51 protein-coding genes, 1 tRNA gene and 1 riboswitch (1 of these 53 only partly in view) are annotated in these 56,301 nt (G+C 67.6%); of the genes, 25 read left to right on the top strand and 27 right to left on the bottom strand.

Annotated elements, in window-relative coordinates; genetic code table 11:
• The 4 genes from ACO1BU_RS05565 to dinB all read right to left on the bottom strand — a co-directional run.
• On the bottom strand, window positions 1–304 hold the start of the coding sequence (locus tag ACO1BU_RS05565; protein ID WP_424134921.1) for a tripartite tricarboxylate transporter substrate binding protein. Its footprint begins 701 nt before the window's first position; the window shows 304 of its 1,005 coding nt (coding positions 1–304); its start codon is at window positions 302–304; the stop codon falls past the left edge of the window.
• 67 nt (window positions 305–371) lie between these two features.
• Window positions 372–1,835, bottom strand: a complete 1,464-nt coding sequence (locus tag ACO1BU_RS05560; protein WP_424134920.1) for an FAD-dependent oxidoreductase — start codon at window positions 1,833–1,835, stop codon at window positions 372–374.
• Window positions 1,836–1,891: 56 nt separating this feature from the next.
• Complete coding sequence (locus ACO1BU_RS05555) at window positions 1,892–3,373, bottom strand: aldehyde dehydrogenase (protein ID WP_424134919.1); 1,482 nt, start codon at window positions 3,371–3,373, stop codon at window positions 1,892–1,894.
• Window positions 3,374–3,632: 259 nt separating this feature from the next.
• Complete coding sequence (gene dinB / locus ACO1BU_RS05550) at window positions 3,633–4,673, bottom strand: DNA polymerase IV (protein ID WP_424134928.1); 1,041 nt, start codon at window positions 4,671–4,673, stop codon at window positions 3,633–3,635.
• A gap of 574 nt (window positions 4,674–5,247) precedes the next feature.
• Here dinB and ACO1BU_RS05545 point away from each other — a divergent pair.
• Window positions 5,248–7,545, top strand: coding sequence for a type IA DNA topoisomerase (locus ACO1BU_RS05545; protein ID WP_424134918.1), 2,298 nt, complete (start codon window positions 5,248–5,250; stop codon window positions 7,543–7,545).
• Window positions 7,546–7,664: 119 nt separating this feature from the next.
• Window positions 7,665–9,695, top strand: coding sequence for an ATP-dependent helicase (locus ACO1BU_RS05540; protein ID WP_424134917.1), 2,031 nt, complete (start codon window positions 7,665–7,667; stop codon window positions 9,693–9,695).
• On the opposite strand, the gene ACO1BU_RS05535 is transcribed toward ACO1BU_RS05540, so the two are convergent.
• The 3 genes from ACO1BU_RS05535 to ACO1BU_RS05525 all read right to left on the bottom strand — a co-directional run bounded on the left by ACO1BU_RS05535 (window position 9,692) and on the right by ACO1BU_RS05525 (window position 13,000).
• A complete protein-coding gene (locus tag ACO1BU_RS05535; RefSeq protein ID WP_424134916.1) occupies window positions 9,692–10,669 on the bottom strand; it encodes a Bug family tripartite tricarboxylate transporter substrate binding protein in 978 nt (325 codons plus the stop codon). The genes ACO1BU_RS05540 and ACO1BU_RS05535 overlap by 4 nt on opposite strands.
• Window positions 10,670–10,921: 252 nt before the next feature.
• Complete coding sequence (locus ACO1BU_RS05530) at window positions 10,922–11,809, bottom strand: SMP-30/gluconolactonase/LRE family protein (RefSeq protein WP_424134915.1); 888 nt, start codon at window positions 11,807–11,809, stop codon at window positions 10,922–10,924.
• Between the two features lie 18 nt (window positions 11,810–11,827).
• The gene (locus ACO1BU_RS05525; RefSeq protein ID WP_424134914.1) at window positions 11,828–13,000 is read right to left on the bottom strand and encodes an NADH:flavin oxidoreductase/NADH oxidase; all 1,173 of its coding nucleotides are present in this window, start codon (window positions 12,998–13,000) and stop codon (window positions 11,828–11,830) included.
• A 178-nt stretch (window positions 13,001–13,178) separates the two neighbouring features.
• Between ACO1BU_RS05525 and ACO1BU_RS05520 the strand changes: the two genes are divergently transcribed.
• On the top strand, window positions 13,179–14,003 hold the full coding sequence (locus ACO1BU_RS05520; protein WP_424134913.1) for an IclR family transcriptional regulator: 825 nt from the start codon (window positions 13,179–13,181) through the stop codon (window positions 14,001–14,003).
• A gap of 36 nt (window positions 14,004–14,039) precedes the next feature.
• Here ACO1BU_RS05520 and ACO1BU_RS05515 read toward each other — a convergent pair whose 3' ends face one another.
• Entirely contained in the window at window positions 14,040–14,996 is a 957-nt protein-coding gene (locus ACO1BU_RS05515) for a hydroxymethylglutaryl-CoA lyase (RefSeq protein WP_424134912.1), read from the bottom strand.
• Window positions 14,997–15,218: 222 nt separating this feature from the next.
• Between ACO1BU_RS05515 and ACO1BU_RS05510 the strand changes: the two genes are divergently transcribed.
• Window positions 15,219–16,196 (top strand): Bug family tripartite tricarboxylate transporter substrate binding protein, encoded by a 978-nt coding sequence (locus tag ACO1BU_RS05510; protein WP_424134911.1) that lies wholly within the window; start codon window positions 15,219–15,221, stop codon window positions 16,194–16,196.
• A gap of 101 nt (window positions 16,197–16,297) precedes the next feature.
• On the opposite strand, the gene ACO1BU_RS05505 is transcribed toward ACO1BU_RS05510, so the two are convergent.
• From ACO1BU_RS05505 to ACO1BU_RS05485, 5 genes are all read right to left on the bottom strand, one after another.
• Complete coding sequence (locus ACO1BU_RS05505; RefSeq protein ID WP_424134910.1) at window positions 16,298–17,509, bottom strand: acyl-CoA dehydrogenase family protein; 1,212 nt, start codon at window positions 17,507–17,509, stop codon at window positions 16,298–16,300.
• Between the two features lie 15 nt (window positions 17,510–17,524).
• A complete protein-coding gene (locus ACO1BU_RS05500) occupies window positions 17,525–18,871 on the bottom strand; it encodes an MmgE/PrpD family protein (RefSeq protein ID WP_424134909.1) in 1,347 nt (448 codons plus the stop codon).
• Window positions 18,872–19,003: 132 nt separating this feature from the next.
• A complete protein-coding gene (locus tag ACO1BU_RS05495; protein ID WP_424134908.1) occupies window positions 19,004–19,483 on the bottom strand; it encodes a hotdog family protein in 480 nt (159 codons plus the stop codon).
• Between the two features lie 5 nt (window positions 19,484–19,488).
• On the bottom strand, window positions 19,489–20,007 hold the full coding sequence (locus ACO1BU_RS05490) for an FAS1-like dehydratase domain-containing protein (RefSeq protein ID WP_424134907.1): 519 nt from the start codon (window positions 20,005–20,007) through the stop codon (window positions 19,489–19,491).
• A 32-nt stretch (window positions 20,008–20,039) separates the two neighbouring features.
• The gene (locus ACO1BU_RS05485; RefSeq protein WP_424134906.1) at window positions 20,040–21,275 is read right to left on the bottom strand and encodes a CaiB/BaiF CoA transferase family protein; all 1,236 of its coding nucleotides are present in this window, start codon (window positions 21,273–21,275) and stop codon (window positions 20,040–20,042) included.
• A 546-nt stretch (window positions 21,276–21,821) separates the two neighbouring features.
• Here ACO1BU_RS05485 and ACO1BU_RS05480 point away from each other — a divergent pair.
• On the top strand, window positions 21,822–22,784 hold the full coding sequence (locus tag ACO1BU_RS05480; protein ID WP_424134905.1) for a TAXI family TRAP transporter solute-binding subunit: 963 nt from the start codon (window positions 21,822–21,824) through the stop codon (window positions 22,782–22,784).
• Between the two features lie 567 nt (window positions 22,785–23,351).
• Here the strand turns inward: ACO1BU_RS05480 and ACO1BU_RS05475 are convergent.
• The 8 genes from ACO1BU_RS05475 to ACO1BU_RS05440 all read right to left on the bottom strand — a co-directional run bounded on the left by ACO1BU_RS05475 (window position 23,352) and on the right by ACO1BU_RS05440 (window position 30,344).
• On the bottom strand, window positions 23,352–23,540 hold the full coding sequence (locus tag ACO1BU_RS05475) for a polyhydroxyalkanoate synthesis regulator DNA-binding domain-containing protein (RefSeq protein WP_424134904.1): 189 nt from the start codon (window positions 23,538–23,540) through the stop codon (window positions 23,352–23,354).
• Window positions 23,541–23,902: 362 nt separating this feature from the next.
• Complete coding sequence (locus ACO1BU_RS05470) at window positions 23,903–24,154, bottom strand: hypothetical protein (RefSeq protein ID WP_424134903.1); 252 nt, start codon at window positions 24,152–24,154, stop codon at window positions 23,903–23,905.
• 885 nt (window positions 24,155–25,039) lie between these two features.
• On the bottom strand, window positions 25,040–25,786 hold the full coding sequence (locus tag ACO1BU_RS05465; protein ID WP_424134902.1) for an ABC transporter permease: 747 nt from the start codon (window positions 25,784–25,786) through the stop codon (window positions 25,040–25,042).
• Window positions 25,783–26,532, bottom strand: coding sequence for an ABC transporter permease (locus ACO1BU_RS05460; protein WP_424134901.1), 750 nt, complete (start codon window positions 26,530–26,532; stop codon window positions 25,783–25,785). The genes ACO1BU_RS05465 and ACO1BU_RS05460 overlap by 4 nt, the downstream gene beginning before the upstream one ends.
• Complete coding sequence (locus tag ACO1BU_RS05455; protein WP_424134900.1) at window positions 26,529–27,308, bottom strand: ABC transporter ATP-binding protein; 780 nt, start codon at window positions 27,306–27,308, stop codon at window positions 26,529–26,531. Before ACO1BU_RS05455 ends, ACO1BU_RS05460 begins: the two co-directional genes overlap by 4 nt.
• Window positions 27,308–28,705 carry an amidohydrolase family protein gene (locus ACO1BU_RS05450; protein ID WP_424134899.1) on the bottom strand — a complete coding sequence of 466 codons (1,398 nt, stop codon included), beginning with the start codon at window positions 28,703–28,705 and terminating at the stop codon, window positions 27,308–27,310. The genes ACO1BU_RS05455 and ACO1BU_RS05450 overlap by 1 nt, the downstream gene beginning before the upstream one ends.
• Before the next feature lie 2 nt (window positions 28,706–28,707).
• A complete protein-coding gene (locus ACO1BU_RS05445) occupies window positions 28,708–29,730 on the bottom strand; it encodes an ABC transporter substrate-binding protein (protein ID WP_424134898.1) in 1,023 nt (340 codons plus the stop codon).
• Between the two features lie 314 nt (window positions 29,731–30,044).
• Window positions 30,045–30,344: a septal ring lytic transglycosylase RlpA family protein gene (locus tag ACO1BU_RS05440; protein ID WP_424134927.1), complete on the bottom strand. Its 300-nt coding sequence runs from the start codon at window positions 30,342–30,344 to the stop codon at window positions 30,045–30,047.
• Here ACO1BU_RS05440 and ACO1BU_RS05435 point away from each other — a divergent pair.
• Window positions 30,267–30,635: a hypothetical protein gene (locus ACO1BU_RS05435; protein ID WP_424134930.1), complete on the top strand. Its 369-nt coding sequence runs from the start codon at window positions 30,267–30,269 to the stop codon at window positions 30,633–30,635. The two genes, ACO1BU_RS05440 and ACO1BU_RS05435, sit on opposite strands and share 78 nt — an antisense overlap.
• 129 nt (window positions 30,636–30,764) lie before the next feature.
• On the opposite strand, the gene ACO1BU_RS05430 is transcribed toward ACO1BU_RS05435, so the two are convergent.
• From ACO1BU_RS05430 to ACO1BU_RS05415, 4 genes are all read right to left on the bottom strand, one after another.
• Window positions 30,765–32,348 (bottom strand): efflux transporter outer membrane subunit, encoded by a 1,584-nt coding sequence (locus ACO1BU_RS05430; RefSeq protein WP_424134897.1) that lies wholly within the window; start codon window positions 32,346–32,348, stop codon window positions 30,765–30,767.
• Window positions 32,349–32,350: 2 nt separating this feature from the next.
• Window positions 32,351–33,919 carry a DHA2 family efflux MFS transporter permease subunit gene (locus ACO1BU_RS05425; protein ID WP_424134896.1) on the bottom strand — a complete coding sequence of 523 codons (1,569 nt, stop codon included), beginning with the start codon at window positions 33,917–33,919 and terminating at the stop codon, window positions 32,351–32,353.
• Window positions 33,916–35,082, bottom strand: a complete 1,167-nt coding sequence (locus ACO1BU_RS05420; protein ID WP_424134895.1) for an HlyD family secretion protein — start codon at window positions 35,080–35,082, stop codon at window positions 33,916–33,918. The genes ACO1BU_RS05425 and ACO1BU_RS05420 overlap by 4 nt, the downstream gene beginning before the upstream one ends.
• Window positions 35,083–35,601: 519 nt before the next feature.
• A complete protein-coding gene (locus tag ACO1BU_RS05415; protein ID WP_424134894.1) occupies window positions 35,602–35,937 on the bottom strand; it encodes a hypothetical protein in 336 nt (111 codons plus the stop codon).
• Between the two features lie 9 nt (window positions 35,938–35,946).
• On the opposite strand from ACO1BU_RS05415, the gene ACO1BU_RS05410 reads away from it, so the two are divergent.
• From ACO1BU_RS05410 to ACO1BU_RS05340, 15 genes are all read left to right on the top strand, one after another.
• Window positions 35,947–36,753 (top strand): FkbM family methyltransferase, encoded by an 807-nt coding sequence (locus tag ACO1BU_RS05410; protein ID WP_424134893.1) that lies wholly within the window; start codon window positions 35,947–35,949, stop codon window positions 36,751–36,753.
• A gap of 22 nt (window positions 36,754–36,775) precedes the next feature.
• On the top strand, window positions 36,776–37,771 hold the full coding sequence (locus ACO1BU_RS05405; RefSeq protein WP_424134892.1) for a glycosyltransferase: 996 nt from the start codon (window positions 36,776–36,778) through the stop codon (window positions 37,769–37,771).
• Window positions 37,768–38,802 carry a glycosyltransferase family 4 protein gene (locus tag ACO1BU_RS05400; protein WP_424134891.1) on the top strand — a complete coding sequence of 345 codons (1,035 nt, stop codon included), beginning with the start codon at window positions 37,768–37,770 and terminating at the stop codon, window positions 38,800–38,802. The genes ACO1BU_RS05405 and ACO1BU_RS05400 overlap by 4 nt, the downstream gene beginning before the upstream one ends.
• A complete protein-coding gene (locus tag ACO1BU_RS05395) occupies window positions 38,799–40,154 on the top strand; it encodes a glycosyltransferase family 4 protein (protein ID WP_424134890.1) in 1,356 nt (451 codons plus the stop codon). Before ACO1BU_RS05400 ends, ACO1BU_RS05395 begins: the two co-directional genes overlap by 4 nt.
• 68 nt (window positions 40,155–40,222) lie before the next feature.
• Window positions 40,223–41,011: a molybdate ABC transporter substrate-binding protein gene (gene modA / locus ACO1BU_RS05390; RefSeq protein ID WP_424134889.1), complete on the top strand. Its 789-nt coding sequence runs from the start codon at window positions 40,223–40,225 to the stop codon at window positions 41,009–41,011.
• A 3-nt stretch (window positions 41,012–41,014) separates the two neighbouring features.
• Window positions 41,015–41,713 carry a molybdate ABC transporter permease subunit gene (modB, locus tag ACO1BU_RS05385; RefSeq protein ID WP_424134888.1) on the top strand — a complete coding sequence of 233 codons (699 nt, stop codon included), beginning with the start codon at window positions 41,015–41,017 and terminating at the stop codon, window positions 41,711–41,713.
• Window positions 41,713–42,819, top strand: a complete 1,107-nt coding sequence (modC, locus tag ACO1BU_RS05380) for a molybdenum ABC transporter ATP-binding protein (RefSeq protein WP_424134887.1) — start codon at window positions 41,713–41,715, stop codon at window positions 42,817–42,819. Before modB ends, modC begins: the two co-directional genes overlap by 1 nt.
• A 139-nt stretch (window positions 42,820–42,958) precedes the next feature.
• Entirely contained in the window at window positions 42,959–44,884 is a 1,926-nt protein-coding gene (locus ACO1BU_RS05375) for a methyl-accepting chemotaxis protein (RefSeq protein WP_424134886.1), read from the top strand.
• Window positions 44,885–44,888: 4 nt separating this feature from the next.
• Window positions 44,889–46,340, top strand: a complete 1,452-nt coding sequence (locus ACO1BU_RS05370; protein WP_424134885.1) for a chemotaxis protein CheW — start codon at window positions 44,889–44,891, stop codon at window positions 46,338–46,340.
• Window positions 46,337–47,449, top strand: coding sequence for a chemotaxis-specific protein-glutamate methyltransferase CheB (gene cheB / locus ACO1BU_RS05365; RefSeq protein ID WP_424134884.1), 1,113 nt, complete (start codon window positions 46,337–46,339; stop codon window positions 47,447–47,449). Before ACO1BU_RS05370 ends, cheB begins: the two co-directional genes overlap by 4 nt.
• Window positions 47,446–48,291, top strand: coding sequence for a CheR family methyltransferase (locus ACO1BU_RS05360; protein WP_424134883.1), 846 nt, complete (start codon window positions 47,446–47,448; stop codon window positions 48,289–48,291). The genes cheB and ACO1BU_RS05360 overlap by 4 nt, the downstream gene beginning before the upstream one ends.
• Window positions 48,288–50,246 (top strand): chemotaxis protein CheA, encoded by a 1,959-nt coding sequence (locus ACO1BU_RS05355; RefSeq protein WP_424134882.1) that lies wholly within the window; start codon window positions 48,288–48,290, stop codon window positions 50,244–50,246. Before ACO1BU_RS05360 ends, ACO1BU_RS05355 begins: the two co-directional genes overlap by 4 nt.
• Window positions 50,247–50,248: 2 nt before the next feature.
• On the top strand, window positions 50,249–50,497 hold the full coding sequence (locus tag ACO1BU_RS05350; protein WP_424134881.1) for a hypothetical protein: 249 nt from the start codon (window positions 50,249–50,251) through the stop codon (window positions 50,495–50,497).
• A gap of 63 nt (window positions 50,498–50,560) precedes the next feature.
• Complete coding sequence (locus ACO1BU_RS05345; protein WP_424134880.1) at window positions 50,561–50,944, top strand: response regulator; 384 nt, start codon at window positions 50,561–50,563, stop codon at window positions 50,942–50,944.
• An 11-nt stretch (window positions 50,945–50,955) separates the two neighbouring features.
• The gene (locus tag ACO1BU_RS05340; protein WP_424134879.1) at window positions 50,956–51,603 is read left to right on the top strand and encodes a chemotaxis protein CheX; all 648 of its coding nucleotides are present in this window, start codon (window positions 50,956–50,958) and stop codon (window positions 51,601–51,603) included.
• A 24-nt stretch (window positions 51,604–51,627) separates the two neighbouring features.
• On the opposite strand, the gene ACO1BU_RS05335 is transcribed toward ACO1BU_RS05340, so the two are convergent.
• On the bottom strand, window positions 51,628–52,149 hold the full coding sequence (locus ACO1BU_RS05335; RefSeq protein ID WP_424134878.1) for a hypothetical protein: 522 nt from the start codon (window positions 52,147–52,149) through the stop codon (window positions 51,628–51,630).
• A gap of 483 nt (window positions 52,150–52,632) precedes the next feature.
• Window positions 52,633–52,707: transfer RNA gene (locus tag ACO1BU_RS05330), tRNA-Gly, on the bottom strand.
• A 112-nt stretch (window positions 52,708–52,819) separates the two neighbouring features.
• A riboswitch (SAM riboswitch) is annotated at window positions 52,820–52,897 on the top strand.
• A gap of 46 nt (window positions 52,898–52,943) precedes the next feature.
• Between ACO1BU_RS05330 and metZ the strand changes: the two genes are divergently transcribed.
• From metZ to folE, 4 genes are all read left to right on the top strand, one after another.
• Window positions 52,944–54,173: an O-succinylhomoserine sulfhydrylase gene (gene metZ, locus ACO1BU_RS05325; RefSeq protein ID WP_424134877.1), complete on the top strand. Its 1,230-nt coding sequence runs from the start codon at window positions 52,944–52,946 to the stop codon at window positions 54,171–54,173.
• A gap of 177 nt (window positions 54,174–54,350) precedes the next feature.
• A complete protein-coding gene (locus ACO1BU_RS05320) occupies window positions 54,351–54,962 on the top strand; it encodes a LysE family translocator (protein WP_424134876.1) in 612 nt (203 codons plus the stop codon).
• Complete coding sequence (gene apaG, locus ACO1BU_RS05315; RefSeq protein ID WP_424134875.1) at window positions 54,959–55,369, top strand: Co2+/Mg2+ efflux protein ApaG; 411 nt, start codon at window positions 54,959–54,961, stop codon at window positions 55,367–55,369. Before ACO1BU_RS05320 ends, apaG begins: the two co-directional genes overlap by 4 nt.
• 237 nt (window positions 55,370–55,606) lie before the next feature.
• Window positions 55,607–56,206, top strand: a complete 600-nt coding sequence (folE, locus tag ACO1BU_RS05310) for a GTP cyclohydrolase I FolE (protein WP_424134926.1) — start codon at window positions 55,607–55,609, stop codon at window positions 56,204–56,206.
• Window positions 56,207–56,301: the final 95 nt, after the last annotated feature.

Genomic DNA, 56,301 nt, shown 5'->3' with positions numbered 1-56,301 from the left:
AGGTCAGCCCGTCCGCGGGCGAGGCCAGAACATGCCGCGAGGCGACGATGCCGTTCGCGCCAGGCCGGTTTTCGATGACGACAGATGTGCCGAGCCGGTCACCCAGATGCTGCGCCACAAGCCGTGCGGCGATGTCCGTCGCGCCGCCCGGCGGGTAGGGCACCACCAGCCGAACCGGGCGACCCGGCCGCCACCCGCCCTGCGCCGCGCCGATGCGGGGCGCCGCGAGCGATAGCAGCGCCGCGCCGGCAACGAGCTGCCGTCGGCTGATTGGAGCAAGGGAACCGTTGTTCCACAAACGCATGGACGTCCTCCAAAGGGCTGCTTTCCGACGCGGCTGACCCGCCCGGCGCCCGATATGACTACAGGGTTCAGCGCTGCAGCGCGGCGTCGTTCCCGGCGATGCGGCCGAAGACCGCACCGCGCATGACCGAGGTCGCGCCGGTATAGACACCGTAATAGAGCCCAAGCACCTCGCCAGCCGCGTAAAGGCCGGGGATCACCTCGCCATCGGCATTCAGCACCTGACTCCGCGTATTGACCTTCAGTCCACCGAAGGTGAAGCAATTGCCGCAGATGACCGGGTAAGCCAGATAGGGCGGCGTCCCGATCGGGCGGGACCAGTTCGACTTGCGCGGCTGATAGCCCTGCGCCGTACGCAGCCCATCCGGCCGGAGGGGGTCGAAGCCGTCAGAACTCGGGCAGGCGGCGTTGAAGGCTGCGACCGTCGCCTCCAGCTCGTCCGCCGGCACGCCGATCTGCTCCGCCAGCGCCGACAAGGTCTGGGCCTTGATCGGCTGCTGGTCCGAGCGGACGGATTTCCGCCAGTTCGGCACGTCGTCGATGCGGGAATCCAGGATCACATAGGCGATGCCGTCCGGTTGCTCGTGGATCACACGGGTGATCGCCTCGTAAGTGGCATCGACCGTATGCGGCGCCTCATCCACGAAGCGCTGCCCCTGCTTGTTCACCAGCAGCCCATAGTTGAACACCAGGACGATAGGTTCCGGTGCGCCTGAACGGGGATCGAGCGGCTCCGCATGGAAGCTGCTGAAGTCGCCGCATGGCGCTGCGCCGATATCAAGCGCCATGCGGATGCCCTCACCCTTGTTGTAGTAGCCGCCGCGGGCAACCGGGCGCGTGTAGCGCGCCCGGGCGCCCACATAGCGGGCCAGCATCTCGGGATTACCCTCAAACCCGCCGCTGGCGAGGATGACGGAACGGGCGCGGAGCGTAATGGACCGATTCCCAGGGCCAACGGCCAGGACGCCAGTTACACGGCCATGATCGTCCTGAAGGAGCTTGCGGGCAGTTGTGCGGTACAGGACCTTGGCTCGGTCTTGCTTCTCGATCCAGGCTCCCAAAGCCTCCACCATGGCCAGCCCACCACCAATCGGGCTCATGCGCGGCTGGCTTGCCGTGATGAAGTAGGTGGGAAGCCGGTCGAAGCGGATCCCGAACTCCTTCAGCCACTTGATCGTTGGCGGAGCCTGGTCGGCGAAGGTCGCTATCACCTCCGGATCGGTGAAGCCAAGAACCTTCACAATGGAAGGCCATTGCTCCTGCGGCCCGGACACTTCCCGTAGCAGACCCGGGTCCAGATAGTGACCGGCATTCTCGGCGAAGTGCTCCTCGAAGTCGTCCGAGACCTCGTCCTCGCTCTTCATGCGGAGAAGCGATTCCGTCCAGCGTGTGTTGCCGCCGCGTTCCTCCCGGGGCGCGCGCTCCAGCATGGTGACGCTCGCTCCCGCCTGCAGCGCGCTCGCCGCCGCGGAGAGGCCCGCGATCCCACTACCGACGACAAGAACGTCGACGGTTTCATTGCCTTCGCTCACACCATTTCTCCCTGCCAGCCCCGGTGGGTTTGTCCTGCCCACCTCAGGTGTGGGCCTTAGTACTTACGGATAAAGGGGTCCGGCATCTCCAGCTCCGTGGAGATCCAGACGCTCTTGACCTCCATGTACTCCTTCACGGCCTCCACCCCGCCTTCTCGGCCAATGCCACTGTTCTTGTAGCCACCGAAGGGCGTTGTGAAGCTCGTCGAACGGTAATTGTTGATCCAGACCGTGCCAGCCTTCAGCCGCTCCGACATCTTCATCGCCCGATGCAGGCTGCGCGTCCAGACGCCCGCTGCCAGGCCGAACTGAATGTCGTTCCCGATGCGGATCGCGTCCTCCTCATCCTTGAACCGGAGCACCGCCAGCACGGGGCCGAAGACCTCTTCCTGAGCGATCCGCATGTCATTCGTGACGTCGAGGAAGATGGTCGGCTCCACAATCTGCCCGGCGCCGTAGCCGGGGCCGGTAAGGGCGCGGCCGCCGGCTGCGCAGCGGGCACCTTCCTTCTTGGCGATGTCGATGTAGGACATCACCTTCTCGAACTGCGGACGGGTGGCGACAGGCCCAACCTGGATCCCCGGTTGCCGCGGGTCACCCGCCCTCGCCTTGCTGGTGATGCGGAGGAGCTTCTCGACAAACTCGTCGTAGATGCCATCCTGAAGGAGGAGGCGAGAGCCCGCCATGCAGGTCTGACCTCCAGCGGAGAAGATCCCGGTGATCACCCCGTTCACCGCCTTGTCCAGGTCAGCATCGTCGAACACAATGTTCGGGGATTTGCCGCCGAGCTCAAGGGAAACGCGCTTGAGATGCCGGCCCGCGATCTCCGCGACCTTGCGGCCGCCCTGGTCACCACCGGTGAAGGCCACGCGGGCGACATGCGGATGGGTGATCAGCGGCTCGCCCGCTTCCTGCCCGAAACCCGTGATGACGTTCACCACTCCAGCGGGGAACCCGGCTTCCTTCACCAGCCTGGCCAGCTCAAACAATGAGGCCGAGGTGAACTCTGACGGCTTGCACACAATGGTGTTCCCGCCGCACAGCGCCGGTGCCATCTTCCAAGCCGTGAGAAGCAAGGAGGAGTTCCAGGGCGTGATGCTCGCAACGACACCCATCGGCTCGTAGCGCGTGTAATTGAAGACCTTCGGCTTATCGATTGGGATAGTGGCACCCTGGATTTTATCGGCGAGCCCACCGTAGTAGTAGAAGTACTTCGCGACGTAGCGGACCTGCCCCATGACCTCGCTCAGCAGCTTGCCGTTATCGAGGCTCTCGATCTCGGCGAGCCGTTGTGCGTTCTGGTCAATGAGCTGGCCGAGGCGGTGGAGCAGCATGCCCCGGTCGGAGGTCGAGATCGTGCCCCAGGGACCGGACAGAGCGTCATGCGCGGCAGTGACGGCGCGGTCCACATCAGCCGCCCCGGCCCGGGGAATCTGGACCCAGGCCTCGCCCGAGAAGGGATCGAGGCTGTCGAACCACTCGCCGGTGAGGGGCTCGTACCATTCGTTGCCAATAAACAGCTTGTAGCGCTCAACCATGACCGTCGCGTTTCCCGGAAGGCTCGTTGGGCCGGATGATGCGGCGGTGGTTCGGGGCCGGCCATCGACAAATGCACAATGGGCAGTGCCATTTTGTCATCAGCCCGTCAGGGATACGCGTCCTATCTCATGAATACGCACCGGGGCAGCCGAGGGCGGGCCATACGTCCGCGGGCAAATGCCAACAGGGAAGACACGGCCGTGCCGTCCGCCTCATCGGTCGCTTCTCTCGCGATCCTGGCCGAGACGAGGCGCGCCCCTACAGTGCAAGGCTCAGCTGCTGCGCCGTTGCGTCCTCCTCGGTATTGAGCGCGGACAGGGTGATGCCCAGAAGGCGCACGCCCTTTGGAATCGGGAACTGGGACCGCAGGAGGTCCAGCGCCGTGCTCTCCAGGACCTGGAGGCTCGGCACGGGCGCGGCGAAGGACTGGCTCCGCGTCAATTGCCGGAAGTCGGCATATTTGATCTTCAGCGTGACGGTCCGGCCCCGGATCGCCGACCTCTCGCAATAGGCCCAGACCTTCTCGGCCAGGGGCCGCAGCTGCTCGCGCATCTGGTCGAAGCTCGTCAGGTCCTCAGGAAAAGTGTTCTCAGCCCCCACGGATTTCCGGATCCGGTCGGCCCGGACAGGCCGTTCGTCGATGCCCCGGGAGATCCAGTAATAGAACGCGCCGCTTCTGCCGAAATGCTCCTGCAGAAAGGGCATGCTCTGCTGCCGTAATTCCAGACCGGTGTGGATGCCAAGGGCGTTCATCCTGGCCGCCGTGACCGGCCCGATGCCGTGGAACCGGCCGACTTCCAGCGGCTCCACAAAGGCCACGCCGCGCTCGGGGGGAATGACGAAGAGACCGTCCGGCTTGCGATAGTCGGAGGCCAGCTTCGCCAAAAACTTATTATAGGAGACACCGGCAGAGGCGGTCAGCCCCGTGTGCGCGCGGATCAGGGCGCGTATCTCGCGGGCGACCTGGGTGGCCGAGGCAAGGCCCTTCAAGTTCTCCGTGACGTCCAGATAGGCTTCGTCGAGCGAGAGTGGCTCCATGATGGGTGTGTACTCGGCGAAGATGGCGTGAACCTGGCGCGACACCTCGCGGTACACTTCGAAGCGCGGAGGCACGAAGACCAGCTCGGGGCATTTCCGGCGTGCCATGGCCGAGGACATGGCGGAGCGTACGCCGAAGCGCCGCGCCTCGTAGCTGGCCGCGGCAACGACGCCCCGCTCGCGCGAGCCGCCTACCGCGACAGGCCTGCCGCGCAGATCTGGATGGTCCCGCTGCTCGACCGAGGCATAGAAGGCATCCATATCGATGTGGATAATCTTTCTCTGCTGCGGCGACAGCGACGCTGGCGAGGCGGGTGGCGCAGAGATATCCGACACCCGCCCATTCTAGCAGAGCCGGGCCGGGAGGGGACTGTCCTTTCCATGATCCCTGCCCTCCCCGCTGTGCCGGGCCGCCAAGCCGCTTCCGGATCGGCACGCGGCCGGGAAACAGGCCTTGGGGGAGGAGAGCCGGACCGGGTGCCCGCCCGGCCGTGGTGGCCTCCTCCAGAGGGAGAGCCGAGGTCACCCTCACCTCCCCACAACATTCCAGCAACTTTGCGTTGCAACATCGTGGGTTGCCGATGGGCATCCGGCGTTCTATCTGAGCGCCACGGCAGCCCGGGTATCCCGACTGCCGCTTTCTTGGACGTTTCCTCCCTAAACTCGGCGGGACCTTCGGGCCCCGCCCTTTTTTTTGTGCACAGTCTGGAATGGCGAAGGGCAAGCTCGGGGCAGGCTCTTGAGGCCGAAAACCAGGTATCGGCCGGGGAGCCCCCGTGCCGAATGGTTGGCAGACCAGCCCCAGAACCTTTAGAGAACACTCTGAAGGGCAGCCATGACCGAACAGATCGTCATCACTGAGAAGACCAGCCAGGCGAAGGACGTCCGGGCGGCGGTGGGGCACCGGTACGGCGCGATCCTGCCCGCCGAGGGCCACCTGTTCGACTTAGTGGAGCCGGAGGAGGCGGTGCCGGCCTGGAAGCGCTGGTCCCCTATCCTGCTGCGGCCCGAGGGACTCTACGGCACGAAGCCGGCATCGGGTGGAAACAAGGCCTCCAAGCTCCAGGCGATCCGGGATGCGCTCCGGCGCGCGAACTGCGTCTGGCTCGCGACGGATTGCGACCGCGAAGGGCAGCTGATCGGCCAGGAGATCCTGGAACACCTGAAATATCGCGGCCGGGTCATGCGGGTCATCTTTACCGCCCAGGACCCGCAGACCATCCGGGACGCCTTTGCCCGGGCCAAGCCCAATGCCGAATATGCCCGCCTCTATGCCGCCGCCGTCGCCAGGCGCCAGGCGGACCAGATCTACAACCTCTCCCTGACCCGCACGGCGACCGTCACCCTTGCCCGTGGCGCGCGCACGGTCATCGGCGTGGGGCGCGTGAAGACACCGACCCTGGCCATCGTATGCCGGCGTGAGCTGGAGATCCGGAACTTCGTCCCGCAACCCTATTTCGAGGTTGTGGCGACCGCCGAAGCGGCGGCCGGCGCCTTCCGGATGCGGCACGCCCCAAAGGAGCGCATCCTCAAGCGCGCGGATGCTGAGGCGATCGCCGCGGCGGCCGAGGGCTTCGAGGGACCGTTGGCCGTAAAGGTCGAGGACAAGCGGCAATCCCCGCCCCGCCTGCACGACCTGCCCTCGCTGCAACGGCTCTGCGGCTCCCGCTTCGGCTGGTCGGCGGCGCGAACGCTGGAGGTGGCGCAGCAGCTTTATGATGGCGAAGGCAAGAAGGTCATCACCTATCCCCGCGCCGAGACACGCTACCTGCCGGAAAGCCTGATCCCGGACGCGCCCCGGATTGTCGCGGCGCTCCGTGTGGGCCGCACCTTCAGCGAGGTGCCGGTGCCCGAACCGCCGGTGATCCGCCGTGGCGCTGGCGGCCCCTTCCACGACAAAGGCCTGGCCGGGGCCAGCCACCACGCCGTGATCCCCAATGTGAACACGGTGGAGCGCCTCCGCGAGATCTGGCCGCGCCTTTCGGCCGATGAGCGGCGGCTCTTCGACGTGATCGCCCGCTCCTATCTCGCGGCGATGATGCCGGATTTCCGCTACCGGCAGACCACCGTCACGCTGGATGTGCGCGGCCACCTCTTCCGTGCCTCAGGCCGCCAGCCCATCGAGATGGGATGGCGCGCCGCCTTCCCGGACTGGCAGCCGGCCGAGGAGAAGGGCGAGGAGGCGCAGCTTCTCCCGGCGCTGCGAAACGGCGAGACGGTGCAGCTGCGGGATACCGAGGTGGAGGACAAGGAGACCCGGCCGCCACCACGCTACAACGAGGGCACGCTGATCGATGCGATGCAGAATGCCTGGCGCTTCGTCGAGGATGAGGGGCTGCGGGAGCGGCTGAAGGAGGCCAAGGGCATCGGCACGCCGGCCACCCGGGCCGAGATCATCCGCGGCCTGAAGGCGCAGGAATTCCTGGTCGCGGATGGCAAGCACATCATACCCACCCCGCGGGGCCTGTCGCTTTTTGCCGTGCTGGAGAAGGCCGATCCGGCCCTGGTTGATCCCGGCGTAACGGCGCAGATGGAACGGCTACTGGATGAGGTACTGGTCGGCGAACAGGAAATGATGGGCGCGATCGACGCCGTCTGCACCCAGGCCAGCCGCATCATTGGGCGGCTGCAGGAGGGGGCTGGATCAGTGGATCCGGCCTTGCTGGGTGGCGGGGCGCGGGGCGGCGGGGCAGACCGCCCCCCGACCCCGGCCATGAAGCGTTTCGTGGACAGCCTGGCGCGCCAGAAAGGCATCAAGCCGCCGCGCGGCTATACGACCTCGGGCAAACTGTGCCGGGCCTTCCTTGATGAGCATTCCGGCAAGAAGGTTCAGCGCGACGGCGGCGTGGTTCTGGATCAAGGGCAGCCAGAGGGGGACACTCCGCGGCACGTGACGCGCAGGAAGGCGACGGTGCGAGCCAAGGCGGCACCGGAGGCAGCGCCACGGAAGCGGCGCGGCGGAAAGCCGGGCGCGGCGAAGGCCTCTGCCCCCAGCCAGGACGATACGCCGCTGAACATTCCCTTCGGCAACAAGCAGGTCGCGCTCGATCTCGGCGCCCGCTACCGCGCGGGCGGCTGGTACGCGCCCCCCGGCACGGATCTCGACGGCTTCCGCGAACGCGGCTGGCTGTGATCCCGGCCACAGCCTCGGTGTGTTCGGTTCCGGAATCGCATGAACGGAACGGCCCGTGTTGCCCCACCGGCGGGAGACTGCCATCGACGGCCGATGCATCGCCCGGTCCCTTCCTGCCTATGCCGCATCACCTCGACGGGCTGAACCCTGCCCAGCGGGCAGCCGCGACCCATCCCGCGCCGGTCCTGGTGCTGGCGGGCGCGGGTTCCGGGAAGACCGAGACGCTGACCCGGCGCGTGGCCGGCCTCATCCTCGGCGGTGAGGCACCGGACCGGCTGCTCTGCATCACCTTCACCGTGAAGGCGGCCGAAGAAATGCGGGAACGCCTCTCCGCTCTGCTCAGCCCGGCGCGCACGCCGCGCTGGGTTGGCACCTTCCACGCCGTCATGGCGCGCCTGCTGATCGAGGACGGCGCCGGCGTCCCAAACCTACCCAAGGGCTTCGCGATCCTCGGGGCGCGGGAAGCGCGCAGCCTGCTGATGCAGGCAGCCGGACTGGCCGATGCAAAGGAGGGCGCGCTGCTCGCGGAGGCGGTGTCGCTGCTGAAGAACAGTCTGGTCACCGACCCGCGCCGGCTGCCGCGCTCCCCTGCCCTCGCCCGCTTCGAGCCGGAGGTTCTGGCCCAGGCCGCCACCGTCCTGCCGAACTACAGAGTGGCGCTGCAGCAACGCCAGGCGCTCGACTTCGACGATCTGATCGCCATCCCCGTGGCGGCCATGCGGACTGATCCGGCTCTCGCTGCGCGCTGGTCCGCCCGATGGGCCGAGATCCTGGTGGACGAGTACCAGGATACCAACCACGCCCAGCACGCGCTGGTGCGGCTGCTGGCGGGAAAGCCCGGCCGCGTCTTCGCGGTGGGCGACGATCTGCAAGCGATCTATGGGTGGCGTGGGGCGGATGTCACGCATATCCGGCGCTTCGGGAAGGACTACCCGGCCGCCCCCGCGCCGCTGAAGCTTGAGACCAATTATCGCTCCACCGCTTCCATCCTGCGCGCGGCCAATGCCGTCGCGACCCGGGATCCGGAAGCGCTGCCAAAGACCCTGCGTCCGGCCGATCCAAAGGCGCCGGCCGGCCTTCCCATCGCCGTCAGCGAGGCCGCCACGCCGGACGACGAGGGACGCGACGCGCTCACCTGGATACAGGCGCTCCGCCGCAAGCAGCCGGAGTTGCCCTGGCGTGAATGTGCGGTGCTCGTCCGAGCAGGGTTCGTGGCCGACCCGATTCTCGCCGCCCTGCGTCGGGCCGGGATCCCCGTGCGGCTGGTGACGGACCGCGAGCCCGAGACGCCGCGCGAGGTGCTCGGTGCCATCGCTTGGCTGCGACTGGCCATGAGCCGGACCGGCGGCGGGAAGCGTCATCCAGAAGTCTGGAGCCCGGCTGCCGATGACGCGTTCCGGCGCGCCTGCGCCTTTCCGCCGCGGGGGATCGGCGGCACGCTGTTCGGGCGCCTGCGCGAGCACGCGGGCACGCAAGGTCTCTCGCTGGCCGATGCCGTAGCGACGCTGCCCGGCACCGCCCAGGAACGCCAGGGCCTTGAGGCGGTGCTGGGCATCGCGCGCGAGATCGGGGACGGCATCGCCCGGAGGAAGCTCGGCCCCGCCGATGCGCTGCGCCTTGCTGCAGAGGCGAGCGAGATTGCAGAGCGGCTGGACGGCCGGGGCACAGCCGGCGAAGCATGGGAAAAGCTGCTGCTGGCGGCCGGCCCGTCCGGCGACGTCGTCGCCTTCTGCGACAGGGCCGCGCTCGCCGACGCGCCCGGCGGGTCGGCGGCACCTGACGCCGTGCCCGTCATGACCCTGCACCAGGCGAAGGGGCTGGAGTTCGACCACGTCCTACTGGCCGGGCTGGAAGAGGGCGTATGGCCGCACTGGGCGGCCGAACAGAACGGCGCCCTGGCTGAGGAACGCCGGCTTTTCTATGTCGGCCTCACCCGCGCCCGGCGCTCCCTGCGGCTGAGCTGGGTCCGGAACCGGCGCGAATGGGCGGCCAAGCCCTCGCGCTTCCTGGGCGAGTTGCCGAAACCCTCGGGGGACATCGCGAGCAAGACGGCACGAGCGCCCCATCCGCATGCACAGCCAATTCCGAAGGGAGCGAAGCTGGAGCAGCAGGTGGCCGAGTTCCTGGCCCGCAAGGCCGGCTCGCGTTAGCGCGGGATCAGCCCGAGACGGTGCACCACCTCGATCTTCTCCGCATTGTCGCGGCGGGCCTGCTCCGTGAAGTCCTCGCGTCCAGCATAGAGGATTGGCTCGCCGAGGCGTCCCATCACCTCGCGGAAGGACGCTGCCTCGGTGGCCTGTCGGCACAGCGTGTCCAGCCGCTCCGTCAAGGCCTCGGGCGTTCCGCGCGGCACGGTGATGCCGGCGAGCACCGGCTGCAGCGTGGGCAAGCCCAGTTCACGCGTGCTCGGCACATCCGGTGCCGCGACGCTGCGGTGGTCACCGAACACCGCCAGAAGACGCACCGGCTTGCCGCGCGCGCCGCCCACCGTGCCCATGCCGAAATCAAGCCGCCCGCTGAGCATCTCGGGATAGATGGGAACCTCTCCGCGGAAAGGCACGTCGGTCACGCGCAGCGAAAGGCCCTGGACGATGTTCGCGAAGGAGAGATGCCCGAGGCTGTTCGTGCCGAAATGCCCGTAGGTCATCTTATCCGGGCGCGCGCGGATCGCATCGATCAGTTCGGGCAGGCTGCGGAACGGTGATTGCTCGGCAACGCTCACGGCCAGGACGTTCTCGAAAACCTTGCAGACATACTCGAAGGATTCGACGTTGAAGGGTACGCCGCGCACCGTATGGGCCGCCGTGGTGATCGGCGTGATCGGGCCGAAGCCGATGGTGTAGCCGTCCGGCTTGGCGCTCGCCACGGCCTGGGCACCCACGATCCCCGCGGCGCCATCGCGGTTGACGACGATGAAGCGCCCTTCGGACAGGTCCGACATGGCCTGGGAGAGCGCGCGGCCGATCGTGTCCACAACGCCGCCCGCCTGCCAGGAGACGATCACCTGAACAGGCCGGTCCGGATAGAAGGGCGTCTGCTGCGCCATGGCGCGCGGTGCCGCGACGGCGCCGATCAGCACGGCGCAAAGCGCCGCCCGCAATGCAGCCCCCAGGGTACGGGTCATACGTTCCTCCTCGGGCGGAGTTCCTGATGGCCCCGCCTCATTTGCATTGCGAATTTTCAATTTACTTCTGCAACGCTAGCGTGATCGTCTTCCGAACCGCAAGCCTGATTGGCACGCCGGCTTAGTCCCTGTTGGCCCGCTCCGTTCCGGGCAGCGCGCCGGCTGCAGCACCGAAGCCTGCCCTCAACCGGTCACGAGGATCGTTATGATGGTGCCCGACCGTCCGCACGGCCCGGCAGCATCCTGCTACTATCAACCGCAGAAGAGGGGTTCGGGCATACCGCGCACCCCCAGCCCATGCAGAGCGAAGACCGAACCGGCCAGGGGCTGCCGCGCCCGCTCCGCCTCGTTCAGGAACACCGTGCCGGAGGTGACATAGAGCACGTCCAGACCCGGCCCGCCGAAATTGCACATTGTGGGATGCGAGACGGGCAGCCGCACGATGCGGTCCAGTCGTCCTTCCGGGTCGAAGCGCCCGATCGACCAATCACCGATCAGCGCGCACCAGTAATAGCCTTCCGCGTCAAAGGTCGCGCCATCGACCCGCCATGGCAGGCCGGCCGTGGAGAGGAAGATGCGCTTGTTGCTGATCCGCCCGTTTTCCAGATCAAGATCATAGCGCCACACCGTCTCGCCCCGACTGTCGCCGAAGATCATCGTGCGATCATCCGGGCTGAAGGCCATGCCGTTAGAGACGATGAAGCCCGTGTCCATCCGTTTGCAGGAAAAGCCCGGATCGAGCCGGTAGAGCGACCCACCCGGATTCTCGTCGCCCGCGTCACGCGATCCACACCAGAAGCGCCCGCGGCGGTCGCAGCGCCCGTCATTCAGGCGGTTTTCCGGCCGGTCGGGCTCCGGATCCAGGATCGGCGTCACCGCCCCGGTGCCGAGATCGACTTCCGCGAAGCCTTGCTTCAGCCCGGCGATGATGCCGCCATCGCGGCGGAAGACGAAGGAACCGATATTGTTCGGCATGTCCCAGTGGCGGACCGTGCCGTCCGCCTCCAGGCGCTGCAGCGCCGGGCGGCGGGTGTCCACCCAGTAGAGACGCTGCTCCGTTGGATGCCACATCGGGCATTCGCCGACGATGTCGGTGCCCCTGTGGGTCACTTCAATCTCGGGAGGCGGTCGCTTCGCCATGGCTGATCTGCCTCCGGCTCAGGCGGCGCCAGCGGGCTCGATGCCGGCCTGCCAGGTTGAGGGGCGCCCGCCGAAGCCGGCCTTGTCGCGCTTTTCCAGCCAGTAGCCATAGGCGGAAGGCAGGCCCGCAAACGGCGCTTCCACGCCCAGCTTCATGGCGGCATCGAGCGCCCAGTTCGGGTTGTGCAGCATCTCCCGGCCGATCGCGACGAGATCGGCGCTCCCTTGCCGCAGGATCGCCTCGGCCTGATCCGCATGCACGATCAGCCCCACCGCCATGGTGGCGATTCCCGCCTCGGCGCGGATGCGGGCGGCATAGGGCACTTGGTAGCCATAGGCAGGGCGCTGTGGGTCGGCGATGGAGCGCGCCGTCATTCCGCCGGTGCTGCAGTCGATGATGTCCACGCCCTTCGTCTTCAGCACACGGGCCAGTTCCACCGTCTCCTCGATGGTGCCGCCATCCTCGTCCACGGCGGAGACGCGGAAGAAGAGCGGCTTCTCCTCGGGCCAGTGGCGCCGCACCTCCTCCACCACCTCGACCACGAAGCGCATGCGTTTGCGCAGGCTGCCGCCATAGGCGTCGTCGCGCCGGTTCGCGGTGGGCGAGAGGAACTGGTGCAGCAGGTAGCCATGTGCGCCGTGAACCTCCAGCACATCGAAGCCGGCGCGGTGGGCGCGCGCGGCGGCGGCACCCCAGGCGGCGACCATGTCCTGGATCTCCGGGATCGTAAGGGCGCGGGGCACGGCCGCCCTGGGGCTCGCAGGAATCGCGCTTGGTGCCACCAGTTCCCATTCCTCGCCATGATCGACGCCGGGATGGCTGGCCAGCGGCGCCCGACCTTCCCACGGGAGGGAATTGCGAGCCTTCCGCCCGGAATGGCCGAGCTGAAGGCCGATCGCGGCACCATGCACCTTCACGAACTGGGTAATGCGCTGCAGGCCCGGGACGAACTCATCCTTCCAGATGCCCGGATCCCGCGGGGTGGTGCAGCCGCGCGGATCCACCTTCGTTGATTCCATGAACACCAGCCCGGTGCCGCCAGCGGCGAACTTACCGAGATGCATCAGGTGCCAGTCCGTGACATGGCCGCCCTCCGCCGCGTAGGTCAGCATGGGCGACAGGACGACCCGGTTTCGCAGCGTCAGGCCGCGGAGGTGGATCGGCTCAAAGAGCATAGGCGACTGAGGCATCCTGGCTGTCATCCTCCTTCCGCCTGTCTTCCGCGAAGGACGGTGCAGGCTTGTTCTTGGCTTGCCGCTGCATTTTCGCAATGCGAATTATGTACTCGTACCGCAGGGATGCTATCCTGCACCGGCCCGAGGCGTAAAGCGCCCGCAGCGGCCTTTTGAAAATGAGGGATACTGTCGCTTGGTCCTGACCAAAGTCGAAGCACCACCCGTCCCGGAAGAGGAGAAGGATCGCCAGTTCGTCACTGCCCTGGCGCGTGGGCTCAAGCTCCTGCAATGCTTCACGCCCGAACGGCCGGAGCTGAGCGGATCGGATCTGGCACGGCTCACAAGACTGCCGCAGCCGACCGTTTGGCGGCTCTGCCATACGATGCTTGAACTCGGCGTTCTCGTCTCAGTCTCCGGCGAGAAGCTGCGCCCTGGCCTGCCTGCCCTCCGGCTCGGCCACAGCGCCATTGCCGGTCTCGGCATCGCTGAACTCGCGCGGCCGCATCTTCAGGAACTGGCGGACACCTTCGAGGGCGCCGGAGCCCTCGCAGCGCGGGACGGCCTCGACATGGTGATGCTGCAGCGCTGCGAGAGCGACAACCGCCTGCTGATGAATCTACGCGTCGGCTCGCGCGTGCCGCTCTCCACCTCGGCGCTCGGCTGGGCCTGGCTCGCCGGTATCTCGGATGAGGAACGCGCCGCGGTCGTGGCTGAAATGGAGCAGAAGGACACGTTGCGCTGGGAAAAGGCGAAGGCGGGCTTCGCGAAGGCGCTGGCCGAGTACCGGGCGCACGGCTTCATCATCAACAGCGGCGTGCTGCACAAAGGCTACAACACCGCCGCGGCGCCGGTGGTAGCGCCGGGCGGTGCGGTGCACTATGCGGTGAATTGCGGGTCGGCCTCTGTCACGCTCAGCGTCGCGCAATTGCGGGCTGAGGTGGGGCCACGCCTCGCCGAGCTGGCGAAGATGCTGCGGCATGGCCTCAGCCCGCAGGAAATGCGCCCCGGGTCGAGGTAACGGAGGGCAACGGAACCGTCGCCCTCCTCCATCCGGTCAGGCGGCCCGGCGGAAGGCGTCCAGGCTGCCGGCATGGATCAGTTCGCTCGGCAGCTGGTGCCCGACGATCTGCTCCGCCATGCGCCCGACCTCGATCAGCGCGTCCAGATCCACGCCGGTCTCAATGCCCATCTCGTGGCAGAGCAGCACCAGCTCCTCCGAGCAGATATTGCCGGCGGCGCCCTTCTGTCCGGCGAAGGGACAGCCACCGAGCCCGCCGACCGTTGCATCAAAGCGGTCAATGCCCATCCTCAGCGCCGCATGAGCATTCGCGACAGCCAGGCCGCGCGTGTCGTGCAGATGCAGGGTGATGCGCCTCTCCGGCCAGCGGGCACGCACCTCGCCAATTACACGCTCGATACGGCCCGGCATGGCCCAGCCCATCGTGTCGGCCAGCGAGAAGTCGGTGATCTCCGCACCGGCCTCCTGCGCGATGGCGAGCCCGTCCTCCAGCGTGCTGATAACCTGGGCGGGGGTGATGTCGCCCTGATAGTTGCAGCCGAAGGCGGCCATCACGCCGATCCGCCGCACCGGCACGCCATTCGCGATGTGCACGGCGGTCTGCTTGCGCATGGCCGCCAGGTTCTCCGCATGGGTGCGGTTCAGGTTCTTTTTCGTGAAGGCTTCTGAGGCTGTCAGGGAGATGGAGCCCGAGATGGTCAGCTTGTCACGGAAGGCGAGTGCGCGGTTCAGGCCGTTCTCGTTGAACCACAGCGCCGTGTAGTGCACGCCCTGCTTCGCCCTGAAGCCGCTGACCGTCGCCTCGGCATCAGCCCAGCCCGGCACTACCTTTGGGCTGACGAAGGAACAGACCTGGATGTGCTTCAGGCCGGTCTCGGCCAGCGCCTCGATCAGGCGGATTTTATCGGCAGTCGCGATCGGGCCGGGCTCGATCTGGAAGCCCTCACGCGGCCCTTCCTCCTGGATGTGCACATGCTTCGGCAGGTCGGACATGAGCGATTCCCCTCAGTGCTCTTGATGCCCTCGTCACCCAGGAATGCGGGGGACGATCCCGGCGAGGACCGGGCCGCGGGGCCGGAAAAGACCGTTGATCAGATAGCCCGAAACAGGGCACGGTAAAAGCTAATAAGAAATTCGCACAGCAAATTCATGCTGGAGCGAGATGCCGGCGGCTCGTCAGAGGGCATTTGCCGTCATCAAGGGAGGAGGCAATTGATGATCACACGCCGCAATCTTGCCGGCCTGGCCGGCGCCATCGGAACGGGCCTTACCAGACCCGCAATGGCGCAGGCCCAACCTTTTCCGAACCGGCCGATCAAGCTGGTGGTTCCCTATACGCCTGGTGGTTCCGTCGATCTGATGGCGCGGGCCTTCGGCGCGCGCTTCTCCCACCAGATCGGGCAGACAGCGGTGGTCGAGAACCGGCCCGGCGCCTCTACAATGCTCGCCACGCAATATGTCGCGCGCTCAGAGCCCGACGGCTACACGCTGCTCTCCGGCGGAACCCAGCTGGCCCTGATGTCGCATATCGGCACGCCGACGCCTTACGACCCGGACCGGGACCTCGTCACCGTCGCGCCACTGACCACCATTCCCTACCTGCTGGTCGTGAACTCCTCTCTTCCCGTGCGCAACCTGCGGGAGTTGATCGACTATGCAAAGGCACGGCCGGGCCAACTGGCCTATGCCTCCTTCGGCGTGGGCGGCGCGGGCCATCTGGCGGCCGAGATGTTCAACCTGATGGCTGGCACGCAGACGCTGCACGTTCCCTATAACGGCACGGCACCCGGCCTGAACGATGTCGCGGGCGGACGGGTCCATCTGAGCTTCTGCACCATCCCGCCTGCCCTGCCCCTGATTGAATCGGGCCGCCTCCGCCCACTCGGCCTCACGGGCCTGCAGCACCTCACCGCACTGCCGGGAGTGCCGACCATCGCCGAAGCCGGCCTGCCGGGATATGAGTGCGTGAGCATGAACCTGCTCTTCGCACCCGCTGGTGTGCCGGCCGATCGCCTGCAGAAGCTGAACGAAGCCACTGCCAAATCCCTACAGGACCAGGAGTTGCAGCGAGTCCTGGAGGAGCAAGGCTTCGTGCCAGCGGAGCCGATGGACCCGGAGCGCACGCGGGCCGCGTTCAACGCCTCTGTCGCGAAGCTGGTCGACATCATCAAGCGCGCCAATATCCGCGCCTGAGAAGCGGGAGTTCATGAAAACGGGGCCGCTTCCGAAGAAGCGGCCCCATCAGTTCGCAAGTTGCAGCGGACTGGGCGCCCGGAAGCCGGGCGCCCGCGCGATTAACCTGCCAGCAGCTTGCGCGCGATGAGCACCCGCTGGATCTCACTGGTACCGCCGCCAATCTGAGCGTGCCGCAGCAGGCGGTAGAAATAGGTCAGCGGCAGCTCCAGCGTCTCGCCCATGGCGCCATGCACCTGGATGCCATGATCAAGGCAGCGCGCTCCCCAGTCACCGGCGCACATCTTCACCAGCGCCGCCTCCGCCCGCACATCCTCGCCCGCATCGGCACGCGCCGCCATCTCATAGGTCATGGAACGGAGCGCGGTGATGTCGACATGCATGTCGACCAGCTTCCACTGCACCGCCTGCCGCTCGGCGATCGGCTTTCCGAAAGTCACGCGCTGCTTCGCCCATTCGATGGAGAGATCGAGCGCACGCTGCATCTTGCCGATGGCATAGGGCCCGCGCAGCAGCCGGTCATGAATGGTGAGCCAGCGTTGGCCGAGAGAGAAGCCCTTGCCGACCTCGCCAAGCACGTTCTCGGGCCCGAGCCGAACATTGTCGAAGTTGATGATGTACTGAGAGGCACGCGAGCCCAACCAGGTCGGGATACCCGCGGGATCGATGTTCACGCCCGGCGTGTTGCGGTCCAGCACGAACATGGTGATACCACCACGCTGCCGCTTCTCGGGGTCGGTGACCGCCTGCACCATGATGATATCGGACTCGTGCGCGTTCGAAATCCACATCTTGGTCCCGTTGAGCACCCACCCGTCGCCGTCCTGCACAGCGCGGGTCTGCATCATGCCGCCAGGATCGGAGCCGGCATTGGGCTCGGACTGCGCGAAGCAGGTGGTCTTCGTCCCCTCAATCACCGGCTTCAAGTAGCGGTCCACCTGCTCGCCCTTGCACTCGTAAAGAATGTTGGCCACCGAAGCGAAGGGAAAGGGCACGGCAGTGTAGTTGAACTCCTCGAGAATGACGCATTGCGCGAGCATCCCGAGGCTGCTGCCGCCGTAGGATTCCGGCACCATGAGGTACCAGAGGCCGGAATCGCGCGCGATGCCGATCAGGCGCTCCACGACCTTCTGATCGAAGACCGAGGTGAGATTGACGATTGGCGGCAGCCCATAAGCCTGGCGTGGTGACGCCAGGTATTCGCGTTCCAGCGGCAGCAACTCCTCCCGCACGATGCGGCGGGCGAGGTCCCGATACTCCCGGATCTCCGCCGGCAGGACGTAGCCGGACTCCTGGGGAACATGGGTGTCCATTCTCGTCTTCTCCAATCAGGCCACGAGGGCGAGCTGCCGGGCAGGCGTCCGGTCGATGTTCCGCAGCTGGTCGAACAGGGCATCCGCCTGTGCCGACATGCCACCCACTTCCAGGCAGGCCTGGAATTTCTCGAGGAGCTCCGCCTCGGACAGGGGAATGCTGGCATGCCCGCGCGCGCGACGGATCTCCGGCCCCTCAATCACCTGTCCGGAAGCCAGCCGCACCTCCACCTTGTCGAAACGTGCCCCCGCCGGCATCTCCGGGTCATAATCCTGGTTGGCGGCAACCGTGGTCCGTGCGATCAGCGCTTGTACGTCAGGGCGCTGGACGAAGGCGTCCGTCAGCTCCGGCAGCCCCACGCGGCGCATAATGATGGCGGCCGCCATGGCGAACTCGGCGCTGAACTTCGCCTCCAGCCCGGTCTTCGGCCGGTGGTTGCGCAGAATGGTGGCGTGCCGGTCGCTCATATGAACCGTGATTGCCTGGACATCCTGCAGAGCGAAGCTGTTCTCGCTGACCAGTTGCAGCATCCCGTCAATGGAGCGGTGGGTGCAGTAGCATGTCGGGAACTTCTTGATGCTGAGCCCTTCGGTGAGGATGCGCCATTCGCGGCCCAGCGCCGAAGCCTCTTCCTCCCGGTCCACTTCTCCATGCTGCGAGACGGCGGCGAGGAAGCCTTGCGGATGCTCCAGCGCGTCCGGTGAAGCAGTGAAGCCCGCATCGGCCAGACGGGCCGCCATCAGCCCGGCATGCGCGGAACGCCCGGCATGGAAGGGCTTGGTCATCGTGCCGAAATTCGCCATCAGCCCCGCGCTTTGCGAGGCGCCAAGCGCAATGGCCATAGTTGCCTTCCCCGCATCCAGCCCGCGCAGCTTCGCGCAAGCGGCGGCCGCGGCGATGGCGCCGAAGATCCCGGTGGGGTGCCAGCCCTTGCTGTGGTGGAAGCCCCGTTCGCGCCGGACGAGTTCGGCCCAGCATTCGTAGCCCGCCACATAGGCCGTGAGCATCTCAGCACCGGAAGAACCAAGGGCCTCGGCTTCCGCCAGGATGGCGGGAACCAGTACGGTGCTCGGATGCCCGCGCAGCGCGACATCGTCGAAATCGAGCGCATGGGCCGCTGTACCGTTGATCCAGGCCGCCTCGGGCGCCGGGGCGCGGAGGCCGCTGAAATAGAGCGTCGCCTCCCCGCCCGCGGGTGCGAGGGTGCGACGCAGGATCTGCGGCGCGTCCTCGTCACGGCCGGCGATCATCACACCGACGCAGTCGATCAACCCCATGCGGGCCGTGTGCAGCGCCTGTGCCGGAATCCGCACCGGGTCTAGCGACGCGACGAAAGCACCAAGCGCATGCGTAAGCGCCATGACGGGTTTCCTCCTCTGGGCGGCGACAGGCCGCGCCGTTCTTTTATTTGCAGTCCGAATAAAATATTCTTTTTCAGGCTGGGAGCCGCCCTGCCGGGGGTCAAGCGATCCGGGGCGAAACCGGCACTGTCGTCAGGTCTTAGCAGGTGGAATGAACGGGTAGGGAACCGGGTCACGACCTCGATAGGGCAGTGCCACGACCGCCGAACCCGGCGTGGATTCCACGCCCTTCTCGTTGCGGATGCCGACATCGAGATCGATCAGCCCATAAGCCGGCGTCTCGCGCTTGTCCTTGACCTTCGCCCAGATGGTGAGTGTCTCACCCACCAGGTTCATCGCGCGGAACTGGAAGTTCACCTTCCAGACCCAGCCAGCGCGTCCTGCCCAATCCTTCAGGAGCTGGGCGATGAATTGCTGCTTGAGTGACCCGTTGATCAGCAGCCCCGGCAGCTTGTCGTGCTCGGTTGTGAAGGGCCTGTCGTAATGGATCTTGTGCCAGTTCTCCATCGCCGCCGACCAGCGCATCAAATGCGGCGTGGTGAAGGGTCCCTTGCACAGCGGTCCCACATCGTCGCCGATCGAGACCTCCTCGAAGTCAATCCTCTCGCGCATGCTGCTCACCGCCGGATGATCGTCTTGCGCGCGCGCAGCAGCAGCTGGCCCGCCTCGGTCATGAACTCCGTCTCGATGATCACGAAGATCATCGGGCCGGACTTCGTCTCGCGCTCGTAGATGTCCGCATAGCGGGATTTCTGCAGCACCCGCTCACCATGCCGGGCATAGGCGTAGAACTCGACCTCGGCGCCGCCATTGAGCAGCGCCAGCCCGTGCAGCGGGAGTTCCGGCAGGCCGTTGCCGACACCCATGACAATGCCATCGAAATCCGGGTCATGCGCGCGCTCGGTCAGCACGTCCGGCGCGCCGAAGGGCGTGCGGAACATGTAAGAGGGATAGAGCGGTGGAGCGACCGCACCTCCATACCGCGCCCCAGCCTCGTCGGAGGCATAGGCCGGGTCCGGATCCATGATTGCCTGCGCGTAGCGGCGCACCGCTCCGGGCTCCACCGCATCGCAGGCGGCGAAGGCTGGGGCTTCCCGCCCGATGAAGCTGCGTGCCTCGTCCGTCAGCAGCGCCATGCCGAACTGGTCCTTTCCTGTATATGCGGGCGCTAACCGGCGCGCCGCGGAAGGTCTCCCTCACGCCAGCCCTGGTCGAGGCCGATGGCGCCTCGCTGGCCCAGCGCCTCGATTTCCGTCTCGGCATAGCCAAGGCCGCGCATCACCTCGGCCGTATGCTCGCCCAGGCGCGGTGGCGGCAGGCCGATCGCGGCCGGCGTTTCACTTAACTTCACCGGCAGCCCCGCCATGCGCATGGGCCCAAGCCCTGGCAGGTCGATCTCCGCGATCATCTGCCGGGCCGCCACCTGCTCCTCCGCCACCACCTTGTCGATGCGATTGATGGGGCAGCAGGGCACCTCATTGGCCTTGAGACGCGCCTCCCACTCCGCAACGCTCCGCCGCGCGATGACTTCGCCGATCAGCGCGATGAGTTCGAGGCGATTGGCGACCCGGCGCCCGGCATCGGCGAAGCGCGAATCCTCCACCCAGTCCGGCCGCTCCAAAGCGGTGCAGAGGCCGCGCCACATGCGCTCGTTGAAGGCCGAGATGACGATCCAGTTGTCCGAGGCTCGGTATGCGCGATAGGTCGGGCTGGTCAGGGCACCGCTGCCGCTCGGGCCAGGCACTTCGCCGGAGGCGAAGTAGCGCGTGATGAAATGCGCGAGCATCGCGATCTGGCCCTCCAGCAACGAGGTGTCCACGCGCTGCCCTCGGCCCGTCCGGTGCCGTGCCTCGATCGCCATCATCACACCGATGGTGGCCAGCATCCCGGCACCAACATCGGCCACCGAGATGCCCATCTTCACCGGACCGCCGCCTTCCTCGCCGGTGATGCTCATCCCGCCAGCATAGGCCTGCATGAAGAGGTCGTTCGCCGGCTCCTCGGCCCGTGGGCCGGTGGCACCAAAACCGCTGACGGAGCAATAGATGAGGCGCGGATTGGCTGCGCTCAGGCTTTCCCAATCCAGGCCGAGCCGCGCCAGCGCGCCGATGCGGTAATTATCCACCAGTACATCAGCCCGCTCAATCAGCCGGCGTGCCACCGCGACACCTTCGGCCGTCTTGAGGTCGAGTGCGACGCTACGCTTGTTGCGATTAGCCGAGCTGAAATAGTAGCCCATGGCGCCGCCGAAATGCGGTGGCCAGGCCCGGCTGTCATCGCCGATGCCGGTGCGCTCGATCTTGACGACCTCAGCTCCGAAATCCCCGAGCGTCATCGCGCAGAACGGCCCGGCCATGGCGACACCGACCTCGACGACACGCAGCCCGGTGAGCGGCCCCGTCATGCACGCACCTGGTCTGGGACCGAATGGCCCCGGCAGCGATGGCACACATCATCCTCCGACGTTTCCCGGCGGCTGCCCTTGCGGCAGCTCTTAATTTGCACTGCGAGTAGATTACTTATTTTCTAAGGCTAGGCGCAGCGCGGAGGGTTTGTAAATACCGAACAGGCGATCCTGTTTGGCCGAGGATGGCCCGGCACCGGAGCAGGCTGCGCTGATCCTCTTCCCGGCAGTTCGATGCTCCGTCGTGCCTGCATCGAAGAACCCGACCAATGCGGCTGGAAGGCTGGGGCCGGCAGGACAGGCATGGCGTCCTCTGCGCAAGGATGCCGTCAACGCGCTGTACAGTTCAGAAGCCGCGCAGCATTCAGCAGACTGACCAAGCGGCGAGCCTCTCACCCCATCTGCTTCGAAGTACGAAGGAAAAGGGGCCTGAACGTCTCCTCGACCCTAACCCGGAGAGATATCCTCCAGGGCAGATAGCCGCCCGGGGCCAGCGAGGAATCGGCACCGAAGGCGACGTATCAAACGAAGGAGCCGCACCCTCACATGGTCTCGAACGCCCCCCGCCTTCACCGTCGTGCGGCAATCGGTCTTCTCTCCGCTACCGCTCTGTATGGCGGGCCGTCCCTTGCCCAATCCCCCGTCACCCTGGTCCTCGCGACGGCAACACCTGGCGGCGGCTTTCCCGCCTATGGCAGCGCCCTCGCCACCGCTGTCGCCGATGTCGATGCGACGATCAAGTTCTCGCCGCGCAACACAGGAGGCAGCGCGGAGAATGCACGCCTTCTCGCGGACAGAAAGGTGGATATTGCCTTGGTGGCTGGCGACACGGCGACGAATGCGCTGGCCGCCGGCAGCGGCATCTCCGTCATCGCAGCCATGTACGCGACACCCGGCCTTTTCGCCGCGCGGGGGGATTCAAACACCACCTCCGTCCGGGACCTGGTCGGCAAGCCGATCGCCTGGGGCGCGGGCAGTTCCGGCTTCGTCGTGCTCGCGCGTCAGATCATGGGCAGCCTGGGGCTAAATATCGAACGCGACTTCCAGCCTGTCTTCCTCGACCATGTGGGGGATGGACCCGGCATGGTCGAAAGTGGCCGCGTGGCGGCCCTCTGGGGCGGCGGCGCTGGCTGGCCCGCCTTTACCGCCATCGCCTCGGGGCCGGCCGGCGCGAAGTTCATCGCACCTGGTGCTGCAGAGCGCCGCGCCGCCATGGCTGCGCTTCCCTCGATCCGTGAAATGGTCCTGCCGGCAGGGAGCTATCCCGGCCAGGTGCACCCGGTGACCTCCGTCGGCACCTGGAGCTACATTCTTGCCCGCCCGGACTTTCCGGAGGAGGTCGCGCACCGCCTCGCAGCGGCGATCGACAGGGCACGCGCCGGCATCGCCTCACGCCTGCCGCAAGGCCGCGAAACCACCCCGGAGAACACGCTGGCCTCGGTTTCCGACATGCGGATGATCCATCCAGGCGTCCTCCGCTATCTCCAGGAGCGAGGGATCGCTCGCTAGCGCCGGTCACGGTGAGGCGGTCAGGTGCCTTCGGGCGAATGCCTCGGCCAGATGCACGATGGTCCTGATGCCTGCGCCTCTACCGAGCCGTCCCAATACGGCAGGTGACCACCGGCTCTGGCGCGAACCGGTCCGGGGTTCCCGTAGACGGTTTGCGCTCCGGTCTCGCCAAACCGGGGCGCAAAGGAGGATCACTGCTTAGCCTCCGCCGAAACACGGCGTCACCCCCGCCAAAAATGGAGGTGCCCATCGGCGACGAACTTGCGGTATCGCTGGGCCATGGCTGCCTCGGCCCCGAGGCAAACCTTCCCCGAGGCAGGCCGACGGCTTCCCGACATACAGGAAGACGAGCCGCTCCGAGATCCTTGTACCGGTGGCTGCCTGCCCCGATGCCAGGATGCTCCCGGCCCTCAGCCCCGAAGGATCTTAGGGCTGATGGCGTGATCCCGGATCTGGGCAGGATTTGTGACCAGCCGCCCCGCGACGCCAGCTCAATTGAGCCCGGCGGACTCGGCCGCTCCAGAGCGGCTTCGTGCCGCCAGACGGCGCCGCCCCTCGGCGATCGCCTCAGGACAGTACGGTGCTCGTAATGTCCTCCTTCGTCTCGGCGTCGATGACCCGGAAAGAAATCTCCTGGGCGTCCCAGGAACGCAGGGTGTGAACGGACACATAACGCCGCTCCGCCATGTTATAAAACCGATCAGCGGCATATCGGCGTATGACGATAGGGGCGCTTTTACTCTGACCTGGTGTCACTGCAGGCTCCGTTCTTGCTGGGCCAGATCATAAACGCCAAAGATCATGTCCTGATCATGCACCAACTGCGCCAGTCTGACGTCCAATATGGGGCACTTTCGTGTCCAGGCGGGAACACACATCCCTAGAGCCCTGCCCCTCGGCGCAGGCCGGCCGCCACTGACCTCGCCTGACCGCCTCTCCAGGCGCCGCGCGCATTCTGGCCGACGATGCATGCGCCCCAGGGCTGGGCCGGGTTTCGCCACACCCAGGTAGCGTAAAGGCCGTTCAACTACCCCCAGAGCCTCGGCGCCCGTCCGCCATCCGGAACCCACCGGCGACACCAGCCGAGGAGCGAATGAGATTAGCGGTCCTCGCGCGCATCAGCCCCTGACGAAGCGGCGCTTCCGCCTGTGCCGCACCTCACGTACCGCAGCATCGAAACCCGCGGCTATGGTCGCGCGCAGCTTCATTTTCATCACAGGATCCGCATCCATCGGAGCGGATTGCAGAACCTTAAACAGGGCGTTGCGCAGTCGGGCAAAGGCTCGTGCCCGCTTCGCACTGGATTCAGGCCGGCTGGCAAGACGCTCCAGACCAGCCCGGAATACGTCTTTTACCAGACCGAGGTTCATGGAACGGTCGGTCCTCATTGTCATTCCCCCAATGGAAGTTGGTGCCCCACACTTTCATGAAACGGCCATGCCGCTCAGGAAAAGCGGCCTCCCATTCGCCTTCAGAAACCAAGGCGCCACGCAAATGGAGGACCGCCCGTCACCAGATCGAGAATGAATCCATGCGGTTCCGGGCAGAAACGCACCATTTGGTGACCCAAAGAATAACGTTCGACGGCGCCAATCGTCTTATCCAGCGAGGGCTGAAAGTTACAGGACCGGCCCGCCTCCCCGCGTCAGCCGGGTGGAGAGTGAAAACCGGATTTTCCGGGCCGAATGCCGGGTCCAGCTCAGTCATCCTCGGGCCTCGTTCTGCTGCTATTTCGCCTCGTCCGGGTTCCCGGTGGTGCTGCACAGGCGCGATCCGACGGTTCGGGCCCACCAGTCCGATCTTTCCACGCCGGGCCTGTTTCAACATCTGGCAAATTCAATAACCGCCAACCACGATAATCAGAAGATCGAGCGCATCACTCTGCCCTTGCCGAAATTCGAGCAGCGAAGGCAAAGAGGCCGACTCACCTATTGTCGCCTGGGCGGTCACGCCCGGATTGAATGGTATTCGAGAGATCAACTGGGTTTCCCGGCAGCTATTTCGCCGACCCAGGTTTCCGTTCCTGGCTACTGCCGTGGTCCGAAAGGGCGCAATCGATCGCCCGTCGCGCTGCCCGCTTCAGCAAAAGCAGCAAAGCGATGCGTCACAACCCAAGTATAATTACCTTGGGATGACCATGGCTGGAAGCAGTTCCTTTCCCAATAGGACTGCCTCTCCGAGGCGGAACATGACGGCACCCGAGGCCAGCACTCCTGGCCGTCCCTCGAAGTGCCCTTAACGTACTGGACGCGCCCTCAGCGCCAGTTCCGCTGCGCCCAGCCCTCGAAACGGGAGGCCAGGAAGAAGGACAGCACCGAGATCACGGTGGCAATCGCACTGGCCCCCAAGGCGCGCTCCATGTCGAAGTCACTTCGCGCCTCGGCGAAGAGATAGCCCAGGCCGCTGGTTCCCATCAGGAACTCGGCCACCATCGCCGCCAGGATGCTGTTCGCCGCTGCCAGCCGCAGGGCAACCGCCCAGTCCGGCATCGCTGCCGGCAAGGCGAGCAACCGGAGGCGCTTGCCCGTGGAGGCGCCCAGCACCCGAAACAGGTCGTCACTGCCCCGCGGCAGGGCACGCAGCCCCGCCCCAGTGAAGACGAAGGCCGGGAAGAAGCAGATGATCACGACGATCGCCAGCACCGTACGCATGTCGTAACCGAAAATGCGCGCCAGCACCGGGATCAGTGCCACCACGGGCACAGAGGCGAAGATGATCCCCAGCGGCGTCAGCAGCCCCGCCAGGAAGCGGGAGAACCAGGTGAGGATGGCCAGCCCCGTTCCCAGCGCCACGCCCAGCACCAGCCCCAGCGCGGCCAGCGCCACGGTCTGCGCGGTACTGGCCAGATAGAGGCTGGGCGCCGCCGCCAGGCTGCGCAGCATGCCCATGGGACCGGGCAGCACGATGCTGTTCACCCCGCTGAACGCCACCCAGATCTGCCAGAACAGCAAGATCGCGAGAATGCCCCAGGAGGCGCGCAGGGCCCGCAACACGGCGCTCATTGCAGCCGCCCCATCACGCCGCGCTGCAGGGCACCGAGCAGCCCGAACAGGGAGAGCGACACGAGCACGGCCAGCAGAACCGCACTCCAGAGCAGGGGAATCTGAAAATTCTGCATCGCGTTGATCACCAGCACCCCCAGGCCGCGCGGGGCGCCGAACCATTCACCGATGATCACGCCGATCAGGGCGCCCGGAGCCGCCAGCCGCATGCCGCTGACCACCGTGGGCAGCGCCATTGGCAGGTCCAGTCGCCGGAACCGCGTCCAGCGGCTTCCGCCCAGCACCTGCACGAGGTCCCGCAGCGCCGGCGGGGTGGCGCCGAGGCCGGAGGCTGTGGAGACATAGAGGATGAAGAAGGTGCTCAGCGCGGCGAGGGTTGCCGGCGTGCCCTCCCGCCCGACCAGCAGGATCAGCAGCGGTGCCAGTGCCACGGACGGAATGGCGTGGATGAAGGCATTGGTGCGGTCGATCCCCGGCCGCAGCGGGGGCGCCAGATGCGCCAGCGCCGCGGCGGCGACGCCGCTGACCCAACCAATCGCATAGCCCGTCGCGAGGGAGGAGAGCGTCGCGCCCAGCGCGCGTAGGAAGAGGGGCCGCCGGTTCTCATCCATCAGCATCGCCAGCACGGCGCTGAGCGGCGGCCAGCTCAGCCCGAGCCAGCGCCCCTGCCCGACGACCTCCCAGGCGATCAGGAAGGCAATGATGCCCAGCGCGCCCAAAAGAAAGGTCTTGCGCGCCTCGCTCATAGGGCTTCAGCCGGGGCGGCAAGCGCGTCCGTCAGGTCGTCCGACATCTGGTGGAACAACTCGGAGCGCATGACGGAGGGATCGCGCGGCCGCTCAAAGGGCACGTTCACCACCCGCACCACCCGCCCCGGGCGGCCGCTCAGCACGATGATGCGGTCGGAGAGAAACAGAGCCTCCCCGACGTCATGCGTCACCAGCAGGGTGGTGGTGCGCTGCTCCGACCAGATGCGCTGCAACTCGATATTCATTTGCCGGCGCGTCACAGCGTCCAGCGCGCCAAAGGGCTCGTCCAGCAGCAGCACGTCCGGCTTCAACACCAGGGCGCGGGCAATGGCCACGCGCTGGCGCATCCCGCCCGACAGCTGCCGCGGCCGAGCCTTCTCGAAGCCAGACAGCCCGACCAGCCGGATCAGGTCGGCGACCCGCGCCTCATCCACCTTCAGCCCAGCCACCTTGAAGGGCAGCGCGATGTTGGATGCCACGTCCAGCCAGGGCAGCAGCGCATGGTCCTGGAAGGCAACGCCCAGCCGGTGCTGGCGGGACAGCTCGGCCGGTGCCCTGCCCTCCACCTGCACGCTGCCGGCGCTGGGCTCCTCCAGCGCCGCGACGAGGCGCAGGATGGTGCTCTTGCCGCAGCCGCTGGGGCCGAGCAGCGTGACGAACTCCCCCTCGGCGAGCGAGAGGGAGATGTCGTTCAACGCCGTGAACTCGCGCCCGTCATCCAGCCGGAAGCGCTTCGTGACGCCCTGAACGGCGATCGCGGGCTGCGGGGTCATCAGGCTGTCACGGCCGCGTCGAAGCGCGCCATGATCTCGGGGCGACGCCTCTTCAGCCTGGCGCGGATCTCCTCCAGATCCATGGTCAGCAGGCGGCGGCCCTGCACGACCAGCTTCCCATCCACGATCACGTCCTGCACATCTCGGCCGACAATGCAGGATGATGCCAGGAAGAGCGGATCGGTCGCGCCCATCTGGTCAGGGTCGGTGGTCTGAACCAGCAGCATATCGGCGCGCTTGCCGACCTCCAGGCTGCCCAGTTCATCGCCCATGCCAAGGGAGCGCGCGCCGCCACGGGTCGCGATCTTCAGAAGCTCCTCCGCGCTCATCGGCACGCGCTGATGATAGGGGTGGCCGATCTGCGCGGACTGGCCGACGCGCGCGGCATGGGCCACCTGGAAAATATCCATCGTGGCCGCCCCGGCTGCGCCATCCGTGCCCAACCCGATCGGTACGCCGCGCCGCCACATCTCCTGAAGCCGCGGCACGCCGATCCCGTAATTGCCCCAGGCACAATGGCAGGCCGTCAGCTTGTGCTCGACATAAAGGTCCACCTCTTCCGCCGAGAGAGTGACGGAGTGGGCGCAGTGCAGATGCGGCCCGAGCACGCCGAGGCTGTCGAGATATTCAGTCGGGCGCCGGCCGAAATTCTCCAGCGCGTAGTCCACCTCATAAGTGCCCTCGCCCAGATGGGTGTGGATGCGCACCCCTTCCTGCTTCGCGGCGTCGGAGAGGGAGCGGATCAGGTCCGGCGTGCAGACGATGATCTGCCGCATGGACATCCAGGCCTGCACGCGCCGGTCCTTGCCCTTCCAGCGGCGTACCAGCGCGACATTGCGGTCATAGGCCTGCTCCGTCGTCATCAGCATGGAGCCGGGCACAGTACGGCCCGCGAAGGCCGTGTTCTGGTCTACCGTGGAAAGGGAAACAAAGCCGCGGATGCCGATCTCCTCGGCCGCCCGCGCCATCTCGTCCGGATGTGGCCCGCCCGCTTCCGCGAAGCAGGTCGTGCCGCAGAGGAGCATGTTGGCGTAGGTGACAAGGCCGCTGAGATGGACGTCCTCCGGCTCCAGCAGCCCCTCGAATGGAATGTAGTAGTTCTTCCAGGGCGGGTTCCGCAGCGGGCCCTTGCGGCTCATCTCCGGCAGCTTGCCACGCAGCAGTTGCTGGGCGGTATGTACATGCCCATCGATCATGCCAGGCATGGCGATGCGGTCGCGCCCGTCCAGGACAGTGTTCGCCTTGATTCCATCCGCCGCGCTGTTGGCGCCGATCCAGGCGAAGCGGCCGCCGGCAATGGCGACGGCGCCGTCATGCAGCACCGTGCCGGCATCATCCATGGTGACGACGTCGCAGCCGCGGATCAGGATATCCACGGGGCCGTTGGGCATATCCATTGTCACAGCCCCTGATGCGCTTCGGTGACCAGCGAGAAGTCGGCGATGCGGTCCACTTCCGGCAGATTGGTCCGGCCGGCAGCGCGGGCCGCGTCATACATCGCGCCGGCCATCAGGTCGCGGTCCAGCGCAAGCAGCGGCTTGCCGGGCTCGTCGTAATGGGTCAGCGGGATCTGCAGCACGTTCTGCCGGTTCTGCTGCTTCAGATCGAGACCGAAATCGACACCATAGCGCTGCACCGCCAGCTTCGGCGCCAGAGTGGGGTCACGCTCATTTTCCTGCATGCCCTGGATCAGGCCGCGCAGGAAGCCGACCACCACCGGGCGGCTCTTCTCCACATAGGCGCGTGGCGCCGTCAGCACGGCACCATAGGTGCGGAAGCCCAGATCGTCGAAGCTGGTGAAGAAGAAGTCCTTGCCCTGCACCATCCCCATATTCTCGAGGGTGATAACCTGGTTCGTGCTGAAGGCGGTATAACCGTCACCCTGCCCGCTCAGCAGCGGCTCCGGCGAGAAGCCGGCGGGCACCTGAGTCCACTGCACCGGCAGCTTGGCCACGGCCAGGGTGGCGTCGATCGCCGTCTTCTCCGGGGCGCCCTGGGCAAGGATGCGCGCGCCGACCAGATCCTGCGGCTTACGGATGGGCTTGCGGGCCAGGGAGATGATCCCGAGCGGGCTCTTCGGGAACACCGCCGCGACCATGACAAAATCATTCCCCCGGGCGACTGCGTCCAGGAAGGGGAACCAGCTCGTATAGCCCAGATCGGCCCGGCCGGCGGCCAGCACCACGGGGGCGGCGGGGGCATTGGGGCCGCCCGGATACCATTCCAGATCTACGCCGTGCTTGCGGAACAGGCCCTTATCCAGCGCCACCCATTCACCGGCATACTGGACATTCGGGATCCAGCCGAGCTGCAGCCGGGTTTTCGTGACGCCCTGGGCTGAAGCGCCCCGGAGCATGGCGGGCGCGGCCAAGCCGGCCAGAGCGAGGCCGGAGAGAAGGCGACGACGATGGAAGTGGAGCATGTGAAAACCCGGCCTCAAAGAACGGCGTGACCTATCTGCTCTGAAACCGGCTGTTTCAAGAGGGTTCCAGGCGCCGCAGTCGCAATTCCGTGATACGTGGCCGTGAGAACCGCCTTCAGCCCTTGCCTTCCTTGAGGATCCAGATCCCGCTCTCCCGTTCCGCAATTGTATACCGAACCTGCTCCGGATGCTCCGGGCCACGCTGGCACGACAGAGTAGAGATCGTGGCGTCGTTATGATGATCAGCCTGTCGACAGAAGGGCTGGGTCTCACGGTGAAGAGCGGATCCCGGCCCGTTTGTTCCGAACCCAGCATTAACGCCGCCGGGAATGCCCCTTCCGTATAGTCGCAGCTTGCGCCGGCGCCGAAATTCCGAGCACGCCAGCCGGCTGCACCGAGACCATTTCGGTCCCCGTCCGACCCATACCCAACCGCGCCGCCATGCCCGGGCTGACATCCAGGATCCGCCGCCCCCGATGGGGGCCGCGGTCCCGAACATGCCCGACCACCGTCTTCCCATTGCGGAGATTCGTCACATGGACGCGCGTGCCCAGCGGCAGCGTCTTGCTCGCCACTGTGTCGGAGCGGGGATCGAAGCGGCTACCATCCGCCATGCGCCGCCCCGCCAGCCGGGAGGCATAAATGGAAGCGCGACCCCGCTGCGCCGTGGCGGCACGGTGATGGCGCGCCGTGCCGCCACGCCCTCTGCGCAGGACACGCGCCTGTTGGCGCGGGGAACGCACATGGTGAGGCGACGGCCGCGCCTGATGGCGCGAGGGCCGCGCCTGATGCTGCCTGCGGCTCTCCGCCTGCGCCGCTCCATTTCCGCCGGCGCGGGCCATGGCGGCCGCCCCATCCAGGCACCCGAAACCCAGCGCCACGCAAAACAGAGCGGCCGTCCATAGCCTCATGCGTCAGGGATCCCCTGCTGTGCGGTTCGGTCAACCGGACCGGCGTGGCGGCGAGGTGGGGATGCTGCCCCGGCTGTGCCAGGACCGTGCAGGCTGGTTCTTCCCTGTCCCCGCGACGGGGCCCTAATGAGCGACCAGTGCGTCGGGCGAAGGAATGCCGGCCCGCGGCTCGACCTCGGCCGCACGGGCGGCCCAATCCGCCTCCGTCCAGCCGCCGCCCAGCGCCTTGTAGAGGGCGATGACGTCGCTGGTGAGAGAAATCGTCGCCCGAACCTCCTGCTGGCGCGCCTGAACCAGCACGCGCTGCGCGTCCAGCACCTCGATAAAGCTGGACAGACCGTGGTCGTAGCGGTCCCGCGCCAGCATCAGCGCGGTCTGTGCCGAGGCAACGGTCTGCCGCAGCAGATCCCGCTGTGCACGGTCGGCGCGATAATTGACGAGCCCGTCCTCCACCTCCGCCAGTGCCTCCAGCACGGCCTGCCGGTAAGCGAGCGCGGCCTCGGCCTGCTGCGCCTTGGCCAGCTTCAGGTTCGCTGTCAGCCGCCCGCCCTGGAAGATCGGCAGCGAAATGGTCGGGCCGAGGGAGTAGAAATGGCTGGACCAGTTGCTCAGGAAGCTGATCTCGGTCGCGCGCGTGCCCAGGCTGCCCGTGAGGGAAACGGAAGGATAGAACTGCGCCACGGCCACGCCGATGCCGGCCGTGGTGACATGCAGAGCGGCCTCCGCCCGGCGGATGTCCGGCCGGCGCCGGGCAAGGTCGGAAGGTAGGCCGACCGGTACCACCGGCGGCGTCGGCGGGATGGGGCGGCCGGCCTGCAGCTCCGCATCGAGCGTGCCGGGCGGGCGGCCCATCAGCACGGCCAGCCGGTTCATCGCCTGCTGCACCTGCGCCGTGTAGGGCTGAAGCTGCGCCTCGTAGCTGGAGAGCTGGGCGCGCTGGTTCTCCACATCGATCTGCGGGGTCAGACCCTGGCGCTGGCGGCGCTCGGTTAGTCGCAGAATGTCGCGCGCCGCCTCAATATTATCCTGCTGCGCCCGGGCCAGCGCCTGCGCGCCGCGCAGATGGACATAGGTCTGCACCACCTCCGCCAGCAGGCTCACCAGGGCGTCGTTGGCGCTTTCCGTCGCCACCTGGGTCTGGGCACCAGCCTGTTCCTCCTGGCGCCGGACACGGCCGAACAGATCCAGCTCCCAGCCCGCGTCGAAGCCGGCCTGGAACAGGTTCACTGGCTGGGTTGCGGCGGTCAGTCCCCCGCCGATCGCGTCGGCCAGACGGTTGGAGAGGCCGGGCTGCGCCTCTTCGATCTGCGGATTGCCGTGCAGCCGCTCGGCCGCGCTAAAGGCATCACGGGATTCCAGGATACCACGAAGGCCGAGTTGCTGCCGCGTGTAGCTGGTCGAGGCGTTGACAGAGGGCAGGCCGAGGCTGCGCGCTGATGTCTCGCCCTGGCGCGCCTGCACGATGCGCAACACCGCCTGCTGCAGCGTCAGACTGCCGCTGAGCGTGCGCCCTACCAAGCTGTCCAGCAGCGGATCGTGGAAGCCAGACCACCAGAGCGGGTCCGGCTGTGCCTGCATCATGAAAGGTCCCGATCGGGCCGCGTCGTTATAAGCGGCCGGGGTAGCGGCTTCCGGTGGCCGGAAGTCGGGACCGACCGTGCAGGCGGCCAGGGCTGTGGTGAGCAGCAGGGAAGCCAGACGCCGCATGGTCAATGCCCGCCTGCCCCGCCCTGCACCTTGACAGCCGAGAAGAAGAAGGCGAGCGGGACGATCAGCAGAGCCAGCCCTGCGGTAATCAGGAACACGTCGGAATAGGCCAACACCGCCACCTGTGCGCGCAACATCTGCGCCATCTGGGTTGTCGCCATTTGGGTCGCCTGGGCAGCGGAGTAGCCGTAAGCGGCCAGCGCCTGCCGTATCTGCTGCAAGGTGGTGTTATAGGGCTCGTAGAGCGGCGTCATATGCTCGGTGAGATAGCTGTTGCGTATTTGCTGGTGGTTTGTCACCAACGCGGTGGAGACGGAGATCCCTACCGAGCCCAGCACGTTGCGGATCATGGTGAACAGCGCCGTGGCGTCGCCATTCAGTTCGCGTGGCAGGGTCGCATAGGCCAGGGTGCTGATAGGCACGAAGAGGAAGGCCAGCCCGGCCGTCTGTGCCGCGCGCATGATGGCAAGCTCCGTATAGTCCAGATCCGGCGTAATGCCGTGCGAGTAGAGCAGCGCGGCGCTGAGACAGCACCCGCCGAAGGCGACCAGGTACTTGGCGGGCATGATGCCCATCAGCTTGCCCGTGATGGGAATCAACACCACAAGCACCGCCGCCCCGGGGGCCAGGACCAGCCCGGACCAGGTGGCATTATAGCCGAGTTGCTGTTGCGCAAATTGCGGGATCAGCACCGCGGAGGCATAGAGGACAAAACCCATCAGCCCGATCTGCGCACAGCCGATCGAGAAGTTCCGATCGTTGAAAACCCGCAGGTTCACGATCGGGCTCTTTGCGTAGCGCAACCAATAGCAGCCGCCGACATAGCCGATCGCGGATACCAGGGCCGTGCTGCGGATGAAGGAAGAGGCGAGCCAGTCCTCATTCTCGCCGCGGTCCAGCGCCAGCTCCATGCCCCCCAGCGCCAGCACGACGAAGCCCAGGCCCACATAGTCGAAGCGGAAGCCGCGATCATGTTCCTCCACGACCCAGGGCGGATCCTCGACCACCTGCAGCACGCCGAGGACGGTCAGGGCGCCGATCGGCACGTTGATCAGGAAAATCCAATGCCAGGAATAGGTGTCGGTCAGATAGCCGCCGGCCACCGGCCCCAGGATTGGCGCGATGATGGTGGCGATGGCCGTGACAGAGAAGGCTGTGCCGCGCCTCTCCGGCGGAAAGGTATCGAGGATGATGGCCTGTTGCGTGGGCTGCAGCCCGCCGCCGAAGAAGCCCTGAAGGGCGCGGAACAGGAGAAGGTGCCAGAACTCGGTAGCCATTCCACAGCCCAGCGAGGCAAGGGTGAAGACGGAGATGCAGATCAGGAAGTAGCGCCTGCGCCCGATCATGCGGCTGAGCGAGCCGGAAATGGTCAGCACGATGCCGTTGGCGACGAGATAGGTGGTCAGTGCCCAGGTGCTCTCGTCGTTGCTGACCGAGAGGCTGCCGGCGATATGCGGCAGCGAGACGTTGACGATGGTGGTGTCCAGCACCTCCATGAAGGCAGCGAGTGTCACCACCAGTGTGATAACCCAGGGGTTGGAACGGGGCTTCCAGCCCTGGCTGCCGCTCATTCCACCGTCACCGTCGGCACCACAGAAAGGCCCAGCGGCATTTGCATGTTCGGATCCAGCCCGCTGTCGATGACGATCTTCACGGGCACGCGGCGGACGATCTTTACGAAATTGCCCGTCGCATTCTCGGCCGGGAAAGCACTGAAGCGGGCGCCACTGCCCATCTGGATGCTGTCTACATGGCCGTGCAGCTTCAGGCTGGGAAAGGCATCAACCTCAACCTCCACTGGCTGGCCGGGACGCATGTGGTCCAGCTGGTTCTCCTTGAAGTTGGCGGCGATCCAGACCTCGGGCGTGACCAGGGTCATCACCGTGCCTCCCACCTGCAGCAGCGCACCCTTCTCCAGGTTACGCCGTGTCACGCGACCATCCTGGGCTGCGCGGACCTCGGTGTAGGAGAGGTTCAGCTCGGCCTGGGCCAGCTGCGCCTCCGCCTGAGCCAGCGCGGCGCGGCGCTGCTCCACCGTGGCTTCCGCCACCTGGATCATCTCCTGCGTCTCGGAGGCGATCTGGACCTGCGCTTCGGCCTGGGCGACGGCGGCGGTGCGGACCCGCAGCATGGCTGTGGCCGTGTCGATGCTGGACTGGGTGGTTGCCCGTGGGTCGACGCTGCGCTGGCGTCGATAATCAGCCTCGGCCTGATCCCGGCTGGCGCGGGCCGAGTCGCGCTGTGCCTGAGCTTCGGCCAGTTGCGCCGGCGCGCGCACGCGGGTGATCTCCAGGTCCAGCTCCGCGGCGCGGAGTTGGGTCTGAGCCAGTTGCACCTGGGCCCGCGCTTCGTCCCGCTGCACGACATAATCCCGCGGGTCGATGCGGAAGAGCAGGTCGCCCGCATGGACGAACTGGTTATCGTCCACTGCCAGCTCCGTGACATAGCCGCCAACGCGCGGCGCGACAGTGACGGCGCGGCCTTCGGTATAGGCGTCGTCGGTGGATTCGAGGTTGCGGTGACTCCACCAGTACCAGGCACCCGCGACGACCGCGACGAGAAGGACAATGCCGCCGATGATTAATGGCCTGCGGCCCGGGCGGTTCCCGTTATCCTTCTGATCCTTGCCATCGTCCTTTTGCTCCGGTTTCTCCTTCTTGGCCTGGTCGGGCTGGTCCTTGCGATCGGCGCCAGATGGATTCCCGTGTTGCCGCGACTTCTCTCGAACCGCCATACCGGCCCCCGATTGTCAGGCCTGCCGGGTCGTACAGAACTCGCTCCGGCCAGCTCGATTCCGGCCATGTAGCTGCAGTTTCCGCGGGCGCCATCTCAAAGGTCTCATGTCGCGATAACTTGAGCGTGCCACGACAGCACAGGCAGAGGCTGCAAAGCGGACCTATCGGCCTCGCCCGCCGGTTGCCGACCGGCTCCGGCGTCGTGCAGCCCCCCCCGCCGCGCCGCCACGATGCGGGCCGCTTGAGGAACGGGGCTTGCACCGAAATAACAAGTCGCTATGGATTGCTCGTCTGGCATGCCGTCCCGGCACCGCATGTGTTTCGCGCGAGAACAGGATTTGGAGGCCTCGCCGGTGTCAACATCCGACGGGCCCCGCCCGCTTCACCTCCGCGCCGTGCGCGCCGCGCTCCGCCCTCTCGCGCTTCCCATCCTGAACCGCCTCAAGGCCGTTATCCGTTCCGCTGTAGATGAGGCGCTGCCGGACCTTTCCGGACGCATCGGACGCATTGAGGAGCATCTACGCGGCACAGCAGAGATCGACTCGATCACGAGGATGGATCACGCGCGGATGCTGGACAAGGTCAATTTCGACCTCCAACGCCTCCTTGATGCCCAGCAGGCAACCGAAGCGGCCGTAGCGGGAGTCCGGCATATAACGGAAGCCGCTCAGGCCGAGACGCAGAGCCTGATGAGAATGGCGCACACCGAAACGCGGCAACTGATTGAGGCGAAGCATACCGAAACGCGGCAACTGATTGAGGCGACGGATAGCAAAACGCGACGCAGCTTGGAAAAAACGGATATTGGAATCCGGCGCCTGCAGATCGGCACGGATGCGATCCGCCTCGATCAACTGGCCTCTATGCAAGCGCTGGCCAACGCGAAGAACACCATGACGGACCTCCTGGGCCAACGCTTCGTGGTTTCCCTTGGCGAGGATGTGCTGATGCGGATCCCGGAAGGCTATCTCCTGGTTCCCACCGAGGATGCCGCGTTGATCGCCGCAATCCGGGAGCGTGCCGACCGGCCCCGGTCCGGCATGACGGCCGTGATCGAAGCCCTGCTGCGCCCGGGCGACGTGATGCTTGACGCGGCAGCGCAGATCGGCCTCTGCGTTATCCCGGCTGCCCGGAAAGTCGGCCCTTCCGGGCGCGTGATCGCACTGGAGCCAGCCTCTCGCGCAGCGGGTTTGTTGCGGCGGAATCTCGCCCTGAACGGACTGGATGCCTGGGTGACCCTCCACCGATTTGCCGCTGGCGAGGCAGCAGGGAGAGGAGCGCTGAATCCCGACACCGGCCGGACGGAGGAGGTCGATACGATCACGCTGGACGAGTTGGTGGAACCTGGCACGCCGGTCCGACTGGTGAAGATCGGCCTGGAGGCCCTCGAGCTTCGCGCTTGGCACGGTATGCGCCGTATCTCCGCTGAGAATCCTGACCTGGCCCTCCTGGTCCCCTTTGGGCCGGAGCCGCTCCGGCAGGCTGTAACAAATGCGGCAGAATGGATGGGCGACCTCACCGGCGCAGGCTTCGAGGTTTTCGAAATTGAGGAGGGAACGGGATCGCTCCGCGCGGCGCGGCCCATGCCGGTCTTGGCTGAGGCCACGCCGGCTACGTTGCTGATGCTGCGCCAGCCCCCCGGCGCCTATCCGGAGCTCCGGCTTGCATGATCCCGCTGCGTTCCATACGCCGATGAGAATCGGGCTGATTTCCACCGGTGTGCCGTTTGCTGGCGGCGGATCGCGGCTCCTGGTAGGCGGGCTTCACGAGAAACTCGTAGAGCGTGGCCACCGGGTGGAGCTTCTTCATCTTTCCTTCCTCGATGTGCCGGACGAGCTGCTGCCGCAAATGGCCGCGCTGCGCATGATGCGCCTGGACGACTATTTCGAGCGTGTGATCACCTTCCCGCAGGCCCATGCGGTGCGGCACCGCTGTAAGATCGTGTGGTTCGCCCACTCCCTCCACATCTCCACCGATCATAAGAATCCGGTGGCGGCCGCGCTGACGGAGGCCGATACGGCGGCGCTCGGCGAAGCGCACCGGGTCTTCACCACCTCCCGCGCAGCAGGCGACCGGTTGCGCCGGTTCAACGGGGTGGAGAGCGAGCTACTCTACCCACTTGCGCCGTACCCCGAACTCTTCCGCACCGGTCCCTACGGGGACGAGATCGTGGTGATTTGCCGCATGGCACCCCATAGGCGCCAGCTTCTCATGATCGACGCGGTGGCGCAGACGCGCAGCCCGATCCGCATCCGCTTCTGCGGCACCGAAATGGTGCCCGGCTATGCGGAGATCCTGCGCGACGCAGCGAGCCGCCATGGCATCACCAGCCGTGTGACGATTGAGGCGCGCTGGATCACGGAGGAAGAAAAGGCCGCCCGGCTCGAACACGCCCTTGCTGTCGCCTATCTGCCGTCCTGCGAGGAGGGCGATGTCTATCCGGCCATCGAGGCTGCGCACGCACGGCGCTGCACCGTGACGGTAGCGGATACCGGCGGCGTCACCGAATTTGTCCGGGACGGCGTGACGGGCCTCGTGACGGCGCCCGAGCCGGCAGCATTGGCAGCAGCCTTCGACCGGCTTTATGCCGACCGTGCCCTCGCCGCCCAGCTGGGCGAAGCGGCCGCAGCACAGGCGGCCGCGCTGGGCACAAGTTGGGATGCGGTGCTGGAGAAGCTGCTGTCATGAGGGTTCTCGTGCTCAGCACCCTCGTGCCCTTCGTACATGGTGGTGCGGAGGAGCTCTACGACCACCTCATTCTCAATCTCCGCCGCCTGGGTATGGAAGCGGAAGGAATGCGCGTCCCCTTCACCTGGGATCCGGCCGACACCCTGATCGACGAGATGCTGATCGCCCGCAGCCTGCGCCTGAGCAAGGTGGACCGGGTGATCGCCCTAAAATTCCCAGCCTATCTCATTCCTTGGCAGGACAAGGTGCTGTGGCTGCTGCACCAGCACCGCCAAGCCTATGACCTGCTGGATGCGGGGCAAAGCAACATTCCCGGCGATGAGCGCGGCGCGCAGATCCTGGCGGCAATCCGGGCCGGTGACGCGCTCGCCTTCTCCGAAGCGCGCCGCATCTATACCAACGCGCCCGTCACTTCCCGCCGCCTGAAGCACTATAACGGCTTCGATAGCGAGGTACTGCGCCCACCGCTGAACGATCCGGAGCTCTTTCCTGGTGGGGAATCCGGCGGTTACATACTCGCCACCGGCCGGGTGAACGCCAGCAAGCGGCAGGAACTGATGATCCGCGCCCTGCGTCACGCCCCTGCGGCGCACCTGGTGGTCGCTGGCCCGCCGGACACGCCGGCCGATGCCGAGGCGCTGCGCCGCCTGGCGGCTGAGCAGGGGGTGGAGGACCGGGTGACGTTCGACCTGCGCTTCCTGCCCCGCGCCGATCTCGCGCGGCTAGTGAATGGAGCCCAGGCCATCGCCTACCTGCCCTATGACGAGGACTCCCTGGGATATTGCACCATGGAGGCCTTCCAGGCAGCCAAGCCGGTCATCACCGTCACCGATTCCGGCGGCGTGCTGGATATCGTTCGTGATGGGGAGAATGGTCGCGTGGTGGAGCCTCTGGCGGACGCTCTGGGAGAGGCCATGGCGTCGCTCAGCGGCGACCCGATGCGGGCCTACGAGCTCGGCCTCGCCGGGCGGGCGGCTATGGCGGCCGAAGGGTTGGACTGGCCCACTACGATCGAAAGGCTGCTCGCGTGACGGGCCTGCGGATTGGCTGGGCTACTCCCTGGAACCAGCGCAGCGCGGTCTGCTCCTCAGCCGCCGAGGTGGCCTTCGAACTGGCGGCCCGCGGGCATCGGGTAACCGTGCTGCGGACCGAGCGCGGCGAAGCTCGTGACCTGCCGCTCCTTCGCCCGCCGCCCGGCCCCATCCACCATCTGGACGATCTCAGCGACACCACGCTGGACATGCAGTTCGACGTGGTCGTGGCACATATCGGCAACCACCTTTTCCATCACGGGGCGGCGGTGGACCGGCTGCAAGGCTATGGGATGGTCGGGATCTTTCACGACATGTTCCTGGGCCATCTCGCCCTGGCCTGGTTCGACAGCATCGGCCGCATGCCGGAACTCGTTCCGCTGGCGCGCGAGCTTTACGGGGAAGAAGGGATGCCGGATGGCGATCCCTTCTGGGGTGATCTGGGAGACATGGTCCGGCGGCGGCCGATGCTGGAATGGCTGGCACGCCACTGCACCGGCGCCGTGGCTCATGCGGCGCATTACGTAGAGCGCCTCCGCGCCGCCTGCCCGGGACCAGTGGCGACCATCCCGCTGGCCTTCACCGTGCCCGACCTGCCGCCACCACCGTCAGCCGGAAAGCTGCTGACGGTAGCATCCGTCGGCTATGCCAATACCAACAAGCGGATCGACGAGGTCATCCTGGCGATCGGGGCCTCCCCGATCCTGCGCGGGCGCTGCCGGCTGCGCGTTATCGGCGAGGCTTCGCCGGAGCAGCGCGAGCACCTCGTTGCCCGTGCAGCGGCCTGCCAGCTTGATCCGCCGGAATTCACGGGCTGGGTCAACGATGAGGAACTGCGCCGGCAGTTGCGCGACGCGGACGTGATCTCCTGCCTGCGCAATCCGGTACTGGAGGGGGCCTCGGCCTCCGCCATCCTGGCCATGTCCTCTGGCCGTCCCACACTCGTGACCCACCATGGCGGCTATGCCGACATCCCCGCCGATGCGGCGCTCCACTGCCGGCCCGAGGCTGAGGCGCTGGACACGATGCGACATCTGGAATGGATTCTGGCCCATCCGGCGGAGGGTGCCGCGATCGGCGCCCGCGGGCGCGCCCACGCACTGCGGCACCACACGCCCGGCGCCTATGTGGACGCGTTGCTGCCGCTGCTGGAGCAAGTGATCGCCAATCGGCCGCCCCGCCCCCTCGATCAACCCAGGCATCAGACACAGGCACGGCTGCTCTCCACCTTGTCGGATTTCGGGCTCGGGCTGGACGACCCTGCGGTCCGCAGGATGGAAGCGGTGCTCGACAGCATGCAGATCGACGCGAAGGGGATCGCGCGGGCGCAGAAGCGGGCTGGCCTTTCGTAGGGTCCAGGCATGCTTGCGCCTCTCCGGCGCTGCCGATATAGCCAAACGGGAACAGCGGACGGTGTCTTATGCGTCGCCTCGTTCTCGGTGCCCTGATCGCCCCTCTCATGCTCGGCATTACCGGCCTGTCCGCCTCCGCCCGGGCGCAGGAGGGCGTCACCATCTTCGCCGCGGCCAGCCTGACGGATGCGATGAAGGCGCTGGGTGAGGCTTGGCGTGCCAAGGGCAATCCCCTACCCCGCTTTTCCTTTGCCGCCTCCTCCGCCCTGGCCCGCCAGATGGAGCAGGGCGCACCCGCCGACATCTTCGCCAGCGCGGACGAGCCGTGGATGGATTATGTCGAGCAACGCGACCTGATCGCGAAGGACACGCGCGTCTCGCCGCTCGCCAATGCGCTTGCCCTCATTGCACCGGCGGACAGCCGCCTCCAGCCGCTGCACCTCGCGCGCGACACCGACATCGCCGCCCTGCTCGGCTCCAACGGACGCATTGCCACGGGCGATCCCTCCAACGTGCCCGTGGGCAAATACGCCCAGGCGGCCCTGACCTGGATGGGCCAGTGGAACGCGCTTTCTCCCCGCCTCGCCCGCGCCGACAATGTGCGTTCCGCCCTACTGTTGGTGGAGCGCGGCGAGGCGCCGCTCGGCATTGTCTATTCGACCGATGCCGCGGCCTCGCGCGGCGTAAAGGTGGTCGCCACCTTTCCGGCGGAAAGCCACCCGCCGGTGACCTATCCCTTCGCCCTCACCCGCCGCGCAGCCGGGAACGCGCAGGCGCGCGCCTTCTTCGCCTTCATCACCGGTGACGAGGCGGCCGAGACCTATCGCCGCTTCGGCTTCGCCCTGCGCGCGCATTAGCCAATGGGACTGACGCCGGAGGAATGGCAGGCCGTCCGGCTCAGCCTGTCCGTCGCCTTACGCGCGGTGGCCTTCGGCCTGCCCCCGGCGGTGCTCGTGGCTTGGCTGCTGGCGCGGGGCCGCTTTCCCGGTCGCGCGCTGCTGGATGCGGTGGTGCACTTACCCCTGGTGATGCCACCGGTCGTGGTGGGCTGGTTGCTGCTCGTCACCTTCGGCCTGCGCGGTCCTGTGGGCGCGCTGCTGAATGACTGGTTCGGGATCCGCCTGGTCTTCACCACGGCCGGCGCCTCATTCGCCACGGCCGTGATGAGCTTTCCCCTGATCGTACGCGCCGTGCGGCTCAGCCTCGATTCTGTCGATCCGGGGCTGGAGGCGGCAGCGCGCACCCTCGGTGCCGGGCCGCTGGACCGCTTCGTCACCATCACCCTGCCCCTGATCGCGCCGGGAATCCTCTCCGGCGCCATCACCGCCTTTGCGGCGGGGCTCGGGGAGTTTGGCGCCGTCATAACCTTCGTCTCCAACATCCCCGGCGAAACCCAGACCCTGCCACTGGCCATCTACAGCGCCACCCAGACCCCGGGCGGCGAGGCGACAGCCGCGAAGCTGGCCGCCATCTCCTTCACCCTGGCTGTTGCCGGGCTGCTGCTGGCCGAATTCGCCGGGCGCCGCCTTGGCGTGCTGCTGGGCCGGACGCCGCACTGATGCTGGAGGCCGCGCTCCGCCACCACTTCCCCGGCTTCGTGCTGGACGCCGCTTTTGCCACGCCGACGCCGGGCGTTACGGCCGTGTTCGGACCTTCCGGCTGCGGCAAGTCCACCTTGCTCGCGGCGGTTTCGGGCCTGCTGCGGCCCGAGGCCGGCCGGGTGGCACTGGATGGCATGATCCTGCTCGACACCGCCTCGCGCCTCATGGTTCCGCCGGAGAAGCGTCGCTGCGGCATGGTCTTCCAGGATTCCCGCCTCTTCCCCCACCTCTCCGTCGAAACCAATCTGCGCTACGGCCTGCGCCGCGCGCCGCGCGGGGCGGACGGACCGGATTTCAAAGAGGTCGTCGCTCTTCTCGGCATTGCCCATCTCCTGCCGCGCCGTCCCGCCGCGCTCTCGGGCGGGGAAAGGCAACGCGTGGCCCTCGGCCGCGCCCTCCTCTCCCGCCCGCGCCTCCTGCTGATGGATGAGCCACTGGCCGCGCTGGACGCACCCCGCCGTGCGGAGGTGCTGCCCTTTCTCGCCCGCGTGCGCGACCGGTTCCGCGTCCCCATCCTCTACGTCACCCATGCGCTGGACGAGGTGGACCGCCTGGCCGACCACCTCGTGCTGATGGAAGCCGGCCGCGTGCTCGCCGCCGGCACGGTGGAGTCGCTTTCTGCCCGCACCGACCTGCCGCTTCTGGCGACGCGGCGGGATGCCGGCGCGGTGCTCGCCTGCACGCTTCTGGATCACGATCCCGCGCGCGGCCTTTCGCGCCTGGGCTTCGCGGGCGGCGCGCTACGCGTGCCTTTGCGGGAGGAAGTGCCCGGCACGCCGCTGCGCCTTCGCGTCCGGGCACGCGATGTCTCCGTCGCGACCGAGGAGCCGCGTGGCCTCTCCGTACAGAACATCCTGCCGGCAACGCTGGAATCCATCGAGCCTTTCGCAGGGCATGAGGCGATGCTGCGCCTGCGGGTTGGCCAGATCCTGCTTCTCTCCCGCGTCACCGCCGATGCGGTGGCGCGCCTCGCCCTGCGGCCGGGCCAGCCCCTCTGGGCGCTGGTGAAATCTGTCGCCTTCGCCCCAGGCAGGCCGGACGCCCCGGCCGGGGCCGAGCCATGACCCGTTGGCCGGCCGCTGCGCTTGGCGGCCCCACCCCCCACCTCTAGAATGGCTCCGCGTCCCGCCCCGTCACCACCATGCCGGGTTCGCCCTCCCACCGGGTTGGCGCGGGGCGGGCATCAAAGGGGCGAAACACCGCATGGCGTTGGTAAAGACATCCGAGCTGGCCGCGCGACCGGCGGCTCGTTCCACCCCCGCCGAAGCACCCGCCCCTGCCTCCCGCCCCACGATGCAGCGCCGGGCCCAGGACCGTTCCCGCGCCCGCCGTGAGAAGGCCGCCGAGCGGATCGGCGCGGCGACCGAGGAACTGGCCGCTGGCATCACGGAAGCCGCCGCCGCGGCAGAGGAGCTGGGCCGCGCCCTCGCGCAGATTGCCTCCTCCGCCGAGCAGGCTGCGGGCGCGGCACAGCAATCCCAGGGCAATATCGACAGCCTGGGCGCCACCTTCGCCCAGGCGCGCAACCGCGCCGAGGCCTCTCACCGCCGTACCGACGCGCTGCAGGCCCTGCTGATCGAGCTGAGCGCGGGGATCGAGGCTTCGGCCGGCTTCGTGCAGGACAACGCGGCCCGCCAGCTCCGCGCCGTTGAGGTGGTCGCGACGCTGGAGGCCCAGGCGGCCCGGATTGGCGAAATCACCCGCACCGTCGGCGACATTTCCGACCAGACAAACCTGCTCGCCCTCAACGCCGCCATCGAGGCCGCCCGCGCCGGCGAGCACGGGCGCGGCTTCGCGGTGGTGGCGGAGGAGGTCCGCGCCTTTGCCGAACAATCCGAGGCCAGCGCGGGCGAGGTGCAGAAGCTGGTGGACACGATCCTCGGTGAGGTCCGCGCCATCGGCGAGCGCATCCGCGCTGCCGCCGGCACGGCTGAAGGCCAGATGCGCGACGCCCGGTCCGTGGTCGTGACGCTGGACGCGGTCCGCAACGACATCGACGCGCTCGTCGATAGTGCGCGGGCCATTCTCCTGGCCGCCGTCGAGGCCGAGGGAGCGGCGCGCGAGGCACAGCGCGGCGCCGAACAGGTGGCCTCGGCTGCCGAGGAGCAATCGGCCGCGACCACCGAGGCACAGCGCGCGGTGCAGCAACAGAGCACCTCGCTGGACGAGAGCCAGCGCACCGCGCATGCACTGGCCGCCATGGCCGAGAGCCTGCAATCCGGCGGCGCCGATTCCGTGACCGACGACGTCGCCTCGGCCGCCGAGCAACTCTCCGCCGTGGTGCAGGAGTTGTCCGGCGCGGCCGGGGAGATCACGGCGGCGCTGGATCAGATTGGCCGAGGCGCCCAGGCCCAGGCGGCCGCCACCCAGCAATCCTCCGCGGCCATGGAGCAGATCGAGCGCGCGGCCACCGATACCCGCTCCGCCGCCGCCCGCTCGGTGGAGCAGCTCAACGCCATGGCCCCCCGCCTCAGCGAGGGCCAGGCCAGCGTCGCCGCCCTCGGCACAGGCATGGAGGCGGCCCTGGCCGAGATGCGGGCGGTGACGGAGCTGATCGGTGCGCTGGAGACCTCGGGGCGGCGTATCGAGAAGATCGTCAACGCCATTGCCCTGGTCTCCGTGCAGACGAACATGCTGGCCGTCAGCGGCGCGGTGGAGGCGGCGCGGGCGGGCGAGGCCGGGCGCGGCTTCGCCGTGGTTTCCAGCGATATCCGCGCCCTGGCGCGCGACGCCGCCGGCAATGCCGACCGCATGCAGGAGGTGGTGCGCGACATCCGCGATCAGGTCAGCGTGGTCCGTGCCGAGCTGGGACTGTTGGCCAGCGCCTCCACCGGCGAGATCGGCAAGACGCGCGCGATCCAGGAGCGTCTGGCCGCCGCCTCTGCCGATCTGGTCGGGCTGCGCGAGAGCTCGCAGGAGGTGCTGGCCGGGGCCGAGGCTATCCTCGGCGCGGTGCGGGAGGTCGCATCCGGCACGCACCAGATCGCCGCCGCCGCCGAGGAAGCGAGCGGCGCCGTCACCCAGGCCGCCAGCGCCGCCCGCCAGCAGGCCCGCGGCGCGGAGGACCTGGCCGCCGCCATCGAGGAGATCGCGAGCCTCGCCGACGAGCTTCGCGCGGCGAGTGCCTGATCCGGTGCCCGGACCAGGCGCCACCAACGTCCTGACGGTCGGGGTGGCAGGCGAGGCGCTGGCTCTTCCCGCCGGCGCGGTGCGGGAGGTGCTGCGCCCCGCCCCCCTGACGCGCGTGCCCCATGCCCCGGCCAGTCTTCTGGGCCTGTGCAACCTGCGCGGCACGGTCCTGCCCGTGCTGTCCCTCGCACGACTGATGGGGCAGGAGCGTTCCGCCCCCTCTCCCGCCGCGCGGGTGGTGGTGGTCGAGGAGGGAACATCCATTGGCCTGCTGGTGGATTCCGTCGCCGCCTTCGGACAGGGTGGCACCGGGCGGACCGTTGATTTGCCCGCGCTCCTGGCGCGCGACTTCGGCACCCTGGCCCGTGCTCCGCGCCGCGCTCTGGCGCCGGCCGCGGCCGGGCCGGAATCCGGGGCCGAGGAGGCCACCGAGAACCGGCAGGCCCTGGTGAGCTTCGAGATCGCCGGCCAGGACTATGCCCTTCCGCTGGACCAGGTGGCGGAAGTGACGCGCCTGCCGGCCGGAGTAACCGCCCTTCCCCGCACGGGGAACGCAATGCTCGGGGTGATTGCCCATCGCGGCGGGTTGCTGCCGCTGGTTTCCCTGCACGCGCTGCTCGGCCTGCCGGCGCGGCCAGCCGCGACGGAGCGGGCCCGGATCGTCGTGATCCATCTCGGCCAGAACCAGGTCGGGCTGGTGGTCGATGCCATGCGGGCCATCCGGCAGGTGCCTGCGTCTGCACTGGACCCGGTGCCGCCGGTTCTCTCGCGCGGCCTGGGCGAAGCGCAGGTGGAGGCGATCGCGCGGCTGGACGAGGGACGGCGGCTGGTCTCCGTCCTCTCCCCCACGCGGCTTTTCGATGAGGAGACGGCGGCGCGGCTGGTGGGAGCCATGGCCGGTGCCGGGAAGAAGGAGACGGACATGACCGAGGCGCGGACGGGCGAGGCGGAGCGCTTCGTCGTCTTCCGCCTGGGTGAGGAGCATTACGGCCTGCCCATCGCCGCCGTGGATGAAGTCGTGCGCCGCCCCGAAACCATGACCCGCATCCCACGCGCCCCGGAATTCGTTGAGGGTGCCATGAACCTGCGCGGCGCCGTGATTCCCGTGATCGACCAGCGCCGCCGCTTCGGCAGCGAAGGCCCGCAGGCCGGTGGCCGGATCGTGGTGGTGACGATCGACGGGCTACGCGCCGGCTTCGCGGTGGATGCGGTGTCCGAGGTGCTTCCCATTCCGGCCGCCGACCTCTCACCCGCGCCGGAACTGGTGGAAGGCCAGACCCGGATCTTCGACCGTGTGGCGCGGGTGGAGCGCGGCGGACGGATGATCCTGCTGATTGACCCGCGCGCCCTGCTGGACGCGGCCGAACGCGACCTGCTGGCCGCCATCGCCGCGCGCGCGGAGGGAACGGCCAAACCGGCCACGCGCAAGACCGGGAAGGCCAAGCCCGAATCGTGATCCGCCTTCTGGTTGTGGATGATTCCGCGTTGATGCGCCGCCTTCTCGGTAGCGTCTTCGCGGCGCAGGGCGATTTCGAGGTGTCCTTCGCCCGGGACGGCGTAGAGGCGCTGGAGGCCATCGCCGCGGATCGCCCGGATGTGGTGACGCTCGACATCCAGATGCCGCGGATGGATGGGCTCACCTGCCTCGACCGCATCATGCTGGAACGTCCCCTGCCGGTCGTCATGCTCTCCTCCCTCACCGAGGCGGGGGCGGAAGTGACGCTGGAGGCGTTGCGGCTCGGTGCCGTGGATTTTCTCGCCAAGCCGGCCGGTGCCGCCTCCCTCTCTATCGAGGAACTGGCGCCCCATCTGGTCGAAAAGGTGCGCATGGCGGCCAAGGCGCGATTGCGCCGCAGCCATCGTCTGACCGAGCGCGTGCGGCTGCGCGCCGGCCTGCCTGCTCAACTCCCTAAGGTGCCGCCTGTCGCCCCGCGCGCGCCCCTTCCCCATGCCGCCAATCCCGGCTCTATGCCGGCCCTGAAGCCGGGCCCTGTGCCGGGCATCGTTCTCGTCGGCTGCTCCACCGGCGGACCGCCGGCGCTGGACGCGGTGCTTGGCGCCCTGCCGGCCGATTTCCCCTGGCCGGTGGTCGTCGCGCAGCACATGCCCGCGAGCTTCACCGGCCCGCTGGCCCGGCGCCTGGACAAGCTCTGCGCCCTGACGGTGCTGGAGGCCTCGCGGCCCGTGCCGCTGGCGCCGGGCCATGTCTATATCGGGCGCGGCGATGCCGACCTGATCTTCGGCGCGCGAGCAGGCGGCCCCGTGGTCCTCGCCGCCCCCTCCAACCCCGAGCACCGCTGGCACCCCAGCGTGGACCGGATGGTGGACAGCGCCATGGAGCAGATCAGAGCTGAGCGGCTGATTGGCGTCTTGATGACCGGCATGGGAGATGACGGCGCGGCCGCCATGGCCCGGCTGCGCCGGGCCGGCGGGCGCACCATCGCCGAGGCAGAAGAAACTGCCGTGGTCTGGGGGATGCCGGGCGAACTGGTGCGGGCGGGCGGAGCGGATGCGGTGCTGCCGCTCCAGAGCATCGCGGGGACGTTGACGGGCTGGCTCGCATGAACAGCGCCGCGCCCGAGCCACCGCTGAGCGCCGGTGATCTGCAGCGCCTCTGCGACTTTCTCTACCGCCGCACCGGCATGTCCTATGGGGAGTCCAAGCGCTACTACATCGAGCGCCGCATTGCGCAGCGAATCCAGGAGTCGGGCGTCGCCTCCTTCACCGACTACATGAATCTCCTGCGCGCGAGCCCTGCCGAGGCCGCGCGACTGGTGAGCAGCTTCACCGTCAACGAAACCTATTTCTACCGCGAGGAGCACCAACTCCGCTGCCTCAGCCGTTCGATTCTGCCGGAGATCGTAGCGAAGCGCGGCCCCGGCGACCTCGTGCGGATCTGGTCCGTTCCCTGCTCGTCCGGGGAGGAGCCCTATTCCATCGCCATCTGGCTGCTGGAAAACTGGGCGATGGTCGACGCCTACAATATCGAAATCATCGGCTCTGACATCGATGAGGACGCATTGGCCGAGGCGCTGGAGGGCGATTACGGCGAGCGCGCCCTCTCTCGCCTGCCCAAGGACATCCAGGACCGTTATTTCGAACCGCCGCGGGACCTGCATCGCCGCCTCATTCAGGACATCCGCGAATCCGTTCGCTTTTCCCAGGCTAATCTGGTGGACGCGGCCAGCATGGCGGCGCAGGGTCGCTTCGACATCATCTTCTGCCGCAACGTGCTCATCTATTTTGACGAGGCTTCGCGCCGCGACGCCGCACGGACCCTGTATGATGCGCTGAACCCTGGCGGCTTCCTGCTGCTCGGGCACACGGAATCCATGACGCGCATCTCCGACCGCTTCACGGTGCGTCGCTTTCCGGATGCGATCGTCTACCAACGGCCCGCTACGTGAAGGATCTGCTTGAAACCTTCCTGACGGAGGCACGCGAGCTGGTGCAGCAGGCCTCCGACGACCTGCTCGCGCTCGAGCGGAATCCCGCCGACGCCGCGCGCCTGGACAGTGCCTTCCGCGCGGTCCACACGCTCAAGGGCTCCGTCGCAATCTTCGACTTCGCCCCCATGACCGCGGCGCTGCATGCGGGCGAGGATCTGCTCGAGGCGCTGCGCGCCGGGCAGCTGACGCTCGGCCGCGCCACCACGGATGCGCTGCTGGCCCTGATCAACACGACTGATTCCTGGGTGGAGTCCATCGCCGCGACCGGTGCACTGCCCGCTGACGCACCGCTGCGCGGAACGACGCTGCAGGCCGCGCTGCGTGCCGAACAGCGCGGCGCCGGCTCCGCCCCATCCCCGGTGCCGGGGCCGGCGCCGGACTGGCTGCCCGCGCTGCAGACGCGCGAGGCCGAGGTGATCGCCAGGGCCCATGCAGCCGGCCAGGCCGTCACCGCCCTACGCTACCTGCCCGCACCAGACTGCTTCTTCCTGGGCGACGATCCGATGGCGCTGATCCGCGCCGTTCCGCAGCTCGCCGCCCTGCATCTCGGTCTGCGCGAACCCTGGCCGGCGGAAGGACCGGACCCCTTTAGCTGCAATCTCGTCGTCGAGGCGGTCAGCACCGCTCCCGCCGCGGAGATCCGCCCCATCTTCCGTTTCGTCGCAGACCAGGTGGCACTGGCGGAAATCCCCCCGCCCATCGCGCCTGAGCCGATGCCGGCCGCAGCGGCAGCGCTTCCTGCCGCCCCGCGCAGCCTGCGCGTGGACGCCGCGCGGATCGATGCGCTGGTGGATCTTGCGGGGGAGTTGGTGGTCGCGAAGAACAGCCTGGCGCATCTCGTCGCCCGGGCGGGTGATGTCGATCCGGCACTGGCCCGCGCCCTGGCTGAAAGCCAGGCGGGAATCGAGCGCCTGGCCGAAGCGATGCACCGCCAGGCCCTGGGGCTGCGCCTCGTGCCGCTCGGCCGTAGCTTTGCCCGTTTTCCGCGGCTGCTACGCGACACCGCGGGCCGCCTGGGCAAGGAAGTAGAGTTCACTGTCCAGGGTGAGGCGGTGGAGGCCGACAAATCCATCGTGGACGGGCTGTTCGAGCCGCTGCTGCACCTGCTGCGCAACTCCATCGACCACGGGATCGAGGCGCCGGCAGCCCGCATAGCCGCCGGCAAGGCCCGCAAGGGCCGCGTCGCCCTTACGGCGCGGCAGGCGGAGGGCGGGGTGGTCGTGGAGCTTTCCGATGACGGGCGCGGCATTGATCCCGCCCGGCTGCGGCAGGTGGCGCGGGAGCGGCGGCTGATGGAACCCGCCGCGATCGACGCGCTGGACGACACAGCGGCCCTGAATCTCATCTTCCGGGCCGGCTTCTCCACCGCCAAGGCGGTGAGCGACATCTCCGGCCGCGGCGTTGGCATGGACGCGGTGCGCGCGGCGGTGGAGGGAATGGGCGGGCGCATCACCCTGTCCAGCACGCCCGGCACAGGCACCACTATTTGTCTTTCCCTGCCCCAGGGCGCCGCCGTCACCACCGTTCTGACGGTACGCGCCGGTAGCGAGGCCTTTGGCATCCCGGTTGAAATGGTGGCCGAGACGACGCGCGTTCCGGCTGACCGCATCCTGCCCCTGGGCGGGGCCGAAGCCTTCGTGCTGCGCGGCCGCACCGTGCCGCTGCTCCGCCTCGCTGCCCTACTTGGGTTGCCCACGGCACCGCGGGGCGAAACGGCCCGGGTGCTGGTCACTGGAAGCGGCTCCGGGCGGGTCGGGCTGGAGGTGGAAGGCTTCACCGGCCGGCTGGACGTGTTACTGCGCCCCCTGGACGGGCTGCTGCGCGGCCTGCCCGCCCTGCTGGGCACGGCGCTGCTGGGCGATGGGCGCGTGCTAATGGTGCTGGACCTGTCTGCGCTGATCGAGGAAGGCTGACCATGGGCGTTCGCCTGGACGGCAAGATGATCCGGCTGGAGGGCGAAGGCCGGGTGGAGGATGCCGAACCGCTCCTCGCCCTTCTCCAGAATGGCGAGGGCCGGGTGGTGGACCTGACCGCCGCCGGCCCCCTTCATGCCTCCGTGGTGCAGGCCCTGCTGGCCCTCCGCCCTCCCCTGGCCGGCCCGCCGGGCGATCCCTTTACCGCGCGCTGGCTCGCACCGCTTTTTGCAGCGCCACCCAGCGTCTAAAGTGCGAAGACCCTACTCGGCGTGACGGGCTCCCCTCGCCTGCCCGCTTCTGGAGTCCCGAATGTGCCGACTACCGTTCTGATCGTTGATGACAGCAAGCTGGCCCGCATCGTTGCAGGAAAGGCGCTCAATGTCCTGCAGCCCGATTGGGTCCGGGTAGAGGCCAGTCAGGCCGAGGAGGCGATGGCGAGGCTGGCGGAAGGCAGCATCGACCTGGCCCTGATCGACTACAACATGCCCGGCAAGGACGGGCTGGCGCTGGCCGCCGAGATGCGCGCGCAGCATCCGACCATGCCCATCGCCATCATCACCGCGAATGTGCAGGAAGAGGTGATCGCCCGGGCCCGCGCGGTGAACGCGACCTTCGTGGCCAAGCCGGTGACGGAGGACGCCCTGCGTGGCTTCGTCTCCGGCGCGGCCCTGCGGCTCCGCGCGGCCGCCCGGTGACGACGCCCGATGTGAGCCTCAGCGCCCTCGAGCGCGATGCACTGACGGAGCTGGTCAATATCGGCGTCAGCCGTGCCGCCGCCAGCCTGCGCAAGATGGTGGGCGGGGAGGTATTGCTGTCCGTCCCCTCGGTGGAGGTGATTCCCCATGCCACCGCCGCCACCCTGATCGCGGAGCGCGAGGGGGAGAACCTGGTGGCCGTGCGCCAGGACTTTACCGGCGCCTTCACCGGCCGGGCCCTGCTGATCTTCCCCCAGGCCAATGGGCTGGAGTTGATGCGCGCCGTCGTCGGGGAGGAGGTTCCGCCCGAGGAACTCGCCGAGATGGAGCGGGAGGCGCTGGCGGAGATTGGCAACATCATCCTGAACGGCTGCCTCGCCACCATGGCGAACATGCTGCGCCGTTCCCTGACCATGTCCCTGCCGGAGGTGCTGCGCGGCGACGGGCATACGCTGCTGGAGCGGCCGAAGAAGTCGACGGAGGAGAAGGAGGGGCTGGTTCTCTTCCTCTACATCAACTTCTCCGTGCGGGACCGAAGCATCCGCGGCTACATCGCCATGGTGATGGACCTGCCTTCACTCGGCGCCCTGAAGCTGCTGGTGGGTGACTTCATTGATCGCGTGATGAACGACGACGTGGGCCCATCACCAGCCGGATGATGGCTGGCCCGCCGGGGCGGCCGCTCAGCGGCCCACCGGTTCCATCCGCACCACCGAAGCCATGGCAGGCGCGGGCTCTGGCGGGGCGGGCGGCTGGTAAAAGGCGGAGGCCTCGGGCGCATCCTCTGTCGCCCGCGTCATGCTCGGCAAGGGCCGGCGCATGCAGCCGCGCACGATATGGGAGCAGACCCCGTCCTCGCCGACCGGGCGGTCATTGTTTCCGGCATAAAAGACGCCGCTGACCCGGTGGTCTGTCAGCCGGAAGGTGGCGGTGCAGGAATTTCCGCTGCCGCCCAGCGTATAGCCGCCCCCGACCACCGGCAGGTTCACCTGGATCCCGCCCGTCGACTCATTCTTCAGGACGTAGCTGAACAGCTCCGTCCGCTCGTCAAGCCGCTTGGTCTTATCGGGGATGCCGGCGCAGGATTGCAGGTCGGTGGCAGTCATGCCGACCATGTCGATCTGCGCCTGATGCGCCATTCTGGAATCAGAATAGCCGCAGGCGGCCAAGAGAACGAGAAGGGAAAGGGCCGCAGTTCGATTCATGCAGTCTCCATGATCTGGGCGCGACCTGGCCAGCGCACGGCTGGCGGTCCTCGTCCGTGGTCGCAGCGGACAGCCCTCCCCTCACGCCTTGTTCGGAATGGGCAGGCAGCATGCCCAGCGGCGGCCCTACGCAGGCCGCGGCACATCCCGATGGCTTTCGCGCGGCGCAGCTTGTCCCCACAAGACCGCCTACCGGCTGCCTGGACGGCAGGGCCGTGCTTCTGGCCGGAACGTGCGGCGATTGCACCTCACAAGGAGGAGCGCGCAGGGGCACCCATCCAAACCCGGTCACCCGGCCAAACAAAGTTGCCGGAGACGGACGGGGTTTGTTCGGCGGGCCAAGCGGTCGAGCCCGGGCGTGAACAGGTGTGGAGGAAAGCTACGCAGCCCTATTTCCGGCTCGCGGGAAAGCGGAAGTGTGGCCCTGCCTTAGGGTCAGGGCCCTGCGGTTCAGTGACTGAGCGGTGCTTGGTAGGGGAGCGCTGGAGCGGGCGATGGGAATCGAACCCACGACATTCAGCTTGGGAAGCTGACGTTCTACCTCTGAACTACGCCCGCGCTCCGTACCCCAACACCTAGCGCACCCCAGGAAATCGCGCAATCCGCGCCCTTGCTCCCGGCGGAAGGGGGGACTAGCTTGCCCCGGTCCCAACCCCGGCCACAAAGCCGCGATACGGGCGCTCGCGATTTGTCGGCCAGCTTGCGGCGAGCCTAAAGAAACGCGCTAAACGGCCGTGGCGGAGGGGCTCCCCTCCGCCCGACCGGGCCATCCGTGACTCGATGGAACGCCCGTCATGCCCAAGACGCTCCCGAACATCCCGCTCCGCCCTGCCACGCTCCTCGTTCGCGGCGGCCAGAATCGCAGCTCCTTCGATGAGATGTCGGACGCGCTGCATCTCACCTCCGGCTTTATGTACGAGACGGCGCAGCAGGCTGAGGACACCTTCCTCGGCAACATCCAGCACTACCAGTATTCCCGCTTCGGCAACCCGACGATCGAGGCATTGCAGAACAAACTGGCAGCGCTGGAGGAGGCCGAGGCCTGCCGGGTCACGGCCTCGGGCATGGCCGCAGTACATGCCGCGCTGCTCTCCCATCTGAAGGCGGGCGACCGGGTCGTGGCCTCGCGCGCGCTGTTCGGTTCCTGCCACTGGATCGTCTCCACCCTGCTGCCGCGCTACGGCATCGAGACCGTCTTCGTGGACGGCACCGACCTGGACCAATGGCGCGACGCCTTCAGCAAGCCGGCCGCTCTTGTTCTGCTCGAGACCCCCTCTAACCCCATGCTGGAACTGGTCGACCTGCCGGCCGTGTCTGAACTGGCGCATGCGGCGGGCGCGATCGTGGTGGTGGACAATGTATTCGCCACGCCCCTTCTCCAGAAACCGCTGACCCTGGGCGCCGATGTGGTGGTCTATTCCGCCACCAAGCATTTCGACGGCCAGGGCCGCGTGCTCGGCGGCGCCGTGCTCGGCACGAAGAAGTGGGTGGAGGATGTGCTGCAGCCTTTCATCCGCAACACCGGCCCCAGCATCTCTCCCTTCAATGCCTGGGTGATCCTGAAGGGGCTGGAAACGCTGCACCTGCGCGTGCCGGCCATGTGCGCCAGCGCGGCGAAGCTGGCCGATTTCCTCGCCGCCCGGCCCGAAGTGTCGCGCACGCTCTATCCCTTCCTGGACAGCCACCCGCAGCAGCCATTGGCGAAGAAGCAGATGTCGGCCGGCGGCACGCTCGTCACCTTCGACGTGGCCGGCGGCAAGGAGGCAGCCTTCCGCGTGTTGGACGGGCTGCGCCTGATCGACATCTCCAACAATCTTGGCGATGCCCGCAGCATGGTCACCCATCCCGCCACCACCACCCACATGAAAGTGGGCGCGGAGGAGCGCGCGCGGCTGGGCATCACCGACGGCACGGTGCGCTTCTCTGTCGGGCTGGAGGATGTGCAGGACCTGATCGACGACCTGTCCCAGGCGTTGGATGGGCTGCGTGCCACCGGGGGCGGCGTGGCCCGCGCGGCACGCTGATCCACCAACTGTGATGGACGCGGCGGTGGGGTGGGTGGCACCCTCCGCCGCCCAGAGCAGAACGCAGCAGGGCGGGGTCGCCCGAAAGCCTGGGCTGCTCTTCAGACAAAAAGCGAGGACATCCATCGTGAACGCATGTGAACGATGGATGTCCTGGAACCCGAGGGAGACGGCGCCGTGAACCTGGAAACCTGGCTCGCCTTCGTCGCGGCGGCCTCTGCGATGCTGATCATTCCCGGGCCGACCATCCTGCTGGTGCTCGGCCAGTCGCTCGGCGGCGGCCGGCGCTCCACCCTGCCGCTGGTGGCGGGCGTGGCGGCGGGCGACGCCCTGGCAATGAGCCTTTCCCTGGCCGGGCTGGGCGCACTGCTCGCTGCATCGTCCCTCGCCTTCGGCATCCTGAAATGGGCGGGGGCGGCCTATCTGCTCTGGCTCGGGCTGCGGATGTGGCGGGCGCCAGTGGAGGGCGCGCCAGCCCCGTTGCCGCCGCGCCGCGCTGGGCTCCAGGCTTTCCTGGTCACCGCCACCAATCCGAAGAGCATCGCCTTCTTCATCGCCTTCGTGCCGCAGTTCCTGGATCCCGCACGCCCCTTCCTGCCGCAGGCCGGGCTGCTGGTCTGCAGCTTCGTCCTTCTCGCGGCGGGGAATGCGCTCGGCTATGCGCTGCTGGCCGGGCGCCTCTCCGGCGCCATCCGGCGGCCCGGGCCACGCCGGCTGCTGAACCGCGCCGGCGGCTCCATGCTGATCGGCGCAGGGCTGGCCACCGCGCTGCTGGGGCGCCGCGCATGAACGAGTCCCCCACCTTCTATGCCCTCACGCGCGGCCTGCGCGTTACCGTGCGTACCTTTTATCTCGCGGACCAGTCGGACCCAGAGGCCGGGCGCCATGTCTGGGCCTACCGCGTCCGCATCGCCAATGAAGGGCGGGAGACGGTACAGTTGCTCAAGCGGACCTGGCACATCACGGACGCCATGGGCCGTACCCAGCATGTCCATGGCGATGGGGTAGTGGGGGAACAGCCGGTCCTCGAGCCCGGCGAGGTCTTCGAATACACCTCTGGCACCCCCCTCGCGACCTCCTCGGGCTTCATGCGCGGGCTCTATCACATGGTGGTCACCGCGACGGGCGAAGCCTTCGACGCCGAGATTCCCGCCTTCAGCCTGGACAGCCCGCATGGACAGGTCACATTGAACTGACGTGGCGCGAGCCCTGGATGCGGGGCACGCAAGGCGGGTCCGCGTCCGCCCCGCTTTTGCTGGCGGGTGTCCCGCTCCACCTTTTAACCCGCGCTAAATTCGGCGCCCGGACCTCGCGGCCCAGCCGCATCAGAGAGCAGCGGCGGGTCCTCCCGCCCCCAAGGAAGCCCCGTGACCGAATCGACGAAGACCGACAGCGAAGCCCTCTCGGAAGCCAAAGTCGCCGTTCCCGCCGAACTGGCTGGCCATAAGCGCCCGACCCAGGCGGAGGCTGAGGCGGCGGTTCGCACCCTTCTTCTTTGGGCCGGCGACGACCCGGACCGCGAGGGCCTGCTCGACACCCCCAAGCGCGTCGTGAAGTCCTACCGGGAGCTCTTCGGTGGCTATGCGACCGATCCCGTGCAGCTTCTCCAGCGCTCCTTCGAGGAGGTGGCGGGCTATGACGAGATGGTCGTGCTCCGCGACATCCGGCTGGAGAGCCATTGCGAGCACCACATGGTGCCGATCATCGGCCGTGCCCATGTTGGTTACCTGCCGCGCGGCCGCGTGGTGGGCATCAGCAAGCTGGCGCGCTGCGTGGACGCCTTCGCCAAGCGCTTGCAGATCCAGGAAAAGCTGACCGCGCAGATCGCCAACGCCATCAACGATGTGCTGGACCCGGTCGGCGTGGCGGTCGTGCTGGAGGCGGCGCATCAGTGCATGACCACGCGCGGCGTGCATAAGCACGGCGTCACCATGGTCACCAGCACCATGCTCGGCGCCTTCCGCGACGATCACGCGACCCGGCGCGAGTTCCTCTCGATCATCAACGGCCGCAGCGGCACCTTCGAGGGATAGGATAGCCGGGAAGCCGAACAGGTCCGCGGGGGCCCCCGCCCGCCCCGGGGCCCCGCGCCCCGGGGGGGCTCCCGCGGGGCGGGAGTACCCCGGCC

This window comes from Roseomonas chloroacetimidivorans, from assembly GCF_049629625.1.
Taxonomy (GTDB): Bacteria; Pseudomonadota; Alphaproteobacteria; order Acetobacterales; family Acetobacteraceae; genus Roseomonas; species Roseomonas chloroacetimidivorans.
Note: the sequence above shows the minus strand (reverse complement) of the source record. Positions and strands in the feature narration are given on the sequence as shown.

What these genes read in the sequence shown, in the direction of transcription:
- ACO1BU_RS05555 (WP_424134919.1), bottom strand. Translation starts at nt 3,373, where the DNA reads ATGGTTGAGCGCTACAAGCTGTTTATTGGCAACGAATGGTACGAGCCC.
- dinB (WP_424134928.1), bottom strand. Translation starts at nt 4,673, where the DNA reads ATGGATGCCTTCTATGCCTCGGTCGAGCAGCGGGACCATCCAGATCTG.
- ACO1BU_RS05545 (WP_424134918.1), top strand. Translation starts at nt 5,248, where the DNA reads ATGACCGAACAGATCGTCATCACTGAGAAGACCAGCCAGGCGAAGGAC.
- ACO1BU_RS05540 (WP_424134917.1), top strand. Translation starts at nt 7,665, where the DNA reads ATGCCGCATCACCTCGACGGGCTGAACCCTGCCCAGCGGGCAGCCGCG.
- ACO1BU_RS05535 (WP_424134916.1), bottom strand. Translation starts at nt 10,669, where the DNA reads ATGACCCGTACCCTGGGGGCTGCATTGCGGGCGGCGCTTTGCGCCGTG.
- ACO1BU_RS05530 (WP_424134915.1), bottom strand. Translation starts at nt 11,809, where the DNA reads ATGGCGAAGCGACCGCCTCCCGAGATTGAAGTGACCCACAGGGGCACC.
- ACO1BU_RS05525 (WP_424134914.1), bottom strand. Translation starts at nt 13,000, where the DNA reads ATGCCTCAGTCGCCTATGCTCTTTGAGCCGATCCACCTCCGCGGCCTG.
- ACO1BU_RS05515 (WP_424134912.1), bottom strand. Translation starts at nt 14,996, where the DNA reads ATGTCCGACCTGCCGAAGCATGTGCACATCCAGGAGGAAGGGCCGCGT.
- ACO1BU_RS05510 (WP_424134911.1), top strand. Translation starts at nt 15,219, where the DNA reads ATGATCACACGCCGCAATCTTGCCGGCCTGGCCGGCGCCATCGGAACG.
- ACO1BU_RS05505 (WP_424134910.1), bottom strand. Translation starts at nt 17,509, where the DNA reads ATGGACACCCATGTTCCCCAGGAGTCCGGCTACGTCCTGCCGGCGGAG.
- ACO1BU_RS05500 (WP_424134909.1), bottom strand. Translation starts at nt 18,871, where the DNA reads ATGGCGCTTACGCATGCGCTTGGTGCTTTCGTCGCGTCGCTAGACCCG.
- ACO1BU_RS05495 (WP_424134908.1), bottom strand. Translation starts at nt 19,483, where the DNA reads ATGCGCGAGAGGATTGACTTCGAGGAGGTCTCGATCGGCGACGATGTG.
- ACO1BU_RS05490 (WP_424134907.1), bottom strand. Translation starts at nt 20,007, where the DNA reads ATGGCGCTGCTGACGGACGAGGCACGCAGCTTCATCGGGCGGGAAGCC.
- ACO1BU_RS05485 (WP_424134906.1), bottom strand. Translation starts at nt 21,275, where the DNA reads ATGACGGGGCCGCTCACCGGGCTGCGTGTCGTCGAGGTCGGTGTCGCC.
- ACO1BU_RS05480 (WP_424134905.1), top strand. Translation starts at nt 21,822, where the DNA reads ATGGTCTCGAACGCCCCCCGCCTTCACCGTCGTGCGGCAATCGGTCTT.
- ACO1BU_RS05470 (WP_424134903.1), bottom strand. Translation starts at nt 24,154, where the DNA reads ATGAACCTCGGTCTGGTAAAAGACGTATTCCGGGCTGGTCTGGAGCGT.
- ACO1BU_RS05465 (WP_424134902.1), bottom strand. Translation starts at nt 25,786, where the DNA reads ATGAGCGCCGTGTTGCGGGCCCTGCGCGCCTCCTGGGGCATTCTCGCG.
- ACO1BU_RS05460 (WP_424134901.1), bottom strand. Translation starts at nt 26,532, where the DNA reads ATGAGCGAGGCGCGCAAGACCTTTCTTTTGGGCGCGCTGGGCATCATT.
- ACO1BU_RS05455 (WP_424134900.1), bottom strand. Translation starts at nt 27,308, where the DNA reads ATGACCCCGCAGCCCGCGATCGCCGTTCAGGGCGTCACGAAGCGCTTC.
- ACO1BU_RS05450 (WP_424134899.1), bottom strand. Translation starts at nt 28,705, where the DNA reads ATGGATATGCCCAACGGCCCCGTGGATATCCTGATCCGCGGCTGCGAC.
- ACO1BU_RS05445 (WP_424134898.1), bottom strand. Translation starts at nt 29,730, where the DNA reads ATGCTCCACTTCCATCGTCGTCGCCTTCTCTCCGGCCTCGCTCTGGCC.
- ACO1BU_RS05435 (WP_424134930.1), top strand. Translation starts at nt 30,267, where the DNA reads ATGGACGCGCGTGCCCAGCGGCAGCGTCTTGCTCGCCACTGTGTCGGA.
- ACO1BU_RS05440 (WP_424134927.1), bottom strand. Translation starts at nt 30,344, where the DNA reads ATGGCGGATGGTAGCCGCTTCGATCCCCGCTCCGACACAGTGGCGAGC.
- ACO1BU_RS05430 (WP_424134897.1), bottom strand. Translation starts at nt 32,348, where the DNA reads ATGCGGCGTCTGGCTTCCCTGCTGCTCACCACAGCCCTGGCCGCCTGC.
- ACO1BU_RS05425 (WP_424134896.1), bottom strand. Translation starts at nt 33,919, where the DNA reads ATGAGCGGCAGCCAGGGCTGGAAGCCCCGTTCCAACCCCTGGGTTATC.
- ACO1BU_RS05420 (WP_424134895.1), bottom strand. Translation starts at nt 35,082, where the DNA reads ATGGCGGTTCGAGAGAAGTCGCGGCAACACGGGAATCCATCTGGCGCC.
- ACO1BU_RS05410 (WP_424134893.1), top strand. Translation starts at nt 35,947, where the DNA reads ATGCAAGCGCTGGCCAACGCGAAGAACACCATGACGGACCTCCTGGGC.
- ACO1BU_RS05405 (WP_424134892.1), top strand. Translation starts at nt 36,776, where the DNA reads ATGAGAATCGGGCTGATTTCCACCGGTGTGCCGTTTGCTGGCGGCGGA.
- ACO1BU_RS05400 (WP_424134891.1), top strand. Translation starts at nt 37,768, where the DNA reads ATGAGGGTTCTCGTGCTCAGCACCCTCGTGCCCTTCGTACATGGTGGT.
- modA (WP_424134889.1), top strand. Translation starts at nt 40,223, where the DNA reads ATGCGTCGCCTCGTTCTCGGTGCCCTGATCGCCCCTCTCATGCTCGGC.
- modB (WP_424134888.1), top strand. Translation starts at nt 41,015, where the DNA reads ATGGGACTGACGCCGGAGGAATGGCAGGCCGTCCGGCTCAGCCTGTCC.
- modC (WP_424134887.1), top strand. Translation starts at nt 41,713, where the DNA reads ATGCTGGAGGCCGCGCTCCGCCACCACTTCCCCGGCTTCGTGCTGGAC.
- ACO1BU_RS05375 (WP_424134886.1), top strand. Translation starts at nt 42,959, where the DNA reads ATGGCGTTGGTAAAGACATCCGAGCTGGCCGCGCGACCGGCGGCTCGT.
- ACO1BU_RS05360 (WP_424134883.1), top strand. Translation starts at nt 47,446, where the DNA reads ATGAACAGCGCCGCGCCCGAGCCACCGCTGAGCGCCGGTGATCTGCAG.
- ACO1BU_RS05350 (WP_424134881.1), top strand. Translation starts at nt 50,249, where the DNA reads ATGGGCGTTCGCCTGGACGGCAAGATGATCCGGCTGGAGGGCGAAGGC.
- ACO1BU_RS05335 (WP_424134878.1), bottom strand. Translation starts at nt 52,149, where the DNA reads ATGAATCGAACTGCGGCCCTTTCCCTTCTCGTTCTCTTGGCCGCCTGC.
- metZ (WP_424134877.1), top strand. Translation starts at nt 52,944, where the DNA reads ATGCCCAAGACGCTCCCGAACATCCCGCTCCGCCCTGCCACGCTCCTC.
- apaG (WP_424134875.1), top strand. Translation starts at nt 54,959, where the DNA reads ATGAACGAGTCCCCCACCTTCTATGCCCTCACGCGCGGCCTGCGCGTT.